58 protein-coding genes (2 of these 58 cut by a window edge) are annotated in these 55,704 nt (G+C 69.0%); 26 read left to right on the top strand and 32 right to left on the bottom strand.

Going from position 1 to position 55,704, the window contains the following annotated elements:
- Positions 1 to 462, bottom strand: the 5' portion of a protein-coding gene (locus AB0M48_RS09870) for a hypothetical protein (protein ID WP_363838065.1). It extends 90 nt beyond the left edge of the window; the window shows 462 of its 552 coding nt (coding positions 1-462); it begins with the start codon at positions 460 to 462; its stop codon lies beyond the left edge, outside the window.
- A gap of 191 nt (positions 463 to 653) precedes the next feature.
- Between AB0M48_RS09870 and AB0M48_RS09865 the strand changes: the two genes are divergently transcribed.
- The gene (locus tag AB0M48_RS09865) at positions 654 to 1,805 is read left to right on the top strand and encodes a SigE family RNA polymerase sigma factor (RefSeq protein ID WP_363838060.1); all 1,152 of its coding nucleotides are present in this window, start codon (positions 654 to 656) and stop codon (positions 1,803 to 1,805) included.
- Positions 1,806 to 1,814: 9 nt separating this feature from the next.
- Entirely contained in the window at positions 1,815 to 2,243 is a 429-nt protein-coding gene (gene arfB / locus AB0M48_RS09860) for an alternative ribosome rescue aminoacyl-tRNA hydrolase ArfB (RefSeq protein WP_319983196.1), read from the top strand.
- 154 nt (positions 2,244 to 2,397) lie between these two features.
- On the opposite strand, the gene AB0M48_RS09855 is transcribed toward arfB, so the two are convergent.
- Positions 2,398 to 3,063: a response regulator gene (locus tag AB0M48_RS09855; protein WP_363838055.1), complete on the bottom strand. Its 666-nt coding sequence runs from the start codon at positions 3,061 to 3,063 to the stop codon at positions 2,398 to 2,400.
- Positions 3,060 to 4,598 carry a sensor histidine kinase gene (locus tag AB0M48_RS09850; protein ID WP_363838051.1) on the bottom strand — a complete coding sequence of 513 codons (1,539 nt, stop codon included), beginning with the start codon at positions 4,596 to 4,598 and terminating at the stop codon, positions 3,060 to 3,062. The genes AB0M48_RS09855 and AB0M48_RS09850 overlap by 4 nt, the downstream gene beginning before the upstream one ends.
- 130 nt (positions 4,599 to 4,728) lie before the next feature.
- Here AB0M48_RS09850 and AB0M48_RS09845 point away from each other — a divergent pair, with 130 nt between their 5' ends.
- From AB0M48_RS09845 to AB0M48_RS09835, 3 genes are read left to right on the top strand one after another with little or no spacing between them, the layout of a single operon-like run.
- Entirely contained in the window at positions 4,729 to 5,697 is a 969-nt protein-coding gene (locus AB0M48_RS09845; RefSeq protein ID WP_363838363.1) for a tripartite tricarboxylate transporter substrate-binding protein, read from the top strand.
- The gene (locus AB0M48_RS09840) at positions 5,694 to 6,212 is read left to right on the top strand and encodes a tripartite tricarboxylate transporter TctB family protein (protein ID WP_363838047.1); all 519 of its coding nucleotides are present in this window, start codon (positions 5,694 to 5,696) and stop codon (positions 6,210 to 6,212) included. Before AB0M48_RS09845 ends, AB0M48_RS09840 begins: the two co-directional genes overlap by 4 nt.
- Positions 6,213 to 7,727, top strand: coding sequence for a tripartite tricarboxylate transporter permease (locus AB0M48_RS09835; RefSeq protein ID WP_363838044.1), 1,515 nt, complete (start codon positions 6,213 to 6,215; stop codon positions 7,725 to 7,727). It abuts the gene before it with no gap.
- Positions 7,728 to 7,771: 44 nt separating this feature from the next.
- Here AB0M48_RS09835 and AB0M48_RS09830 read toward each other — a convergent pair whose 3' ends face one another.
- The 4 genes from AB0M48_RS09830 to AB0M48_RS09815 form a co-directional block, all read right to left on the bottom strand.
- Entirely contained in the window at positions 7,772 to 8,281 is a 510-nt protein-coding gene (locus AB0M48_RS09830) for a BTAD domain-containing putative transcriptional regulator (RefSeq protein WP_363838041.1), read from the bottom strand.
- Positions 8,278 to 8,544, bottom strand: coding sequence for a hypothetical protein (locus AB0M48_RS09825; protein WP_319983190.1), 267 nt, complete (start codon positions 8,542 to 8,544; stop codon positions 8,278 to 8,280). The genes AB0M48_RS09830 and AB0M48_RS09825 overlap by 4 nt, the downstream gene beginning before the upstream one ends.
- Before the next feature lie 1,062 nt (positions 8,545 to 9,606).
- On the bottom strand, positions 9,607 to 11,100 hold the full coding sequence (locus tag AB0M48_RS09820; RefSeq protein ID WP_363838037.1) for a CoA-acylating methylmalonate-semialdehyde dehydrogenase: 1,494 nt from the start codon (positions 11,098 to 11,100) through the stop codon (positions 9,607 to 9,609).
- Positions 11,101 to 11,115: 15 nt separating this feature from the next.
- Positions 11,116 to 12,228 carry a LacI family DNA-binding transcriptional regulator gene (locus AB0M48_RS09815; protein ID WP_363838034.1) on the bottom strand — a complete coding sequence of 371 codons (1,113 nt, stop codon included), beginning with the start codon at positions 12,226 to 12,228 and terminating at the stop codon, positions 11,116 to 11,118.
- A gap of 134 nt (positions 12,229 to 12,362) precedes the next feature.
- On the opposite strand from AB0M48_RS09815, the gene AB0M48_RS09810 reads away from it, so the two are divergent.
- From AB0M48_RS09810 to iolD, 9 genes are read left to right on the top strand one after another with little or no spacing between them, the layout of a single operon-like run.
- Positions 12,363 to 13,358 carry a Gfo/Idh/MocA family oxidoreductase gene (locus AB0M48_RS09810; RefSeq protein WP_363838031.1) on the top strand — a complete coding sequence of 332 codons (996 nt, stop codon included), beginning with the start codon at positions 12,363 to 12,365 and terminating at the stop codon, positions 13,356 to 13,358.
- Positions 13,359 to 13,360: 2 nt separating this feature from the next.
- A complete protein-coding gene (locus AB0M48_RS09805; protein ID WP_363838028.1) occupies positions 13,361 to 14,221 on the top strand; it encodes a TIM barrel protein in 861 nt (286 codons plus the stop codon).
- A 14-nt stretch (positions 14,222 to 14,235) separates the two neighbouring features.
- Positions 14,236 to 15,219 carry a sugar ABC transporter substrate-binding protein gene (locus AB0M48_RS09800; protein ID WP_363838025.1) on the top strand — a complete coding sequence of 328 codons (984 nt, stop codon included), beginning with the start codon at positions 14,236 to 14,238 and terminating at the stop codon, positions 15,217 to 15,219.
- 15 nt (positions 15,220 to 15,234) lie between these two features.
- A complete protein-coding gene (locus AB0M48_RS09795; RefSeq protein WP_319983183.1) occupies positions 15,235 to 16,284 on the top strand; it encodes an ABC transporter permease in 1,050 nt (349 codons plus the stop codon).
- A complete protein-coding gene (locus tag AB0M48_RS09790; RefSeq protein WP_363838020.1) occupies positions 16,281 to 17,051 on the top strand; it encodes an ATP-binding cassette domain-containing protein in 771 nt (256 codons plus the stop codon). Before AB0M48_RS09795 ends, AB0M48_RS09790 begins: the two co-directional genes overlap by 4 nt.
- Positions 17,048 to 17,980 (top strand): 5-dehydro-2-deoxygluconokinase, encoded by a 933-nt coding sequence (gene iolC, locus AB0M48_RS09785; protein WP_363838017.1) that lies wholly within the window; start codon positions 17,048 to 17,050, stop codon positions 17,978 to 17,980. The genes AB0M48_RS09790 and iolC overlap by 4 nt, the downstream gene beginning before the upstream one ends.
- The gene (locus AB0M48_RS09780; RefSeq protein WP_363838014.1) at positions 17,977 to 18,882 is read left to right on the top strand and encodes an aldolase; all 906 of its coding nucleotides are present in this window, start codon (positions 17,977 to 17,979) and stop codon (positions 18,880 to 18,882) included. Before iolC ends, AB0M48_RS09780 begins: the two co-directional genes overlap by 4 nt.
- Positions 18,879 to 19,766, top strand: a complete 888-nt coding sequence (gene iolB, locus AB0M48_RS09775; RefSeq protein ID WP_363838011.1) for a 5-deoxy-glucuronate isomerase — start codon at positions 18,879 to 18,881, stop codon at positions 19,764 to 19,766. Before AB0M48_RS09780 ends, iolB begins: the two co-directional genes overlap by 4 nt.
- Positions 19,763 to 21,640: a 3D-(3,5/4)-trihydroxycyclohexane-1,2-dione acylhydrolase (decyclizing) gene (gene iolD, locus AB0M48_RS09770; RefSeq protein WP_363838006.1), complete on the top strand. Its 1,878-nt coding sequence runs from the start codon at positions 19,763 to 19,765 to the stop codon at positions 21,638 to 21,640. The genes iolB and iolD overlap by 4 nt, the downstream gene beginning before the upstream one ends.
- Before the next feature lie 63 nt (positions 21,641 to 21,703).
- Here the strand turns inward: iolD and AB0M48_RS09765 are convergent, their stop codons facing one another.
- Positions 21,704 to 22,366: a transposase gene (locus tag AB0M48_RS09765; protein WP_363838003.1), complete on the bottom strand. Its 663-nt coding sequence runs from the start codon at positions 22,364 to 22,366 to the stop codon at positions 21,704 to 21,706.
- Positions 22,354 to 22,869, bottom strand: coding sequence for a hypothetical protein (locus tag AB0M48_RS09760; protein ID WP_363838000.1), 516 nt, complete (start codon positions 22,867 to 22,869; stop codon positions 22,354 to 22,356). The genes AB0M48_RS09765 and AB0M48_RS09760 overlap by 13 nt, the downstream gene beginning before the upstream one ends.
- Positions 22,870 to 23,006: 137 nt before the next feature.
- Here AB0M48_RS09760 and AB0M48_RS09755 point away from each other — a divergent pair, with 137 nt between their 5' ends.
- Together AB0M48_RS09755 and AB0M48_RS09750 are read left to right on the top strand one after the other, a co-directional pair.
- Positions 23,007 to 23,807 (top strand): pentapeptide repeat-containing protein, encoded by an 801-nt coding sequence (locus AB0M48_RS09755; protein ID WP_363837996.1) that lies wholly within the window; start codon positions 23,007 to 23,009, stop codon positions 23,805 to 23,807.
- An 82-nt stretch (positions 23,808 to 23,889) separates the two neighbouring features.
- Positions 23,890 to 24,885: an NADH:flavin oxidoreductase/NADH oxidase gene (locus AB0M48_RS09750; RefSeq protein WP_363837993.1), complete on the top strand. Its 996-nt coding sequence runs from the start codon at positions 23,890 to 23,892 to the stop codon at positions 24,883 to 24,885.
- Positions 24,886 to 24,958: 73 nt separating this feature from the next.
- On the opposite strand, the gene AB0M48_RS09745 is transcribed toward AB0M48_RS09750, so the two are convergent.
- Positions 24,959 to 25,147 carry a DUF3073 domain-containing protein gene (locus AB0M48_RS09745; RefSeq protein WP_363837990.1) on the bottom strand — a complete coding sequence of 63 codons (189 nt, stop codon included), beginning with the start codon at positions 25,145 to 25,147 and terminating at the stop codon, positions 24,959 to 24,961.
- Between the two features lie 173 nt (positions 25,148 to 25,320).
- On the opposite strand from AB0M48_RS09745, the gene AB0M48_RS09740 reads away from it, so the two are divergent.
- The gene (locus AB0M48_RS09740) at positions 25,321 to 26,181 is read left to right on the top strand and encodes a hypothetical protein (protein ID WP_363837987.1); all 861 of its coding nucleotides are present in this window, start codon (positions 25,321 to 25,323) and stop codon (positions 26,179 to 26,181) included.
- Here the strand turns inward: AB0M48_RS09740 and AB0M48_RS09735 are convergent.
- The 5 genes from AB0M48_RS09735 to AB0M48_RS09715 all read right to left on the bottom strand — a co-directional run bounded on the left by AB0M48_RS09735 (position 26,124) and on the right by AB0M48_RS09715 (position 30,496).
- Positions 26,124 to 27,305, bottom strand: coding sequence for an MFS transporter (locus AB0M48_RS09735; RefSeq protein WP_363837984.1), 1,182 nt, complete (start codon positions 27,303 to 27,305; stop codon positions 26,124 to 26,126). The two genes, AB0M48_RS09740 and AB0M48_RS09735, sit on opposite strands and share 58 nt — an antisense overlap.
- A 206-nt stretch (positions 27,306 to 27,511) precedes the next feature.
- Positions 27,512 to 28,081: an aerial mycelium formation protein gene (locus AB0M48_RS09730; RefSeq protein ID WP_090009087.1), complete on the bottom strand. Its 570-nt coding sequence runs from the start codon at positions 28,079 to 28,081 to the stop codon at positions 27,512 to 27,514.
- A gap of 60 nt (positions 28,082 to 28,141) precedes the next feature.
- Positions 28,142 to 28,966, bottom strand: a complete 825-nt coding sequence (locus AB0M48_RS09725) for a 3-keto-5-aminohexanoate cleavage protein (RefSeq protein WP_363837978.1) — start codon at positions 28,964 to 28,966, stop codon at positions 28,142 to 28,144.
- 28 nt (positions 28,967 to 28,994) lie between these two features.
- Entirely contained in the window at positions 28,995 to 30,056 is a 1,062-nt protein-coding gene (locus tag AB0M48_RS09720) for a folate-binding protein (protein WP_363837975.1), read from the bottom strand.
- Positions 30,053 to 30,496 carry a Fur family transcriptional regulator gene (locus tag AB0M48_RS09715; RefSeq protein WP_363837972.1) on the bottom strand — a complete coding sequence of 148 codons (444 nt, stop codon included), beginning with the start codon at positions 30,494 to 30,496 and terminating at the stop codon, positions 30,053 to 30,055. The genes AB0M48_RS09720 and AB0M48_RS09715 overlap by 4 nt, the downstream gene beginning before the upstream one ends.
- A gap of 27 nt (positions 30,497 to 30,523) precedes the next feature.
- On the opposite strand from AB0M48_RS09715, the gene AB0M48_RS09710 reads away from it, so the two are divergent.
- Positions 30,524 to 31,366 (top strand): aminodeoxychorismate lyase, encoded by an 843-nt coding sequence (locus AB0M48_RS09710; protein WP_363837968.1) that lies wholly within the window; start codon positions 30,524 to 30,526, stop codon positions 31,364 to 31,366.
- Positions 31,367 to 31,421: 55 nt separating this feature from the next.
- Here the strand turns inward: AB0M48_RS09710 and AB0M48_RS09705 are convergent, their stop codons facing one another.
- The 11 genes from AB0M48_RS09705 to AB0M48_RS09655 form a co-directional block, all read right to left on the bottom strand.
- The gene (locus AB0M48_RS09705) at positions 31,422 to 33,956 is read right to left on the bottom strand and encodes a glycosyl hydrolase family 18 protein (RefSeq protein WP_363837963.1); all 2,535 of its coding nucleotides are present in this window, start codon (positions 33,954 to 33,956) and stop codon (positions 31,422 to 31,424) included.
- Between the two features lie 84 nt (positions 33,957 to 34,040).
- Entirely contained in the window at positions 34,041 to 34,892 is an 852-nt protein-coding gene (locus AB0M48_RS09700; RefSeq protein WP_363837959.1) for a biotin-dependent carboxyltransferase family protein, read from the bottom strand.
- Positions 34,889 to 35,476, bottom strand: coding sequence for a 5-oxoprolinase subunit PxpB (pxpB, locus tag AB0M48_RS09695; protein WP_363837956.1), 588 nt, complete (start codon positions 35,474 to 35,476; stop codon positions 34,889 to 34,891). Before pxpB ends, AB0M48_RS09700 begins: the two co-directional genes overlap by 4 nt.
- A gap of 82 nt (positions 35,477 to 35,558) precedes the next feature.
- Positions 35,559 to 36,170 (bottom strand): FABP family protein, encoded by a 612-nt coding sequence (locus tag AB0M48_RS09690; RefSeq protein WP_266035700.1) that lies wholly within the window; start codon positions 36,168 to 36,170, stop codon positions 35,559 to 35,561.
- A gap of 802 nt (positions 36,171 to 36,972) precedes the next feature.
- On the bottom strand, positions 36,973 to 37,272 hold the full coding sequence (locus AB0M48_RS09685; RefSeq protein ID WP_258946378.1) for a DUF1416 domain-containing protein: 300 nt from the start codon (positions 37,270 to 37,272) through the stop codon (positions 36,973 to 36,975).
- A gap of 5 nt (positions 37,273 to 37,277) precedes the next feature.
- Positions 37,278 to 38,123 carry a sulfurtransferase gene (locus AB0M48_RS09680; protein ID WP_363837951.1) on the bottom strand — a complete coding sequence of 282 codons (846 nt, stop codon included), beginning with the start codon at positions 38,121 to 38,123 and terminating at the stop codon, positions 37,278 to 37,280.
- 30 nt (positions 38,124 to 38,153) lie between these two features.
- Entirely contained in the window at positions 38,154 to 38,591 is a 438-nt protein-coding gene (locus AB0M48_RS09675; RefSeq protein WP_363837947.1) for a DUF4395 domain-containing protein, read from the bottom strand.
- Between the two features lie 72 nt (positions 38,592 to 38,663).
- Positions 38,664 to 38,741, bottom strand: coding sequence for a putative leader peptide (locus AB0M48_RS09670; RefSeq protein WP_360045477.1), 78 nt, complete (start codon positions 38,739 to 38,741; stop codon positions 38,664 to 38,666).
- A gap of 79 nt (positions 38,742 to 38,820) precedes the next feature.
- A complete protein-coding gene (locus AB0M48_RS09665) occupies positions 38,821 to 39,228 on the bottom strand; it encodes a thioredoxin family protein (protein WP_363837944.1) in 408 nt (135 codons plus the stop codon).
- The gene (locus AB0M48_RS09660; RefSeq protein ID WP_363837940.1) at positions 39,225 to 40,043 is read right to left on the bottom strand and encodes a DUF2993 domain-containing protein; all 819 of its coding nucleotides are present in this window, start codon (positions 40,041 to 40,043) and stop codon (positions 39,225 to 39,227) included. Before AB0M48_RS09660 ends, AB0M48_RS09665 begins: the two co-directional genes overlap by 4 nt.
- A complete protein-coding gene (locus AB0M48_RS09655) occupies positions 40,040 to 40,762 on the bottom strand; it encodes an alpha/beta fold hydrolase (protein ID WP_363837936.1) in 723 nt (240 codons plus the stop codon). Before AB0M48_RS09655 ends, AB0M48_RS09660 begins: the two co-directional genes overlap by 4 nt.
- A 174-nt stretch (positions 40,763 to 40,936) precedes the next feature.
- On the opposite strand from AB0M48_RS09655, the gene AB0M48_RS09650 reads away from it, so the two are divergent.
- From AB0M48_RS09650 to AB0M48_RS09620, 7 genes are all read left to right on the top strand, one after another.
- Positions 40,937 to 41,698, top strand: a complete 762-nt coding sequence (locus AB0M48_RS09650; protein WP_363837933.1) for a response regulator transcription factor — start codon at positions 40,937 to 40,939, stop codon at positions 41,696 to 41,698.
- Between the two features lie 37 nt (positions 41,699 to 41,735).
- Positions 41,736 to 42,584 carry a mycothiol synthase gene (gene mshD, locus AB0M48_RS09645; RefSeq protein WP_363838358.1) on the top strand — a complete coding sequence of 283 codons (849 nt, stop codon included), beginning with the start codon at positions 41,736 to 41,738 and terminating at the stop codon, positions 42,582 to 42,584.
- A gap of 198 nt (positions 42,585 to 42,782) precedes the next feature.
- On the top strand, positions 42,783 to 43,895 hold the full coding sequence (gene pstS, locus AB0M48_RS09640; RefSeq protein WP_363837930.1) for a phosphate ABC transporter substrate-binding protein PstS: 1,113 nt from the start codon (positions 42,783 to 42,785) through the stop codon (positions 43,893 to 43,895).
- 34 nt (positions 43,896 to 43,929) lie between these two features.
- Positions 43,930 to 44,994: a phosphate ABC transporter permease subunit PstC gene (gene pstC / locus AB0M48_RS09635; protein ID WP_363837927.1), complete on the top strand. Its 1,065-nt coding sequence runs from the start codon at positions 43,930 to 43,932 to the stop codon at positions 44,992 to 44,994.
- On the top strand, positions 44,991 to 45,905 hold the full coding sequence (pstA, locus tag AB0M48_RS09630; RefSeq protein ID WP_363837924.1) for a phosphate ABC transporter permease PstA: 915 nt from the start codon (positions 44,991 to 44,993) through the stop codon (positions 45,903 to 45,905). Before pstC ends, pstA begins: the two co-directional genes overlap by 4 nt.
- 10 nt (positions 45,906 to 45,915) lie before the next feature.
- Positions 45,916 to 46,692: a phosphate ABC transporter ATP-binding protein PstB gene (pstB, locus tag AB0M48_RS09625; RefSeq protein ID WP_363837921.1), complete on the top strand. Its 777-nt coding sequence runs from the start codon at positions 45,916 to 45,918 to the stop codon at positions 46,690 to 46,692.
- A 28-nt stretch (positions 46,693 to 46,720) separates the two neighbouring features.
- Entirely contained in the window at positions 46,721 to 47,881 is a 1,161-nt protein-coding gene (locus tag AB0M48_RS09620; RefSeq protein ID WP_363837918.1) for a hypothetical protein, read from the top strand.
- An 11-nt stretch (positions 47,882 to 47,892) separates the two neighbouring features.
- On the opposite strand, the gene phoU is transcribed toward AB0M48_RS09620, so the two are convergent.
- From phoU to AB0M48_RS09590, 6 genes are all read right to left on the bottom strand, one after another.
- Positions 47,893 to 48,558, bottom strand: a complete 666-nt coding sequence (phoU, locus tag AB0M48_RS09615) for a phosphate signaling complex protein PhoU (RefSeq protein ID WP_319990016.1) — start codon at positions 48,556 to 48,558, stop codon at positions 47,893 to 47,895.
- A gap of 72 nt (positions 48,559 to 48,630) precedes the next feature.
- Complete coding sequence (locus AB0M48_RS09610; protein ID WP_363837913.1) at positions 48,631 to 51,660, bottom strand: LCP family protein; 3,030 nt, start codon at positions 51,658 to 51,660, stop codon at positions 48,631 to 48,633.
- A 298-nt stretch (positions 51,661 to 51,958) separates the two neighbouring features.
- Positions 51,959 to 52,807 carry a GGDEF domain-containing protein gene (locus AB0M48_RS09605; protein WP_363837910.1) on the bottom strand — a complete coding sequence of 283 codons (849 nt, stop codon included), beginning with the start codon at positions 52,805 to 52,807 and terminating at the stop codon, positions 51,959 to 51,961.
- Between the two features lie 141 nt (positions 52,808 to 52,948).
- Positions 52,949 to 53,401 carry a hypothetical protein gene (locus AB0M48_RS09600; protein WP_319990013.1) on the bottom strand — a complete coding sequence of 151 codons (453 nt, stop codon included), beginning with the start codon at positions 53,399 to 53,401 and terminating at the stop codon, positions 52,949 to 52,951.
- The gene (gene dusB, locus AB0M48_RS09595) at positions 53,394 to 54,518 is read right to left on the bottom strand and encodes a tRNA dihydrouridine synthase DusB (RefSeq protein WP_363837905.1); all 1,125 of its coding nucleotides are present in this window, start codon (positions 54,516 to 54,518) and stop codon (positions 53,394 to 53,396) included. Before dusB ends, AB0M48_RS09600 begins: the two co-directional genes overlap by 8 nt.
- A 10-nt stretch (positions 54,519 to 54,528) precedes the next feature.
- Entirely contained in the window at positions 54,529 to 55,293 is a 765-nt protein-coding gene (locus AB0M48_RS09590) for a macro domain-containing protein (protein WP_363837902.1), read from the bottom strand.
- A 121-nt stretch (positions 55,294 to 55,414) separates the two neighbouring features.
- Between AB0M48_RS09590 and AB0M48_RS09585 the strand changes: the two genes are divergently transcribed.
- Positions 55,415 to 55,704 carry the beginning of a DUF4241 domain-containing protein gene (locus tag AB0M48_RS09585; RefSeq protein ID WP_363837898.1) on the top strand. 391 nt of this gene lie beyond the right edge of the window, so 290 of the gene's 681 nt are visible here — the first part of the coding sequence; the start codon lies at positions 55,415 to 55,417; the stop codon falls past the right edge of the window.

Genomic DNA, 55,704 nt, shown 5'->3' with positions numbered 1-55,704 from the left:
GGTCCACCGCCCGCCTGCGGTGTCGAACTCGAACTCCACCGGGCCGAACACCGACCCCGTGAAGCCCCCAGCTCGGTGGTACAGCCTCGTTGTCGCGGTCGCCTCGGCGACCACGGTGTTCTCACAGGCGGACACCGAGTTCACCTTGACGTTGTTGATCTCGTAACGCACGTAGCCGGCTTCCGCATTGGACCAGGACAGCACGTTGTAGGCGCGTTCGGCGGTCTTCGCCGCGTCAGGCGAGACCTGGACAGCGTCGTCGCTCAACACGAGTGGCGCTGATCCTTCCGCCGCGTTGATGATCGCGCGTGTCCGGTGTTCGGCCACGTCCCGTACCACCGTGACGATCCGCTCGCTGACCACCGGATCGGAGACAGCCGGACAGCCGGGCTCGGCTTCACCGGACGAGCAGCCCGCGGACGCAACGGCCACGGCGCTGAGGGCCAGTGCGAAGGGTTTCATCCGAACCTCACGCCGCCTTCCAGGTCGTTGCTCGTGTGGTAGCTCAACAACAGCCCCCTGTGGTCGAAAACTGCGACCATCATGGACGGGAAACCACGATCACCGGCCAACTGCTCCGCGGGCTCGCGAAGTGCTGAGGCAACCTTCCGGCACAGTCGCCGCGTAGTAAGCGGCGACCGAGGAGGGGGCACTTGGACCGCGACCGCGAGTTCGGGGAGTTCGTCGACGCCCGTGCGCTCGTCATGCGCCGCACGGCCTATCTGCTGTGCGGCGACTGGCACCGCGCGGAGGACATCGTCCAGACCGCGCTGATCAAGATGTACGTGGCCTGGTCGCGCGTGCGCAAGGACAGCGTCGACGCCTACGCCCGCAAGGTGCTCGTGCGCACCGCCGTCGACGAGACCCGGCGCGGGTTCTTCCAGCGCGAACGCATCGTCGACACCGTGCCCGAGAGCGCGGTGACGGACGCCACCACGGATCTGGACCTCCGTCGTGCCCTCGACGCGTTGCCGGCCGGGCAACGCGCCGTCGTCGTGCTGCGGTACTGGGAGGACCTGAGCATCACCGAGACCGCCCGCATCCTCGGCAGGACGGAGGGCACGGTGAAGAGCCAGGCCGCCAAGGGACTCGCCGCGTTGCGCGACCTGCTGGAGAACGAGCCGGTGTCGCGGATCTACACCTCCGAGGTGATCCGCAAGGGCAGGACGAAGCTGGTCCGCAGGCGCACGGCGATCGCGGGGGCCATGGCGTTCGTGCTGCTGGCCGGGATCGGACTGACCGGCTACCTGGCGAGTCCGCACGAGACATCGGCTCCGGCGATGTCCCAGGCGGATTCCGCGGCCGACCGCAACGCCGAGTTGACCAACCTGCTGCGGACCTCCTACGAGTTGCCGCCGGGCGTCACGGCCGAGGACGTCCCGGAGATCAAGGCCGGTGCGCTCACGTTCTTCACCCGTGACACCAACACTCCCGACAACCTGCGGCGAGCGGTGGCGAGGCTGCGGGACTCCCAGGGCGTCGGCGGTCTGACGATCGTGATCGGCCGCGCCAAGAGTTCCGAGCTCGGCAGCTGCGACGACCCCTCGTGCCGCATCGAGGAGCGTGACGGCACCAGGATCCGCAGCATCCAGCTGCCGAGCACGAGCCCGGGCGTGCAGGTCGTGTACGTCAACGCCATCAGGCCCGACGGCACGAGCATCCGGATCAGCAGCGACAACATCGGCCGTTTCAGCGACGCGGTGTGGGGCGATCCCACCGGCGGTGGGACTCCGCAGCGGTTCGCGCCACTGCTGGACCGCGAGGAGCTGATAAAGATCGCGACATTGCCGGGCCTCACCTTCTAACCTTGAGGCATGAACGACGTGACCGTGACGAGGACGCTGGTGGTGCCGGCGTCCGAGCTGCGCGAACGTTTTTCCAGGTCAGGTGGGCCGGGCGGGCAGGGAGTGAACACGGCGGACAGCCGCGTGGAGCTCTCGTTCGACCTGGCTGCCTCGCCGTCGATCCCCGATCACCTCAAGCAGCGGATGCTCGATCGGCTCGCGGGCAGGCTCGTCGACGGCGTGATCACGATCGCCGCCTCCGAGCACCGCGCGCAGCTGCAGAACCGTGCCGCCGCGCGCGAACGCCTCGCCGTGATCCTGCGCGAGGCCGCCGCGCCACCGCCTCCGGTGCGCAGGGCGACCAAGCCCACCAGGGGTTCGCAGGAACGCCGCATCGCCTCGAAGAAGCGCCGCGCGGACACCAAACGAGGCCGCGGCCGATCAGGCTCCTGGGACTGAGGTGAGGTGCCCGCAATCTCCGCCGCGTCTGTCGGCGCTCAGCAGGACGCCTCGCGGCACCGGCCCCGCGCCCCCATATGCCCGATATGAGGACGCGGGGCCGGTGCCACGATGCGCCCGTCTGAACGTCGACAGACGCGGCGAAGGTTAGCGGTCACCCCACCCACCCGTAGATCCGTTCGGGCCGGCCGGTGCCGCCGTACCGCAACCGGACCTCGGCCCGTCCCATCGACACGAAGTGCTCCAGGTACCGGCGCGCGCTGACCCGTGCGACGCCCGTCGACGAAGCGCATTCCGACGCCGACAGCCCTTCCGGGTGTGAGCGCAGCGCGGTCTCCACGAGCCGCGCGGTCTCCGGCGTCAACCCCTTGGGCAGCAACGGTTTCGAGGTCGGCCGCGCGCCGAACACCTGGTCCACGTCCGCCTGCCCGGCCGAGTCGAGCCGGTGCAGCTTCTCCCGCAACGACGCGAAGTGCGCGAGCTGGTCGCGCAGGGCCGAGTAGTCGAACGGCTTGATCAGGTAGTGCAGCACGCCGCCACGCATCGCACTGCGCACCGTCTCGACGTCGGTCGCCGCCGTGATCACGATGACGTCCACGTCCTCGTTGGCGCGCAACGACTTCAGCACTTCCAGCCCGCTCATGTCCGGCAGGTAGATGTCGAGCAGCACGAGGTCGGGCTTCAGCTCCCGCACCAGCCGCAGCGCGTCCCCGCCGGTGTGCGCGACCCCGGCGATCTCGAACCCGTCGGTGCGCGCGACGTAACCGCTGTGCACCTTGGCCACCATGAAGTCGTCGTCGACGACCAGCACCCGGATCACCAGGGCAGCCTTGCCGTGAAGACCGAACCGGACACGCTCACCGAACCGCCGCGCCGCAGGCACGCGCGCCTGATCAGCGCGAGCCCGATGCCGCGTTCGCCGTGCGATGCCGCCTTGGTCGTGAACCCGTGCCGGAACACCTCTTCCGCGAGTTCCGGCGCCACACCGGGACCGGAGTCGCGCACCACGACCTGGACCTCGTCGTCCAACTGCGTCACACCTACCTCGATCCACTTCCCCGCGCCGTTCGTGTTCAGCGAACTCAGCGCGTCCAACGCGTTGTCGACGAGATTTCCCAGCACCATCACCAGGTCCGCCGACAGCGCCTCGTCGACCCTGCCCAGCACGCTGTCCGGGCCCATCCGCAGCGCCGCCCCGCGTTCGGCCGCGAGCGACGCCTTGGCGATCAGCAGCGCGGCCACGGCGGGGTCGCCGATCGACGAGCCGACCTCGGCCCGCCACTGGTCCTGCGCCGAGCTGATCTGGTGAATGTAGTTGGTGACCTCGTCGTACTCCTTGAGCGCGATCAGCCCGGCGATGGTGTGCAGCCGGTTCGCGAACTCGTGAGCCTGCGCCCGCAGCGTGTCCGTCGCGTGCTGTGAGGCGTCGAGTTCATGTTGCAGCGCAAGGAGTTCCGTGCGATCTCGCAACGTCACGACGGCGCCGTCGCCGCCCTCGATCGGCATCCGGTTCAACGTCAGCACGACGCCCTGCCGCAGCACCAGCTGGTCCACGCCGGTCGCACGGCCGGTCAGCACGTCGCGCAGGCGGTCGTTCAGCTCCAGCTCCTCGACCGAACGCCCGACCGCGTCCTCCGGCAACGCCAGCAGGTCGCTCGCGTGGTCGTTGACCAGCGTGATCCGGTGCTGCCCGTCGAGGCCGACGACGCCCTCGCGGATGCCGTGCAGCAACGCCTCGCGGTTCTCGACCAGCGCGGTGATCTCGTGCGGCTCCAGCCCGAGCGTCTGGTTCTTCACCCGGCGGGCCAGCAGCAACGACCCGGTGACGCCGATGATCAGCGCGATCGCGAGGTAGCGCAGCACGTCGACGGGCTGCTCCAGCGCACCGGCGAAGATGCCCGGGTCCTCCGCGCCGGCGACCACCATGCCGTTGACCTGGCGGCTCGTCGGGTCGAACACCGGCACGTGCGCCTCGATGGAGTCGCGGACCGTGCCCGTCCAGGACCTGCCCTCCAGCGCGGTGGTGCGGGTGTCCAATGTGGTCCCGATCTGGGCCGGATCCGGCGACGCGATCACGAGCCGCTTCTCGTCGAGGATCAGCACGTAGGAGGCACCGGAGAGGCTGCGCGCGGTCTCGGCGGGCGCGGACAGCAGGCGCCAGTTGCCCATCTGCTCCTGGACCAGCGAGTTCGCGGCGACCGTCTCCGCGACCGACAGCATCCGGCGTTCCTCGTTGGAGCGAAAGTTGCTGCCCGTCTGGACGACTGTCAGCGCGCCCACCGCGCCGAGTAGCAGCGTGACGACTACCAGTTGCCATGCGAGGAGCTGACTGGCCAGGGAACGGCGGCGACGCATGTGACCTCCCGTGACCAGAAAGACCGAAAGAAACCTTAGAAGCGCAAGAGCGACATCAAGGTTTACACCAGAGCAACATGTCCAACCACGCGGACGAGAGGCGGGGATCACAGTGTCGGTGAAGGTGTGGGTGGCGGTGGCGGCGGCGTTGCTCGCCGTCCTGCTCGTGCCACCGCTGCTGACGCCGGGTGCGGACAGCGGCGAAGGCAGTCAGGTGCGGGCGCTTCGAGTGCTGGTGCCGAACGCGCCAGGTGGCGGTTACGACATCACGGCGCGCACGGCGGCGAAGGCCATGGAAGACGCTGACCTGCTGCGCAACGCCGAGGTGTTCAACCTCCCCGGCGCCGGCGGCACGGTCGGACTCGGCCGCACGGTCGGCGAGCGCGGCAACGGCAAGCTGATCATGTCGATGGGTCTGGGCGTCGTCGGCGCGGTGTACACGAACAAGTCGCCGAACTCGCTGCTCGACACCACCCCGATCGCGAAGCTGATCGAGGAACCGGACATCGTCGTGGTCGCGAAGGACTCGCCGTACACGTCGATGCAACAACTCGTCGACGCTTGGAAGGCCAACCCCGGCACGGTGACGGTCGGCGGCGGTTCGGCTCCCGGCGGTCCCGACCACCTGGCGCCGATGCTGATCGCCAAGGCCGTGGGCCTGCCGCCCAAGACCGTCAACTACATCCCGTTCGACGGTGGTGGCGAGCTGCTGGCGAGCGTGCTGGGCGGCAAGGTCGCGTTCGGCGTCTCCGGCGTCGGCGAGTACCGCGACCAGATCCAGGCCGGCACGCTGCGGGTGCTCGCGGTGACGAGCAAGAACCGCATCGAGGGCGTCGACGCGCCGACGTTGCAGCAGTCCGGTGTGGACGTCGAGTTCACCAACTGGCGCGGCATCGTCGCTCCTCCCGGCATCTCGCCGACCGACAGGGCGAAGCTGGTCGAGGTGTTCCAGAACCTCCAGAAGACGCCGCAGTGGAAGGAAGCGCTGCAGCGCAACGGCTGGACGGACGCCTTCGCGCCGGGAGACGAGTTCAGGACCTTCCTGGAGAACGAGAACAAGCGGGTGGCAACGGTGCTGAAGGACTTGGGGCTGGCATGACGACCGTGACGAAACCGGAGCGCAGGAGCTGGCTCCGCGACCACTCCGAGCTGGGCATCTGCGCCCTGCTGGTCGTGCTCGGCGTGCTGGTGCTCACCGACGCGCTGCGCATCCCCACCGACTTCGCCCAGCGCGGCCCGGTCGGCCCGAAGGCCGTGCCGATCCTGGTCGGCTCGCTGCTGCTGATCGTCGCCGCGCTGCTGGCCCGCGACGTGCTGCGCGGCGGCAAGGGCGAGGCGGAGGCGGGCGAGGACGTCGACCTGTCCGCACCCGCCGACTGGCGCACGGTTCTGCTGCTGTGCGGGGCTTTCCTCGCGAACGCCGTGCTGATCGGCGTGGTCGGGTTCCCCATCTCCGGCGCGATCCTGTTCTGGGGCGCGGCCTACGCCCTGGGCAGCCGCAACCTGGTGCGCGACCCGCTGATCGCGGCCGGCCTGTCGATCTTCACCTTCGTGGTGTTCAACAACCTGCTCGGCGTCCCCCTGCCCGGTGGCCCGTTGATGGAGGTGTTCTAGGTGGAACAACTGCTCGACGGCTTCGCGACCGCGCTGACGCCGACACACCTGCTGCTCGCCGCGATCGGTGTGCTCCTGGGCACCGCGATCGGCGTCCTGCCGGGCATCGGCCCGGCCATGGCGGTGGCCCTGCTGCTGCCCGTCACCTACGGCATGGAGCCGACCGGCGCGTTCATCATGTTCGCGGGCATCTACTACGGCGGCATGTTCGGCGGTTCGACGACGTCGATCCTGCTGAACACACCGGGTGAGAGCGCCGCGGTCGTGGCCGCCTTCGAAGGCAATCCCATGGCCCGCAAGGGACGGGGTGCGCAAGCGCTTGCCGCCGCTGCCATCGGCCACTTCACCGGCGGCATCATCGGCACGATCCTGATCGTCCTGCTGGCCCCGTTCGTCGCCAAGCACGCCGTCGACATCGGCGCGCCCGACCTGTTCGCGGTCATGGTGCTGGCGTTCATCGCCGTCACCTCGGTGCTCGGCGCGTCCCGCATCCGCGGGTTCGCCTCGCTGCTCATCGGCCTGACGCTCGGCCTGGTCGGCCTCGACGAGATGACCGGCCAGCAGCGCCTGACGTTCGGCTCGCTGCACCTCGCCGACGGCATCGACATCGTCGTGGTCGCGGTGGCCCTGTTCGCGGTGGGCGAGGCCCTGTGGGTCGCCGCCCACCTGCGCCGCAAGCCGTTCGAACCGATCCCGGTCGGCCGTCCGTGGCTGTCTCGCGCGGACCTGAAGCGCACCTGGAAGCCGTGGCTGCGCGGCCCGGTGATCGGGTTCCCGTTCGGCGCGATCCCGGCCGGCGGCGCGGAAATCCCGACGTTCCTGTCGTACGTGACGGAGAAGCGGCTCTCCAAGCACAAGGACGAGTTCGGCAAGGGCGCCATCGAGGGCGTGGCGGGCCCGGAGTCCACGGCCTCCGCCTCCGCGGCGGGAACCCTGGTCACGATGCTGACCCTGGGCCTGCCGACCACGGCGGTCGCGGCCGTCATGCTCGCGGCGTTCCAGCAGTACGGCATCCAGCCCGGCCCGTTGCTGTTCCAGCGCGAGTCCGGCCTGGTGTGGGCGCTGATCGCGTCGCTGTTCATCGGCCTGACGCTGCTGCTGGTGCTGAACCTGCCGCTGGCACCCCTGTGGGCGAAGCTGCTGCGCATCCCGCGGCCGTACCTCTACGCGGGCATCCTGTTCTTCGCCTCGGTCGGCGCCTACGCGGTCAACGCGGACATCTTCGACCTGCTGCTGATGTTCGTGATCGGCCTGCTGGGCTTCGGCATGCGCCGCTACGGCCTGCCGGTGCTGCCCGCGATCATCGGCGTGATCCTCGGCCCGGCCGCGGAACAGCAGATGCGCCGCTCGTTGCAGCTCTCCGACGGCTCGCTGACCGGCCTGGTCAACAGCCCGATGGCGATCATCGTCTACGTGGTCGTCGTGGTGATCCTGTTCTTCCCGCTGCTCAAGCGGTTCCTGCCGAAGCCTCCTGCCGCGGCGGCGGAACCGGAACGCGAGAAGATCGACGCCTGATCGCACGAGGAAGGCCCCCGCTCAGGAACCGAGCGGGGGCATTCTCATGCGCTGCGCACGATCAGGATCGCGAACGGTTTCTCGTCCTCCGGCCCGCGCACCGCGAGCTCGGTCTGCTCGCGCAACGTCGCCCAAAGCTCCATCACGCGGGCCACCTGCGGCTCCGGCATCCCGCAGATCGTCACGAACGCCCGCACCTGCTCGGGTTTCGTCGGCAGCTTGCCGCGCTTGAACAACGAGTAGACCTGGCTGCGCGGCAGCCGTCTGCCGGCCCGGCGGTGGATCTCCGGCAGGGTCAGGCCAGACCTGACCTGGATCGTCCGCAACAGCTCGATGAACTCGGCCTCGGTCGCCGCTCGCAGTTCGGCGGTCGAGGTCGCGATCAGCGGCTGCACGGGAGGCGGGTCGATGCCGAGTTCCGCTCCGAGAATCGTGCTCATCTCGCGGTACGCCGCGATCGCCTCCGCGCGCCTTCCCGATCTCGACAGGCCGAGCAGGAGCTGCGGCCAGAGCCGGTGCAGGCGTTCGAGCGGATCGCCCTCCGGGTAGGTCATCGCTGCTCTTCCGGCCAGATCACCATCGGGTTCACGGGAGGCAACGGGCCGAACCTCGCGGTGAACGGGCGGCTGCGGCCCAGCGTGACCGTCACGGCCAGCACGGCGGCTGTCGTGGACACGGCGACGACCGGCGAGTGGTCGTGCGCGAGCATCCACGCCGTGAAGATGAACGCGGCCGTCGCCAGCATTACCGTGCTGGTGCCGGAGGTGGAGCACCGCCGGCGCGGGTGAAGAGCCCCGTTGTAGGGGGTGGTGGTCATCAGAAACTCCTGGATGGGGTCGGCGCAGGCGTCACCGCGCGCCGGGTGGACCAGCTGATTTGCGAACAGCGAAAAGCCGGATGTGTGGAAAGCGTCCGTGCGGGCAATTGGCGTTGCCGCCGGACCCGGCGACATAACGGCTTGACCACGAGCATGTCACTCAGACGGGTGATTGCCAACTGAATCGTCGTCCAGGTTTTTCATGTCCCCGGTGCAACGGTGTCCAGCTCCGTCCAATCAGGTCCAACTGGCCAGTTTCTGTCCACTTCTTCGCAGCCGCTGACCACGAGGTGGTCGATTGGTCGTAATGTCCGCGTCCAATGCGGTCCAACTCTCTGGCCGGAGCTGTGGCGGACCGTTAGGCTCGCGAACGCACCGGAATGCTATTCCGGTGGTGAGAAACCCCTGGCAGAGCTTTGGACCAGCTGAGCAGCGGGGTGCGGCCTCCTGTTGGCGCGGGAGGCCGTCACGCGCCGCCACTGCGCCACCCAGCCGTCGAGCGCCTCACACGGCTCTCCGCAGCCGGTCAGGAAGGCTCTCAGCGGTTCTTCGTGCTTCGGGGGCCGATAGGTGCACATCGCGTGCGCGCTGCTCTTCGCCAACGCCAGGTCGCCCGCGTTGATCGAGACCTGCCGGCACGACAATCCTCTCGAGGTGCGCAGCTGGTTGAGTGCGCGGACGAATTCGGTACGGGTGGTGGCGCGGCATGCCGTCGCGAACGGACTGTCGTCCTCGCTGGGCGACATCGTGGTCGGTCCTCCTGCTGAGGCGTTCTTCTCCCTTTGTGCGGGTGTAACGAACGGGGCGGCGCCCGCGAGAAAGGGAGCGGTGTTCGACTGTGTGAACGCGGATCTTACCTCCGTGTCCAGCACCTTTGTCGAACCGTTCAGTCGTGTCCGTATTCCAAGATCAGCGAAACTGAAGTCGATTTCAGCAGGACAATCGTTCGCTTAGTTCGTTTGTCCAGATCAGCGAGTCGTTCGAGCCGTTATTGGTTCGACCAAATGGAAAAGGCCGCCCTGTTCGCGCGATGCGGACAGGGCGGCCGTTGCTCCTAACGGCTCAGCCGTGCGTGGGGAACCCCAGGTTCACGCCGTGCTGCTGCGGCCACCGGGCCGTGACGGCCTTGGCCCGCGTGTAGAACTTCACGCCCTCGGCACCATGCACGTGCGTGTCGCCGAACAGCGAGTCCTTCCAGCCGCCGAACGAGTAGTAGGCCATCGGCACGGGGATCGGCACGTTGATGCCGACCATGCCGACGTGCACGCGCCGCTGGTACTCGCGGGCGGCGAGCCCGTCACCCGTGTAGATCGCGGTGCCGTTGCCGTACGGGTTGGCGTTCACCAGCTCCAGCGCGTCCTCGAACGTGTCGGCGCGCACGACCGTCAGCACCGGGCCGAAGATCTCGTCGGTGTAGATGGTCATGTCGCGGGTGACGTGGTCGAAGAGCGTCGGTGCCAGCCAGAAGCCGTTCTCCGCGCCCTCTGGCGCGTACCCGCGGCCGTCCACGACCAGCGACGCGCCGGCCGCCTCGCCGGCGTCCACATAGGACCGGACGCGATCCCGGTGCACGCCGGTGACCAGCGGCCCCATCTGGGCCGCGGGATCGGTGCCCGGCAGCACCGACGGGTGCAGCTCGCGGGTCCGCGAGGCGATCTTCTCGACGAGCGCGTCACCCGTCTCGCCCACGGCCACGACGACCGAGATGGCCATGCAGCGCTCGCCCGCGGAGCCGTAACCGGCGGAGACGGCGGCGTCGGCGGCCACGTCGAGATCGGCGTCGGGCAGCACGACCATGTGGTTCTTGGCGCCGCCCAGCGCCTGCACGCGCTTGCCGGCCGCCGTGCCGCGCGAGTAGACGTGCCGCGCGATCGGGGTGGAGCCGACGAACGACGCGGCGGAGACGTCCGGGTGGTCCAGCAGCGCGTTGACCGCGAAGGCGTCGCCCTGCAGCACGTTCAGCACGCCGTCGGGCAGCCCGGCCTCCGCGAACAGCTCGGCCAGCCTGATGGACGCCGACGGGTCGCGCTCGGAAGGCTTGAGCACGAAGGTGTTGCCGGTCGCGATGGCGATGGGGAACATCCACATCGGCACCATCACGGGGAAGTTGAACGGCGTGATGCCCGCGACGACGCCCAGGGGCTGCCGCAACGAGTACGCGTCGACGCCGCGCGAGACCTGCTCGGAGTGCTCGCCCTTCAGCAGTTGCGGGATGCCGCACGCGAACTCGACGACCTCGAGGCCGCGCTGCACCTCACCGGCCGCGTCCGAGAGCACCTTGCCGTGCTCGGACGTGATGATCGCGGCGAGCTCGTCGCGGTGGGTGTGCAGCAGGTGGCGGTACTCGAAGAGGATTCGCGAGCGCGTCGACAGCGACGACTCCGACCACGACTGCGCCGCCTTCAGAGAGGACGAGACCGCGAGGTCGACGTCGGCCTGCTCGGCGAGCACCACCTGCGCGGCAACAGAGCCGGTGGCGGGGTTGAAGACGTCGGACGTGCGGGACGACACCCCCGTGGTGCGGGCGCCGTCGATCCAGTGCGGAATGGTGCTCAACGCGATCCTCCGTGTTTATTGGTCGCGGCTTCGCCGCTCCGGCGACTCCGCCTTGAAGTCGGCCGTCCGGCCCCCGCTTCCCGCCGAATCGCCTCCGGCGGTTGACAGGAAGAGGGAGCCGGACGACCGACGCGAAGTCGCTGGTGGGGCGGTCGTGCTGCGGACTACGAGCGAGGGATTGAGGAGATGGCGCACGGGTTCGGTGCGCTCTTCACGAACGCGCTGCAGAAGCGCGTCGGCGGCCAACCGGCCGAACTCGGCACGGGGCTGGTCGATCGTGGTCAACGAGACGTGCCGCAACGCGGCCAGCGAGGTGTTGTCGTACCCCACGACGGACACGTCCTGGGGCACGCGCAGCCCGGCGTCCTCCAAAGCGGAGATCGCGCCGACGGCGTTGAAGTCATTGCAGGACAGGATGGCCGTGGGCAAAGCATCGTCAGCTATCAACCCGCGAATCGCCCGCGCTCCAGCCGCATCGGTGTACTCGGACGACACGACCTGCGGCACGAGCCCGTGTGACTCCATCGCGGCGACGTACCCGCGCCGTCGAGGCCCGGCCTGAGTGCCCTCACCACCGTCTAAATGAGCAATGCGCTTGTGTCCCAGCGAAACCAGGTGGTCGACCGCCAGTCGCGCGCCCGTCTCCCCGTCGTCGTTCACGGTATCCACAGTGGACACGCGCGACGACCGGGCCACGAGCACGATCGGAAGTTGTTCGGCGGCCTTGCCGATGGCGGTCGCCGGCACGACGGGCGACAACAGGATCAGTCCGGCAGGGCGGAAGGACAGCAACGATTCGAGGGCCCGGCGCTCGCGGGCGGGAGAGCGGCCGCCGGTGTTGATGATGATGTCGAACCCCTGGTCGCGTGCCACCTCGTCGATGCCGTCCACGACCTCCGCGAAGAAGGCGTTGTGCAGGTCGGACACCATCACGCCGAGAACGGTCGACGTGCGCGAGGCCAGCGACCGCGCCATGGCGTGCGGGGAGTACCCCAGTTCCTCCGCGGCCTTCAGAACAGCGGTGCGTCGCATCTCGCTCACCTTGGGTGAACCGCGCATCACCAGTGACACCAGTGCGCGGGACACGCCCGCCCGCAGAGCGACGTCTTCCATCGTCGGCCTGACCACCTGGAACCACCTCCCCTCACGTCACGAGCTGGAAACCCACCCTTGACACCCGTGTGACGGAAGCTACAGCATTAGAGCGCTCCAACCAATAGAGCGCTCTAACACTTCTCGGCGATGAACAGGGGAAACCTGCGATGCGGATCGGAGTAGCGGGTGTCGGCAGGATCGGCACCATGCATGCGACCAACCTCGCCGCGCTGGATCGAGTCGACGAGGTGCTCCTCTTCGACCCGGTGCCGGGCAGGGCATCGCAGGCGTCGGCGGAACTCGCCGGGACCAAGGCGGTCGACGACCTCGGCACGCTGCTGGACAACGTCGACGGCGTGCTGCTCGCCACCCCGACGAACACGCACCCCGAGATGCTCCGCGCGGCCATCGCGAAGGGCGTCCCCACGTTGTGCGAGAAGCCGATCGCGAGTGACGTCGCCGAGATGGCCGCGCTGATCGCGGACGTCGAGAAGTCCGGCGTCGAGGTGCTCGTGGGCTTCCAGCGCCGGTTCGACCCGGCCATCTACGAGCTCCACCGCCGCATCGGCGCGGGCGAGGTCGGGGACGTCTACCTGGTCAGGGCCGTCGGCAACGACGCGAACCCGCCGGACTTCTCCTACCTGCCCGCCTCCGGCGGCATCTTCCGCGACCTGCTGATCCACGACCTCGACTGCGTGCCGTGGCTCGTCGGCGAGCCGGTCGTCGAGGTCTACGCGAGCGGTTCCGTCCTGGTGCACCAGGCGTTCGCGGACGCCGACGACGTGGACAACGCCGTCGTGATGCTGAAGTTCGCGGGCGGCGCGCACGCCATGCTGGCCGGCGGACGGCACGACCCGGTCGGCTACGACCACCGCATCGAGGTGCTCGGCAGCAAGGACTCCCTGGTCGCGGGCGTCGACCCGCGCACCCCGCTGAACTCGCTGGAACCCGGCGGCCACGTCGCCGGACCGGACGCCTACCCCGGCTTCCCGGAGCGCTTCCACCGCGCGTACGTCAACGAGATGAACCTGTTCACACAGGTCATCAAGGGCGAGGTCGCGAACCCGTCCCCGGCGCGAGAGAGTTTGATCAGCCTGCGCCTGGCCGAAGCTTGTGAGCAGTCGCGCCGCAGTGGCGCACCGGTGCGGATCGAGGGGAACTAGGCATGGCGAAGATCGCTGGGGCACCGATCTCCTGGGGCGTGTGCGAGGTTCCCGGGTGGGGCGAAGTGCTGCCCTCGGACACCGTTCTCGCCGAGATGCACTCCCTGGGCCTCACCGCCACCGAACTCGGCCCGCCCGACTACCTGCCGGCCGACCCCGAACAGCTCAAGACGCTATTGGGCAGCCACGACCTCACCCTGGTCGGCGGCTTCCTCGCGGTCTCCCTGCACGCGAACGTCCAGTCCACTCTGGACGAAGCCGGCCGCGTCGCCGCGATCCTGAAGGCGGGCGGCGCCGAGGTCCTGGTGCTCGCCGCCGCGACCGGGCTCGACGGCTACGACGAGACGCCGAAGCTCACCGACGACGAGTGGAACACCCTCGTCAGCACCTGCGCGAAGATCCGTGAGATCGCCGCCGGGCACGGCCTGAAGACCGTGCTGCACCCGCACGTGGGCACCCACGTCGAGCGGGAGGCGGAGGTCGAACGGTTCCTCGCGGACTCCGATCTCCAGCTCTGCCTGGACACCGGCCACCTCCTCATCGGTGGCACGGACCCGGTCGAGCTGGCGCGCCGCTACCCGCACCGGATCGGTCACGTGCACCTCAAGGACGTGCGTGACGAGATCGCGGCGAAGGTGCGCAGCGGCGAACTCAGTTACACCGATGCCGTGGAACAGGGCATCTACGTGCCGCTCGGGGACGGCGACGTGGACGTGGAAGCGCTGGTGAAGCTCGTCCGACAGGCGGGCTACACCGGTTGGTTCGTCCTTGAGCAGGACACCCAGCTCAAGAACGGAAGTCCGGTGGACAAGCCACTTCAGGACACCGCGCGCAGTCTCGCGCACCTCAGCAAGATCCTCTGAAGGGACTGGAGACGATGAAGTCTCGTCTGGTCATCCGCGCGGGCGTTGCTCTCGCCGGTGTTGCTCTACTCGCCGCCTGCAGCGGTCCCACGGGAACCAACACCTCAAACACGCAGAACAACAGCGCACCGGCCTCCGGAGACCTCAAGGTCGCCGTCATCACGCACGGCACCGCGGGCGACGCGTTCTGGAGCGTCGTCAAGGTGGGCGCCGAGGACGCGGGCAAGCAGCTCGGCGTCGGCGTCACCTACAACTCCGACGGCGACCCCGGCGCCCAGGCCAAGCTGATCGACAACGCCGTGTCGCAGAAGGTCGGCGGCATCGTGGTGTCGATGGCGAACCCGGACGCGCTCAAGACGTCCATCGACAACGCGGTGAAGGCCGGCATCCCGGTCATCACGATCAACTCCGGCAGCGCGAAGAGCGCGGAGTTCGGTGCCATGGCGCACGTCGGCCAGGAGGAGTCGATCGCCGGTGAGGAAGCCGGCAAGAAGCTCAAGGCCGCCGGCAAGACCAAGCTGCTCTGCGTGATCCACGAGGCCGGCAACTCGGGTCTCAACCAGCGCTGCGACGGTGCCCGCACCGGCTTCGGCGGCGCGGTGGAGAACCTCCAGGTCGACATCTCCAACCCGACCGACATCGAGGCCCGCATCAAGGCCAAGCTGCAGTCCGACACCGCCGTCGACGGTGTGCTGGCGCTGAACCCGCAGGTCGCCGTGAACGCGGCCTCCGCGATCAAGGGCGCGGGCTCGAAGGCGCAGGTCGCGACGTTCGACCTGAACGCCGACGTGGTCGGTTCGATCAAGTCCGGCGAGGTGCTCTTCGCCGTCGACCAGCAGCAGTACCAGCAGGGCTACCTGCCGATCGTGATGCTGAAGCTGTTCAAGGACAACGCCAACACCCTCGGTGGCGGCAAGCCCGTCCTCACCGGTCCCGGCTTCGTCGACAAGTCCAACGTGGACAAGGTCGCGGAGTACGCCAAGAACGGCAAGAGGTAAGGAGGAGGCGGGGAGATGACCGTGACGGCCACAGCTCCACCGGCTGCCGACGAACGGCTGGGCAAGCCCAGGGCGATGGATCAGCTGATCAAACGCCCGGAGATCGGCGCCATGCTCGGCGCACTGCTGGTGTTCCTGTTCTTCTCCGTGGTCACCGAGCAGTTCCTGAGCGTGGGTGGTGCCGCCACCTGGCTGGACGACGCCTCCATGCTCGGCATCATGGCGGTCGCGGTGGCGATGCTCATGATCGGTGGCGAGTTCGACCTGTCCGCCGGTGTCATGACCGCGTCCACCGCGCTGGTCACGGCTCTCCTCGCCACCCAGCTGGGACTCAACGTCTGGCTGGCGTTGCTGGTGTCGCTCGCGTTCGCGCTGGCGGTGGGCGCGCTGAACGGCTGGCTCGTGATGCGCACGGGCCTGCCGAGCTTCATCGTGACGCTGGGCAGCTTCCTCGCGTTGCAGGGCCTCAACCTCGGCATCACGCGCCTGGTGACGGGCAGCGTGCAGGTGTCGGGCATGCGCGAGGCCGCCGGGTACGAGTCGGCCGGGTTCCTGTTCGCGTCGACGTTCCAGATCGGCGGCACGAGCTTCTACGTGTCGATCATCTGGTGGGTCCTGTTCACCGTCGTCGCGTCGACGGTGTTGATGCGCACCAGGTTCGGCAACTGGATCTTCGCGATCGGTGGTGCCGCGCAGAGTTCGCGCGCGGTCGGTGTGCCGGTCGTGCGGTCGAAGATCCTGCTGTTCATGACGACGGCGTTCGCCGCGTGGCTCGTGGGCTCGATCAACATCCTGCGGTATGCGAGCGTGCAGGCGAACCAGGGCATCGGCCTGGAGTTCCAGTACATCATCGCGGCGGTGATCGGCGGCTGCCTGCTCACCGGTGGCTTCGGTTCCGCGGTGGGTGCGGCGATCGGCGCGCTGATCTTCGGCATGGCCCGGCAGGGCATCGTCTACGCGGGCTGGAACAGCGACTGGTTCCAGCTGTTCCTCGGCGTGATGCTGCTGGCCGCCGTGCTGGTGAACAACATGCTGCGCCGCCGAGCGGAAAGGGTCCGGCGATGACGCCCCTCATCGAGACCGAGAACATCGGCAAGACCTACGGCAGCGTCATCGCGCTGAGCGAGGTGTCCACCGTGGTCAACGCGGGTGAGGTCACCTGCGTGCTCGGCGACAACGGCGCCGGGAAGTCGACCCTGATCAAGATCCTGGCCGGTGTCCACCAGCACGACCAGGGCTCGTTCAAGGTCGAGGGCGACGAGATCAAGTTCTCGTCGCCCCGCGAGGCCCTGGACCACGGCATCGCGACCGTCTACCAGGACCTCGCGGTCGTGCCGCTGATGTCGGTCTGGCGCAACTTCTTCCTGGGCTCCGAACCCACGACGAAGTTCGGCTTCCTGGACCGCAGGAAGGGCAAGGAGATCACCAAGAAGGCGTTGTCCGACATGGGCATCGACCTCCGGGACGTCGAGCAGCCGGTCGGCACGCTGTCCGGTGGTGAACGGCAGTGCGTCGCCATCGCCCGCGCCGTGCACTTCGGCGCCAAGGTGCTGATCCTGGACGAGCCGACGGCCGCGCTGGGCGTGAAGCAGGCAGGAGTGGTGCTGAAGTACGTGGCCCAGGCGCGTGATCGCGGCCTCGGCGTCGTGCTGATCACCCACAACCCGCACCACGCCTACCCGGTCGGCAACCGGTTCCTGCTGCTCAAGCGCGGCCGTGCGCTGGGCAGCTACGAGAAGTCCGAGATCGACATCGGCGAGCTGACCCGGCAGATGGCCGGCGGCGCCGAGCTGGAAGCGCTGGAGCACGAGCTGCGGGGTGTCGAGGCGTGACGTCGCTGGAAGTGCTGACCGTCGGCCGGGTCGGGGTCGACCTCTACCCGGAGCAGTCCGGGGTGCCGCTGGCCCGGGTCAGCACCTTCGCCAAGTCGCTCGGCGGGACCGCGACCAACGTCGCGGTCGCCGCCGCGCGGCTCGGCCGTCGCGCCGGCGTGCTGACGAAGGTCGGACCGGACGGCTTCGGCACCTACGTCCGCGAGGCGCTGGAAGGCTTCGGGGTGTCGTCCAAGTACGTCGGCACCTCGCCCGACCTCCAGACACCGGTGGTCTTCTGTGAGCTCAACCCGCCCGCGGACCCGCCGCTGCTGTTCTACCGGTCGCCGATCGCGCCGGACCTCACGATCGGCGAGGACGACGTGCCGTGGTCGCTCGTGCGCGACGTCCCGCTGTTGTGGGTCACCGGCACCGGGGTCTCCGCCGAGCCTGCTCGTACTTCGCAGCGGATGATGCTCGCCAACCGCGCCCGGCACGGCCACACCGTGCTGGACCTGGACTTCCGGCCGATGTTCTGGCCGGACGTCGAGACCGCGCGCGCCGAGATCAGCTGGATGCTCGACCACGTGACGGTCGCCGTGGGCAACCGGACCGAGTGCGAGATCGCGGTCGGCACGTCCGACCCGGACGAGGCCGCCGACCGGCTGCTGGCGCGCGGAATCTCGTTGGCGCTGGTCAAGAAGGGCGCCGAGGGCGTTCTCGTGGCCACGCGCGAGGGCCGGTGGACCGTCGCGCCCAACCCGGTCGAGGTGGTCTGCGGGCTCGGCGCCGGTGACGCGTTCGGCGGATCCCTGGTGCACGGCCTGCTGTCCGGCTGGGACCCGGTGAAGATCGCCCGCTACGCCAACGCCGCCGGTGCGATCGTCGCTTCCCGCCTGGCCTGCGCCGACGCGATGCCCGACCAGAAAGAGATCGAGGAACTGCTGTGATCACCGACGGCCAGTGGCGCGAACTGTTGTGGCGGCGGGCTGAGGACCCCGGCTCGATCAGACGGGCCTACCAGTCGCGCAAGCGGCGGAACTCGTTGCTGAACGGCAAGTCCACGCTGTTCCTGGTCGCGGCGGACCACCCGGCGCGCGGTGCGCTCGGCGTCGGCGGCGACCCGATGGCGATGGCCGACCGGCGCTCGCTGCTGGCCCGGTTGCTGACGGCGCTGGCGAATCCCGACGTCGACGGTGTGCTGGGCACGCCGGACGTGATCGAGGACCTGCTGCTGCTGGACGGCCTGGACGACCGGGTGGTCATCGGCTCGATGAACCGCGGTGGTCTGGCCGGTGCGGACTGGGAGATCGACGACAGGTTCACCGCGTACGACGCGTCGTCCATCGCGACCTTCGGACTCGACGGCGGCAAGATGCTGCTGCGCCTGGTCGACTCCGACCCCGGCACGATCCCGACGCTGGAAGGGTGCGCGCGAGCCGTCACGGAACTCGCCGAGCACGGCCTGATGGCGATGGTCGAGCCGCTGCCGTACAAGCGTGATCACAACGACAAACTGGTGTTGCAGAAGGATTCCGCCGCCCTTTCGCGCGCCTCGGCCGTGGCTGCCGGACTGGGCTCGACCTCCGCGTACACCTGGCTGAAGCTGCCCGCGCCGGAGGAACCGGAGATCGTGCTGGACACCACGGCGTTGCCCGCCCTGGTGCTCGGCGGTGTGCCGTCCGCGAACCCGCAGGACGACCTGGCGTCGTGGGGCCGGTCGCTGGGCCACCCGACCGTGCGCGGCCTGGTCGTCGGCCGTGCGCTGCTCTACCCGCCGGACGGCGACGTCGCCGCCGCCGTCGCCGCTGCCGCCGAAATCCTCCGCACCGCCAAGGGGGTCACGGAATGACCTTGCACCGTCCACACGGGACTCTCTCGACCGCGACCGACGTCATCCACCTGACGCCGGAGGACGCGAGCTGGACGTACACCGGTCTGCGCGTGCTGCGGATCGAGGCCGGCTGGGTGCGCACGATCGAGACCGGCGAGTACGAGGCGTTCGTGCTGCCGCTCGCCGGGTCGCTGACGGTCGAGGTCGACGACGAGCGGTACGAGCTGCAGGGCCGCGACTCGGTGTTCACCCGCGTCACCGACTTCGCCTACGTGCCGCGCGACGCGTCGGTCACGCTGTCCTCTGTGGACGGCTGTGAGATCGCACTTCCCATGGCACGCTGCGAGAACCGCCTGACGCCCAAGTACGGTCCGGCCGACGGTGTTCCCGTCGAGGTGCGCGGCTCCGGCAACGCGACCCGCCAGGTCACGAACTTCGGCGTTCCGGGCGTGTGGGACCACGCGGACAAGCTCAACGCCTGCGAGCTGATCACCCCGGACGGCAACTGGTCCTCGTACCCGCCGCACAAGCACGACGAGTCCGAGCCGTGCGAGGTGAACAACGAGGAGATCTACTACTTCCGCATCGCGGACCGGGACCAGATCACCCCGTCCCGCACGGGTTTCGGCTTCCACCGCACCTACACCGACGACGGCACGATCGACGAGGACGTGACCGTGCGGGACGGCGACGTCTTCCTGATCCCGCGCGGCTACCACGGCCCGTGCGTCGCGGCGCCGGGATATCCCATGTACTACCTGAACGTCCTGGCCGGTCCGGGCTCCGAGCGCTCGATGGCGTTCTGCGACGACCCGGCCCACACCTGGATCCGCGACAGCTGGGCGACGCAGGAACTCGACCCCCGCTGCCCGGTCACGACCGCAGAGGGACGGGTCAAGTGAAGCTCACGACCGCGCAGGCACTGGTCCGCTGGATGCTGGCCCAGCGCACCGAACTCTTCGACGGCACCGTCGCGCCGCTGTTCCCCGGCGTGTTCGCGATCTTCGGCCACGGCAACGTCCTCGGCCTCGGCAACGCCCTGGAGGAGGTCCGCGACCGGCTCCCGGTGTGGCGAGGCCACAACGAGCAGGGCATGGCCCTGGCCGCCGTCGGCATCGGCAAGGCCACCCACCGCCGCCAGGTCGGCGTCGCCACGTCGTCGATCGGCCCCGGCGCCCTGAACATGGTCACCGCGGCCGGCGTGGCCCACGCCAACCGCCTGCCGCTGCTGCTCCTGCCGGGCGACACCTTCACCGGCCGCGCCCCGGACCCCGTTCTCCAGCAGGTGGAGCACTTCCACGACCCGAGCGCGACGGTCAACGACGCGTTCCGCGCGGTCAGCCGCTACTTCGACCGCATCACCCGCCCCGAACAGCTGCTCTCGACGTTGCCCCAGGTGGCCCGAGTCCTGACCGACCCGGCCGACTGCGGCCCGGTGACGCTGGCCCTGCCCCAGGACGTCCAGGCGGAGTCGTACGACTTCCCCGACGCGCTGTTCGCTCCCGTCGTTCACCGCCCGCTGCGCCAGCGCCCGGACCTGCTGGCCCTGGCCGAGGCCGCGTCGGCGATCCGCACCGCCTCCCGCCCGCTGCTGGTCCTGGGCGGTGGCGTCCGCTACTCGGGCGCCGCGGGCCGCGCCCTCCGCTTCGCCGAACAGCACAACATCCCGGTCGTCGAGACGACGGCGGGCCGGACGCTGGTCCCGCACGACCACCCGTTGCACGCGGGCCCGCTGGGCATCACCGGCTCGACCTCGGCGAACGTCCTGGCCGGCGAGGCGGACCTGGTCATCGCCGTGGGCACCCGCCTGCAGGACTTCACCACCGCGTCCTGGACCGTCTTCTCCCCGGACGCGCACCTGCTCTCCCTGAACGCGGCTCGCTTCGACGCCGTGAAGCACGGCTCGTTCGCCCTCGTGGCCGACGCCGACGAGGGCCTGCGCGAGCTGACGGACCTGCTGGCGTCCTGGCAGGCTCCGGTCTCCTGGTCGGCGCGGGCGCTGGCGGAACGCACGAAGTGGGACGCCCACATCACCTCGCTGCGCGCTCCCGGAAGCGGCCTGCCGACGTACGCCCAGGTAGTAGGCGTGGTGAACGACGTCAGCGAGCCCACCGACTACGTCATGACCGCGTCCGGCGGCCTCCCCGGCGAACTGATCGGCGGCTGGCGGGCCACCGGTGAGTCCACAATGGACGTCGAGTACGGCTTCTCCTGCATGGGCTACGAACTGGCCGGTGCCTGGGGTGCCGCGATCGCCCACACCCAGGGCGTCGTCACCACGCTGCTCGGCGACGGCTCGTACCTGATGCTGAACTCCGAACTCTTCTCCGCCGCCTTCGCGGGCCACGGCTTCGTCGCGGTCGTCTGCGACAACGATGGCTACGCGGTGATCCACCGCCTGCAGACGGGCCAGGGCGGCGCGGGCTTCAACAACCTCTACGCCGACTGCGCGACCGGCCACCCCGAACCCCCGCGCACCGACTTCGCCGCCCACGCCGCGGCGATGGGCTGCGCGGTCTTCCCCGTCGACTCGCTGGCCGACCTGGAAGGCGCCTACCGCAAGGCCCGCGAGGTGGCCGTCGCCGAGAAACGCCCTGCCGTCGTCGTGATCCGCACGCACCCGTCGTCGTGGACCGAGGCCGGGGCCTGGTGGGAGGTCGGCGTGCCCGAGGTGTCGCACCGTTCGGAGATCGCGGCGGCCCGTGCAGAAGTGCTGGAGGGCAAGGCCAGGCAGGTCCGCTACGTCAACTTCTCGGCCCTGAGAGGTCGAGCGTGATGCTGGGACCTTCAAGCCGAGTCGCGTTCTCCGTGCGCCACTGGGTGTGGCGTGCGGGCCGCATCAACCTGTCGCCTGTGCGGCGGCGGGTTCGGGTGCGTTGACGTGTACCCACGCCGACCGTGCCCGGTTTCGGACGTTCACGGCGGCGACGACGTCGGCGGGTCCAGCGAGACCGCACCGGCGACAGCAGAAGATGTCCCTGACGGGACGGTTGGAACGAGACGTGTGCTTGCAGCGCGGACACATCTGCGAGGTGTAGTGCGCATCCACGACGAGCACGGGCACACCGGCGCGGCGGGCTTTGTAGCGGACGTGTGCTTCGAGCTGGTGAAACGGCCAGGAGCTGTGGGTGGCTCGCTGGTGCCGGGCAACCGTGACCCGATCGCGGATACCGCTCAAGTCTTCGAGCGCGATCCCGCGACCGGTGCGTTCGGCAACAGCCACGATCTGCTTGGCGATCTTGTGGTTGACGTGTGTGGAGTGCCGCTGCTCGCGCCGCGCTCGTTTCTTCAGCCGCCGCGTCGCCGACTTCGTGCGTTTGGCCTGCAACTCGGTGCGGACGCGGGCGTGCCAGCGCCGGTAGCGTCCCAGCCTGCGGCCCTGGAAGTTGTCCGCGTCGCTGGTGGTCGCGAGGTTCACGATGCCCCGGTCCACACCGAGCCAGTCGACCGGCTCGAACAGCGGCTCCTCGGGCACCTCACAGGCCGCGGTCAGCAACCACATGCCGTCGCGTGCACCAGATCACTCTCGCCCTTGCGGTACTCACGCAGGGTCTTGAGCTGGTCTGAAGAACCCGCGAACCGCACGTCCTTCATCCGGCCCACCGTGGTCCAGATCGACAAGGTGCCCGCGTCGTGGTTCCACGACAGGCACCGGTCGTCGAACGGCTGCGCCGCATCCGGTCGAAACGCGATCGGTTTCGACTCGGCCTTCACCCGGCGCTTCGAGCCAGGCTTGCCAAGGTTCCCGGCCCGGATGGTCGCGTGCAGCGCGGCATAGGCGTCCGCGACTTTCTTGATCACGTGCTGGGCGGCCTGCGCGCCCAGACCACGGGCCTTCAATTCCGCGTAGGTGTGCTTGCGCAACGCGTACTCACGGAACACCCCGCGTTCGAACGCGATCCGCGACACCCAGTCCGCGGACTCGTTGCAGCCATGCAGAGTCGCCGCCAACGCGGACGCCTGCACGGCGTCCAGCAGCAGCTTCACCTGCACAACGATCTTCACGAAGCAGACCGTACATCGGCCTGGGTCACCTCAATGGGGCTGAAACCGGACATTCGCAGGTCCCTGTGACCAGATTGCTGAGCTGAACTCCAACAGCGGATACCGCCGGACGGTGGTCATCACGAGGATGACCCACCGTGGGGAAGCGGATGTTCAGGCTCGGGGCGGTCACCCTGTTCGTGCTCGGTGTCGCCCTGCTGGTGCCGCAGAACGCTCCGCGATCGACGTCGTTGCTGCTGTTCGGCGGGGTGCTGATCGCCACCGGTGGCGCGCTGACCTGGCGTCAGGCCAGGGACGGCCAGATGGTCGAGCGGTACCGGCGCGCCGTCGAGCACCTCGGCAGCGCCGAGATCGAGGTCAGGCTCGGCGGGCTCCACGCGCTCGAACAGATCGCGAAGGACTCGGCGAGGAGCAGGCCGCTCGTCGACGACACCATCGGCGACTTCCTGCGCGAGCGATCTCCCTGGACGGGCGCGGACCAGCCGTCGGGCCCCGGCGTCAGGGGCCCTGGGCCCGACGTCGAGACGGCTCTGGCGATCCTGACCCGGCCCGGCGCGGTGATCGACCTGTCCCACGTCGATCTGCGCGGCGCCGACCTGGGGAAGCTGAAGCTCGCGGGAGCGGTGATCCGCCGGTGCAACCTCGCCGGTGCACGGCTGTTCGGCACCTGCCTGGACGACGCCGTCCTCGACGCCACGGACCTCCGCGACGCGGACCTGCGGGGAGCCTCCCTGCGCCAGGCCTCCCTGCGGGTCGCCTGCCTCGAAGGCGCCGACCTCCGCGCCGCCGACCTCACGGACGCGGACCTGCGCGGCGCCGACATGCGCGCCGTCAACCTGGGCAAGGCGGTCCTGACCGGGGCTCGCGTCAACCGCGGGACGCTGTGGCCTCCGGACTTCACCCCGGCCCGTGTCTCCGCGTCGCTGTTCAGTGACTGAGATGCCTCACAACCGGGAACAACACGCCGACCGCCGCCCCTTGAACGATTCGTAGCCCAACGAACGTTCGAGGGAGCTTTTCGTGAGCCTGTTGTTCTCCCCGCTGACCCTGCGCTCGGTCACACTGCCCAACCGCATCGCGGTCAGTCCGATGTGCCAGTACTCGGTGACGAAGGAAGACGGCGTGCCGACCGACTGGCACCTCGTCCACCTGGGCTCCCGCGCCGTCGGGGGCGCCGGCCTCGTCATGGCCGAGGCGACGGCCGTCGAGCCGCGCGGCCGGATCTCACCGCAGGACACCGGCATCTGGAACGACGAGCAGGTCGAGGCCTGGAAGCCGATCACGAGGTTCATCAAGGAGCACGGCTCGGTGCCGGCCATCCAGCTCGCGCACGCCGGGCGCAAGGCGATCGGTGACTGGGTGCCGGTGGCGCCCACGACCGAGCCGTTCCCCGGCGGCAACCAGCCGGAGAAGCTGACGAACACCACGCAGATCGTCAAGGCGTTCGTCGACGGCGCGCTGCGGGCGATCGAGGCCGGCTTCGAGGTCCTGGAGGTCCACGCGGCCCACGGCTACCTGCTGCACGAGTTCTACTCGCCGCTCACGAACGAGGGCAGCATCGAGGAACGCATCGCCCTGCCCGTCGAGGTCACCGCCGCCGTGAGGGCAGCGGTCGGCCCGGAGGTGCCCGTGATCGTGAGGATCAGCGGCACCGACTGGGGCGACAACGGCTGGACTGCCGACGACAGCGTTGTGCTGGCACAGGCGCTCAAGGCCGCGGGTGCGGACCTGATCGACGTGTCCAGCGGTGGCAACACCGCGCAGGCTGAAATCCCGATCGGGCCCGGCTACCAGGTGCCGCTGGCCGAAGCCGTACGACGCAAGGCAGACGTGCCCACGGGTGCGGTCGGCCTGATCACCGAGGCGACTCAGGCCGAACAGATCTTGACGGACGGTTCCGCCGACCTGGTCCTGCTCGCGCGAGAACTGCTCCGCGACCCGTACTGGCCGCTGCACGCGGCACAGCAACTGGGTGTGGAGATCCACGCGCCGAAGCAGTACGCCAGGGCGTTCTGAAAGAGCCCTCAGAGTTCAAGGGCTGGGCGCCGGGATGACCGGACGCCCAACCCTTGAACTCCGAAGGCTGAATTCAGCGACGGTAATCGTCGTAATCGTCGTACGGGTCGTCGTGTGGCTCGTCGCCACCACTACTCCCGTTCGACGACCTTTCATCAGTCGACAGCTCGCGCTGCAACGCAGCGAAGTCGGTCTCATGAGAGCTGTATTTGAGCTCCCTGGCGACCTTCGTCTGCTTGGCCTTAGCTCGGCCGCGCCCCATGGCTCGACCCCCTCGCACAGGGACGGGGGCGGCCGGGGGAACGGCGGCCCCACTCGTCTCGACAACTGATTCCTGGTAACTACCGTACCGTGCCGATGGGGTTCCTCGCGACGCGGTAGGCGTGACACGTACCGCCAAATCTCGCGGCCGCCCTCGCGTGGAAGGATGCACACGTGCCAAGACCGTTCGTCGCCTACCTACGGGTGTACGAACCGTTATCGGTGTTGGACGCACCGCTAGCCTCCAAGGTCGAAAAAGCCCTGGAAGCGGGCCCTGTCCCCCGGTCGGAGGTAGGAGACCGGGAAAGAGAGCTGTGGTTGCGATCACAGTTGGGACAAAAGCTCCTCCCGGGCGAGTCGCACGACGTCATGACGATCAGTCCGGCCGAGGTTCCGGCCTCCGAAGCCGCCCGTGTCGGTCCGGGCCCGCTCGTCTGCCCGCTCGACCTCAGGGCCCGCTCCGCAGCCGCTCTGGTGGGCTTCCTGGCCTCCGCCCCGCGGATCCTGCAGGACGAGGCCCTCGCCCTCTCGTCGGAAACGGTCCGGGCGCGCGCGTCCGCAGTGATGGCCGAACTCTCCGCCGGCGCGGTCCACGTGATCTCCACGACCTGGACGATCCCGCTGCCGTGGTTCGCCCTCGTCGACCCCGCCCAGCGCCGCGTGGTGCTGGCCAGCGCCCAGGACGACCCGGAGCGCCAGGTGTCGTGGCGGGTGGCCATGGCCGACGCCAGGCGGCGGATCGCGCGGGCGCTCAAGGTCGTGAAGCGCTCGCTGGGCGACGACGGACCGGCCAAGGTCCTCGCCGACACGGGCCGCTGGCTCGAACACTTCCACCCGCACTCGGCCGTCGAGCTCGACTACGGAGGCCTGGTGCAGCTGCTGGGTGACAAGGACCTGCTGGAAGACACCTCGGCGGCCGACGTGAACGCCATCATCGACGCCCTCGAAGCGGACGACGCCGAGGAGGTCGCGCTGCGCTACGAGACGCTGCGTGAGTTCTGGGGCGAGCTGGCCCGCAGGGAACGCCACGGCTGAAGCAGGACCCGCGCGGCCACGGCGGCGACCGCTGCCAGGAGCATCGCCGCGGGCCACGCCACGTGCACCGCGACGAAGCTCGCGACGAACGGGGTCAGCGCCGCGCTCAGGTAGTTCGCCGAGTTCTGCATGGCGATCGCGGTGGCGCTGCGACCCTCCGGTGCGAGCTCACCGGCCTCGGTGACCGCCAGCCCGTTCCAGCACAGCGCGCACAGCGAGGTCGGCACCAGGACCGCGACCAGCAACGGCAACGGCGCCTGGTCCAGTACCGCGACCAGCACGAATCCGCTCGCGGTGAGCACGGAGACGATTTTCAGCGGCCCGATCCGGCTGCGCGCGCGGTCCGACCACACGCCGACCGCCAGCCGTCCGGCCCCGCCGAGCAGCTGCGCCACGGCGAAGACGGCCGCTGCCGCCGTGACGCTCATGCCGCGGTGTCCGTGCAGGAGAGGCACCAGCAGGGCCGTGGCGGTGAACTGAGGCACCACCAGCAGCCCGCTGGCGAGCGACAGCCGCAGCAGCCGGGGATCCTTGAGCACCAGCCCGTGGTCCGTGCTCGCCCGGATCGCGCCGGGCGGTTCGCGGACCAGCAGGGCCACCGCCAGTGCCACGAACGCCGTCACACCGGCGAGCACGACGAACGCGGCAGGGATCCCGGCCGAGATCGCGATCCCAGGCAGGACGGCCGCGGTGAGGGCCGCACCGAGCGGGGTTGCCGTCTGCCGGACGCCCATGGCGAGGCCGCGCGACTCCCGGCTGAACCACGACATCACCGCACGGCCGCTGGCCGCGTTGATGCTGGCCCCGAAGAGTCCGGCGCCGAGCAACGCGAGGCCGGCGATCCAGGCGTTGCCCAACGCCGCGGCGAGGAGGCAGGCTGCGGCACCCACGCCGCCGATGGTCATCACGAGCCGTTCGCCGCGGCGGTCCGCGATGACTCCCCACGGCACGAGGGCGATCATCGTGCCGAGGTTGACCGCACCGAGAAGGAGCCCGACCTGGGGCAACGTGAGCGAGAAGTGCTGCTGGAGCTGCGGGCTGATCGCGGGCAGGCCGAGGAAGATGGCCGCGTTCGTGCCCTGCGCCAAAGCTCCGACGGACAGCACGACCCAGCGATACCCCATGAGGGCACGTTAGCGCCGTGACCGGCAACCTTCGCCGCGTCTTCGACGCTCAGCAGGGCGCCTCGCGGCACCGGCCCCACGCCCACAGCCGACCAGGATGAGGACGCGGGGCCGGCACCACGATGCACCCGTCTGACCGCCGAATACGGGGCAAAGGCTGCCGGTCACGGCACTAGGTCTGCTGCTCAGAAAGTGGAAAGCTCGTCTTACCTCTTGGGACGGTGGTGTCCGCGCTCCGCAGCCAGCAGCTCGTCCACCGAGGCACTTCCGCGCTGGTAGCGCGAAGCGATCTCGGCGTTGAGCCTGTCCACGACCACCTGCACCTCGCGCCGCCGCACCGACACGGACGCCTCTTCCGAGATGAGCGTCTCCAGCACGTCGCCGAGGCGATCGTCGGTCAGCGAACTCACGTCGGAGAGGTCCACGTCGGAGATGAGCGCCTCGACGTGCCGTTGATGCGCATCAGCACGTGACGGCTCATGGGTCTGATACCGGCCGAGACCGGTCGCGGGACCCACGGCGTTCGTGGAGAGGATTGTGGCCAGCTGCTCGACCACGGCCGAGCCACCCGAGCTGCGGCGCTCTTGCTCCGCGCGCACGATGTCGATCCGCGCGTGCAACAACCGCCGCAGGTAGGACAGATCTGTCTCTTCCTGCGCAGCCTCGTCGCGGAGTTCGCGCACCTCGACGAGCGGGCGCTGCTCGACGCCCTCCGTGTAGTCGGGGGCGAGCACCCTGTCGATTCGGCGGCGCCCGCCAGGACGCACCTCGATCACGTGTCCATCCTGCGGTAGATCCTCCCTACCCGCCAACACATCCCATGCACCAAACTTGTCTCAAATGTGCACGCCCAGCAGCTTTCGCGCCTCGTCCGGGGTCAAAGCGGGCCGCTGGGCGATCTTGGAGAGACCTGCGGCACGTGCCACGAGCTGTGCGTTGTCCCGCACCGGCACCCCCCGCGAATAGCTGATGGTGTCTTCCATACCCACTCGGAGGTGGCCACCCGCACCCAAAGCGGTGAACATCACGGGAAGGGTCGTCCGGCCGATCCCGGTGGCGGAGAACGTTGCTCCGTCCGGCAGAGCGTTGACGGCCGCGACCAGCGTCGCCGCGTCGCCGGGCATCCCGCCGGGCACGCCCATCACGAAGTCGACGTGCACGTGCCCGCCCGCGGGCAGGCCGTGCTGGTCCAGCAGGCGCTTCAGCGACGCGAGCTGCCCGATGTCGAAGATCTCGTACTCCGGGACGATCGAGCGCTCCTGCATGCCCTTGTGCAGGGAGACGATGAACTCCCAGCGGTTCATGAACACGTCGTCACCGAAGTTGACCGTGCCCATCGTGCAGGACGCCGAGTCCGGCATCGCCTCGAGCACGCGCAGCCGGTCCGACTCGGGGTCGTGCACCGACCCGCCCGTCGAGAGCTGCACGACGAGGCCGGTCTCGGAGCGCAACGCCTCGACGGTGGCCTTCAGCAGACCCAGGTCCAGCGACGGCTTCGCGTCCTCGCCGCGGATGTGGACGTGGATCATCGCCGCGCCGACCTGCTCGCAGCTCTGCGCCGTCTTGACCAGCTCTTCCAGGGTCACCGGAAGCTGCGGGACGTCGGCTTTGGCGTGCTCCGCCCCGGTGGGAGCGACAGTGATCAACGTGCCCAGTGACATAGCACCGGACTTTAGCGGTCCGCTGGGGTCATCCCCGCAGGTTGCGAACAGCTTCCCGGCCCAGACCAGGGGTGTCCGGCGGCACCGAGTCGGGGTCGATCCGTGCGGGAACCGCGCGTTCGGGAGCGCCCGCGACGAGCTCCGCCTCGACCGGTACAGACCGCTTGACCAGAGCCAACGCGATCGCGCCGAGCTCGTGGTGCAGGGTCACGGTGCCCACCCGGCCGACCACGCGGCCGTCCAGGGTCACCGGGTCACCGGTCTCCGGCTGGGCGTCGGCAGAACCATCCAGGTGGAGTAGGAGCATTCGCCTGGGCGGGCGTCCCACGTTGTGGACCTTCGCGACCGTCTCCTGGCCCCGGTAGCACCCCTTGCTCAGGTGCACGGCCGGGTCGACCAGGCCGACCTCGTGCGGGATCGTGCGTTCGTCGGTGTCGACGCCCTGCCGGGCGCGCAGCGACTCGACCCGCAGCGCCTCGAACGCGTAGCTGCCCGCCGGGCGCGCGCCCGCGTCGGTGATCCGCTGCCACCAGCCGGCGAGCTCGGCGCGCGGGACCAGCAGGTCGACCGCGTTCCGGCCCGGCCACGAGGCCCTGCGCACGAAGCCCTCGCCGAGCGCGTCGACGTTCGACGGCATCGGGATGCCGAGCTTCTCCAGCAGCGCCGGGGTGTCCGGCCCGGTGATCGTCAGCAGCGCGAACTCCGCCGTGGCGTCGCGTGGCTCCACCTTGGACCAGAAGACCATCTTCTTCAGGTACGCGAGCAGGTCGTCGACCTTCTCGACGTCGAGGAACACCGTGCCGCCGACGTTCGCGACGACCATGTGGTGTTCCAGGCGGCCCTGGGCGTCGAGGATCAGCGCCTCGGTCGCCGCGCCCTCACCGAGCTGCTCGAAGTGCTGGCTCGTGAGCTGGTGCAGCCACTTGAGCCTGTCCTCGCCGGGGATCGCGATGACACCGCGGTTCGAGCGGTCGACCACGACCACCGAACGGGCGGCGGAGCGCTGTTCGGCGAACGGGTCGCCGTAGTGCCAGGCGACGCCGGCATCCGTGGAATCGTCGGGCGGCGGGACGGCTCCGGGGAGGGTCACTCGATCTCCTGCTCCTGCTTCAAACAGTCGCGGCAAGTGCCGGACAGCGCGAGATGGCTTGCATCAAGTTCGAACCCGTCGCGCTCCCGCAATGTTCCGACCAACGGGTCGAGAAGCTCACACGGGATTTCCTGGATCGAACCGCACACGTGGCACACGAGGTGCACGTGCCGGTGATCCTCGACCGAGTAGCTCGGCGCACCGTGGCCAAGGTGCGTGTGCCGAACCAGTCCGAGCCGGTCGAGAAGATCGAGCGTGCGGTAGATGGTGGTGATGTTGACCGTCGGCGCCGTCTCCTGGACGCGCTGACAGATCTGCTCGGGTGTCGCGTGTTCCAGCGACCTGACCGCGTCCAGCACGAGCTGACGCTGCGGCGTCATCCTCATACCGCGGTCGTGCAGCGTTTTGCGCAGGCCTCTTGCGGTCTCCACACCAGCCATGTTAGTTGCTGCTAGTAGGCTCCCGACATGCGCGTGCTGGCACTGCTCGACGGAACCCTCGCTGACCCCGACTCGCCGCAGATCCGCGTCGAGGACCTCGGACTCATGCGCGGCGATGGCGTGTTCGAAACGATCCTCGTGGTCGACGGGAAGCCCCGCGAACTCACGCCCCACCTCGACCGGCTCGACCGGTCCGCGGCCATGCTCGACATGCAGCCTCCTCCGCGTGCGGAGTTCGAGCGCGCGGTCGAGCTGGTCATCGGCAACTGGACCGGCGGCAGCGAGTTCGCACTCAAGCTCGTCTACACCCGCGGCGTCGAGGGCGGCGACGGCACGCCCACCGGGTTCGCGCTCGGCATGGAGATCGGCGCGAAGGTGCTCAAGCAGCGCGCCGAGGGCCTGGCGGCGGTGACCTTGGACCGCGGCATCGACGCGGACCTCGCCGACCGCGCGCCGTGGCTGCTGCTGGGCGCGAAGTCGCTGTCGTACGCGATCAACATGGCCGCGCTGCGCGAGGCCGAGCGCCGCGGTGCCGCCGAGGTCGTCTTCACGACGTCCGACGGTTCGGTGCTCGAGGGCCCGACCTCGACGCTGATCATGGTGCGCGGAAAGACCCTGGTCACGCCGCCGTCGAAGCTCGGCATCCTGCCCGGCACCACGCAGTACGCGTTGTTCCGCGCCGCCGAGCGCGCCGGCTGGACCGTGCTCGTGGAGCCGATCCAGACCGACGAGCTCTACGACGCCGAGGGCGTGTTCCTCGCGTCCAGCGTCCGCAAGATCACGCGGGTGACCGTGCTGGACGGCAAGCAGCTGCCCGACTCGTCGGCCCTGCTCACCGAGCTGCAGGACCTGTACGAGTCCGAGTACTGATTGATGAGGGGAGCTTTCATCAACCTGAGGTTGATGAAAGCTCCCCTCATCAACCTCACCTGAGTCCGGCGTCGACCGCGGCCATCAACGGGCCGCGGTCACCCGACATCTCCCAGAACATCGCGCCCAGCAGGTTCTTCGACTTCAGCCACGCGGTCTTCTTCTGGATCGACCACACGTCGTCGAAGGTCCACCACTGGTTGCCGGTGTAGCAGGACGTCGCCACGGCCACCTCGTCGTGGTGAACGGTGCAGTTCGGCACGGACGCGATCAGGTTGGCGTACCCGCGCGTGCCCGACTCCTCCGGGAACTGGCCGGGAGCCGCACCTCCCGCGGTCTGCCACTCGCCGTTCTTGCCGCCGTTGACCACGTTCTGCCAGCCGCGGCCGTAGAACGCGAGGCCGAGCGTGATCTTGCGTGACGGCACTCCGGCGTCGAGGTAGGCCTGGACGGTGCTCTCGACGCTGAACTTGGTCGTGTACGGGTCGTCCGGGTCCGGGTAGAGGTTGCCCTGGTGGCCGGTCCGGTTGGGCTCCCACGAGTTGTCGCTGCCGGAGCCGTGGAAGTCGTAGCCCTGGACGTTGAAGATGTCCATCGACTGCGCGACCCGCCCGAGCTCCCAGCCCGCCTCGATCTTGGCGGGGTCGGCCGGGGTGAACGCCGTGAGCTGGTAGCGCTTGCCGGTCGTGGTGCTCAGCGCGTCCATCTGCCGGCGGAACTCCTCGATCAGCAGCGTGTTGTTGACCTTGTCCTGCGGGCCGAAGTGGTTGCCCGCGTGGCCTTCGGCACCCGGCCACTCCCAGTCGAGGTCGATGCCGTCGAAGATGCCCGCCGCGCTGCCCGGACCGCCGGCGCCGTTGTACACGGGCAGGTTGCCCTTGATGTAGACGTCGAGGCAGGACGCCACGAACTTCTTGCGCGCCGCGTCCGTCGCCGCGACGTCCGAGAAGTACTTGGAGTAGGTCCAGCCGCCGAGCGAGATCAGCACTTTGAGGTTCGGGTGCTTCGCCTTGAGCTTCTTGAGCTGGTTGTAGTTGCCGCGCAACGGTTCCCAGCCGCTGTCCGCGACACCGTCGACGGACTGCGCCGCGCTCATCGGCCTGCTGTAGTCGGCTTCCGCGTCACCCGCGCCGTCACCCTGGTTCGGGTCCTGCGGGTTCGGGCTCGTGCCCTTCGTGACGCCGTGCAGACATGTCAGGTTGACGGGGTCGATGTTGCCGAACGCGTAGTTGACGTGAGTCATCTTCGCGGCGTCCATGTCCTTCACGAAGTACTGGCGTCCGTAGATGCCCCACTGCACGAAGTAGCCGACACGGGCGTAGCCGCCGACGATGTCACCAGTGCGCTCGTTCAGCGCGTTGCTGGCGGCGGACACGTTGTCGTAGAGGTCCCGTGCGCGCACGGTGAACGTGTAGTTCGTGGACGGCGAGAGGCCGGTGACGACCGTTGTGGTGCCGGAGACCGTCGTCTTCACGGTCGTGCCCACGTAGACATCGTAGTTCGCAACCCCGCTGTTGTCCGTGGAGGCGTTCCACGTCAGCGTGATGCTGCCCGCGTCCTTCGCCGTGGACCGCAGGTTGCCCGGCGCGGTCGGGGGCATGGTGTCGTTGGCGGGGTTGTTGGTGGTGACGCTCAGCGCGGAGCTCGGCGCCGACTGGGTTCCCTTGGTGTCCTTGGCCCGCACCGTGAAGGAGTACGCGGTGTTCGGGCTCAGGCCGGTGATGATCGTCGACGTCGTGGTGGAGCTGCCGGCGAGGCTTGCACCGTTGTAGACGTCGTAGCCGGCGATCGGCAGCGAGCCGGGTGTGGAGGCGTTCCACTGCAGGCTCACTGTGCGCGTGGTCTTCGTCGGTGACGCGAGACCCGTCGGTGCACTGGGCGGGGTGTCCGCGCTGCCGTCGCAGTTGGCGTTGTTGATCCGGCACGTCACCGGGGCGGCGTTCTGGCTGATCGAGAACGCCGGGCTGTACGGCTCGGTGGTCCCTCCGGCCGCCACCGTCTTGTTGTAGTGCGCAGGGGTGACGGTGACCTGGTTGCCGTTCTGGGAGATCGTGCCGTTCTGGCCGTTGCTCACCGTCACGCCGTTGGGCAGCGTGAAGGAGATCGACCAGTCGGAGACGGCCGCGGCGGAGTGGTTGCGGACGACGAACTTCGCGGAGCCACCGGCCACCGAGTACTCGGCGGTCAGCCCGGTCGGCGCCGGTGGCGCGGTGCCGCTGCCGTCACACGCCATGTTGTTGATCGTGCAGGTGGCCGGGTCGGCCGCGGCGCTCAGCGAGAACGTCGGGCTGTAGGGCTCGGTGTTGCGTCCCGGCTGGAGGTTGTTGATGTAGAAGGCCGGAGTGAGCGTCACTCTCGTGCCGTTCTGGGTGATCGTCGCGTTCTGCGGGGCGCTGGCCGTGACACCGGCCGGCAGGTCGAACTTGATCGACCACCCGTTGAGCGCGGTCGTGCTCGCATTGGCGACGACGAACTTGGCACTCGTGCCGGTGCGGAAGAACGTCGCGGTGATGCCCGTGGCGGCCTGTGCAGGGACCGCCAAGGCTAAGACCGCGAGCAGAACTGCTAGGAGGGCAGGGATCCGGCGCATGCGGAACTCCAGTTTGGTAGAGATTCCGCGGCGGCTGCCAGTTACGGTATTTGGTCTGGACCACTCCGTCAACGGCGTGCGCGCTCAGTCGACCGGGCGGAACCTGACCTCCGTGCCCGGCCGGGCCTGCCCGAGAAACCGCAGGTGATCGTTGTCCACCACGCCGATGACGGGGTAACCACCCGTCGTCGGATGATCGTTCAGGAAGATCACGGGCTGCCCGTCCGGCGGCACCTGAACCGCGCCGGTGATCATCCCCTCGCTGGGAATCTCCCCGTCATGACGATTCAGCGTGGTTCCGTTGAGCCGCGCGCCGACGCGGTTGCTGCGGTCCGACACCGTCCAGGAACCCTGCCGCAGCTGGGTTTCCGCGTCGTCGAACCAGTCGTCCCGCGGCCCGAGCCGAATCGGGATGACCAACGTCTGCAGCGCGTTGTGCGGCGGCACCACATCGGCACCTTCGGGCAGGTTCGGTGTCCCAAGATGCAGGACGTCGTTGTCCCGCAACGGGTCTGGACCGATTCCGGAGAGCAGGTCGGTCGAGCGGCTGCCGAGTTCCTCGTCCACCTCGATGCCGCCGGACAGCGCCAGGTAGTTGCGCAGACCGGTCTGCGGGGTGCCGATCTCCAGGACCTCGTCCTGCTTGAGGTGGATCGGGTGGTGCGAGTCGGCGAGCCTGCCATCGACGCGGACCTCGGTGGCCGGCCCGGTGACGGCGACCGTGCAGCTCGCATGGGCTTTGAGCGCGAGGCCGCCCAGTAGTAGTTCCAGTCCGGCCGCGCCCTCGGGGTTGCCGACGAGGCGGTTGGCGAGCTTGAGCGACTCCTGGTCCAGCGCACCCGACGGAGGCACGCCCAGGTGCGCGTTGCCGGGCCTGCCGAGGTCCTCGACCAACGCCTGCGGTCCGGTTCTGATGATCGTGACGGTGCGCTTCATGCGACCACGAACCTGACCTGGTCGCCCGGCTGCAGCAGTGCGGGGGTCTCGGCCCTGGCGTCGAACAGCGTGATCTCGGTGCGGCCGATCAGCCGCCAGCCGCCCGGTGTCGGCCTGGGGTAGGCGGCGGTGAACTCGCCCGCGATGCCGACCGAGCCCTGCGGGACCTTGGTCCGCGGGGAGTCGAGCCGCGGCTGCTGGAGTGCTTTCGGGAGACCTGTGAGGTAGCCGAAGCCCGGCGCGAAGCCGCAGAACGCGACCTCGTACGTGGCGGTGGTGTGGAGCCGCACCACTTCGTCCGGGGTGGTGCCGGCTGTCTCGGCGACCAGGGCGAGGTCCGGGCCGTCGTAGATGACGGGGATGGTGATCTCGCGCGAGTGCGTCGTGGGGACCTTGGTGAGGTCGATGGTCTTCAGCGCGTCCCTGACCTGGCTCAGCGCGCCCTTGACCAGCACCGTGCGCGCGGCCGGGACGAGCTCCTCGATGCCGTCGAGCTGTTCGAGGGCTGCGCGGACGGCCGCGACCTCGCTCAGTGAGTCGACCTCGACCAGGAGCGCGTCGGTTCCGCAGCGCCGCAGAAGCATGCACCCATGTTACGGGGAATCGTGGGATTGTTGAACAATCCGACACGCGAATCGTTCAACAATCCAGCGATCCTGGTGCGAGCTAGCCGACGACGCGCTTGAGGTGTGCCGACGCGTGCGGCTGCATCTCCTGGCCCATCATGGCGCGCTCCTCGACGTACGCGAGGTCGCCGTTCACCACGCCGTACAGGCGCTGCGAAGCCTTGACGTCCTTGGCCGTGGCGGAGCGGATGACCGCGTCCGTCTCGAACTCCCAGGAGGTCTGCGTGCGCACCTTGCCGTAGTACAGCTCGACGATGCCCGTGTTGTGCGTCAGCAGGAACTCGATCGTGTCGTCTTCCTGCGGGCGCCAGAAGCCCTGTTCCCTCGCCGCCGGGCGGATGACCTCGCCGGCCTCGTTCAACAGCCACGACCGAGCCTCGTAGACGAGGAACGGCCGGCCGTCGTGGGCGAACGTGATCTGCTGGCCGAAGCGGAACGGGCCGTCGATCGTCGGGTAGACGATCTCGCCCTCGCCTCGCCACACGCCCACCAGCGGCAGGACGCCCAGCAGAGCGTCGTTGAGGTTCGCGCCCTCGCGCAGGTTCGCCGTGTCGCCCGGGACGGGCATGTCGTCGAACTGGGGGAGGTTGCGCGCCCTCGTGGCGGCTGCTCGTTCCTCGGCCAGGCGGATGGCCTCGTCGCCGCTGGTCATCGCTGGTCGGAGTAGAGGCGGTAGACGACGTAGCCGGCGAACCACATTACGGCGATCGTCACTAGCACCAGGAGTCCGGTGAAGATGTGTTCCACGGTGGAGAGGATATCTCGCTGGTGATGACGTGCAGGGTTGTGGTGGTGGAGGACACCGGGGGGGCTGCCGTTGGGGGTGCGTTTGCTGCGGCTGTTGGGGGTGGTCGTCTTGGCTGGTGTGGCCTTGTCTGGCGTGGCCTGTCTGGCGTGGCCTTGCGAGCGGCGACCTTGCGTGCGGCGGCCTTGCGGGCGGTGACCCTGCGGGCGGTGACCCTGCGGGCCGCGACCTTGCGGGTGGTCGCCTTGCGGGCGGCGACCTTGCGTTGCGTGCTTCCCCTGGGGCTCTGCCCCAGACCCCGGCAATCTGATCAGGGGTCCACGCCGCCCGTAGGTAGATGGCACGCCTTTTGCGTTGGGCGGCCGCCGGTTGCTTAGACGGGTGGCGTCGGTGGTGTGTCCCATCACGAGCCGCACCAAGAGCGGGCCACACGTGAGGAGGGGTGTCAAACGGACGAAGAGCGTGTCCGTTTGACACCCCTCCTCACGTGCAGCAAGAGCTGTGGTGCGACTCGTGATGGGACACACCACCCCTCGGTCTTGGCTCAAAGCCAAAGCCAAAGCCAAAGCGAAAGCCAAAGCCTCGGCTTCGCCGTCGGAAGGCTCGCCTGCGGCATCGCGTTAGTGGCGCTTCCGGGACGTGGAAGGCCCCGGCGGTGTTGCACCGCCGAGGCCTTCGTCATACCAACCAGGTCTTGCGACCTGCGGTCTCAGGCGACCGCGATCTCCACCGCGTGCACGCCGGGGCCCGAGGCCGACACGTCGGCCTGGCCGTTGCCGGTGCGGTGCAGGGCGCGGACGGTCCAGCTGCCCGGTGCCGCGAAGAAGCGGAAGTCGCCCTCCGGGGAGGTGACCACCTCCGCGGTGAACTCGCCGGTCGAGTCCAGCAGGCGGACGAAGGCGCCGCCCACCGGCGTGCCGTCGGAGACGACCTTGCCCTCGAGCACGGTTTCGGTGGTGCCCGCGTCGATCGTGCCGCCCTGAGCGGGGGCGCCGCAGCCGTTGGACATGATGATCAGGCCTCCTTGCCGGAACCGAGTTCGATCGGCACGCCGATGAGCGAGCCGTACTCCGTCCAAGAACCGTCGTAGTTCTTGACGTCTTCGTGGCCGAGCAGCTCGCGCAGGGCGAACCAGGTGTGCGAGGAGCGCTCGCCGATGCGGCAGTACGCGATGGTCTTGCGGCTGCCGTCGAAGCCCGCTTCGGCGTAGAGCGCGCGGAGTTCGTCGTCGGACTTGAAGGTGCCGTCCTCGTTGGCCGCCTTGGACCACGGGACGTTCACGGCCGAGGGGATGTGGCCGCCGCGCTGGGCCTGCTCCTGCGGGAGGTGGGCCGGGGCGAGCAGCTTGCCGGAGAACTCGTCGGGGGAGCGCACGTCGACGAGGTTCTTGTTGCCGATGGCCTCGACGACCTCGTCGCGGAACGCGCGGATCGAGAGGTCCTGCTCCTGGGCCTTGTAGGAGGTGGTCTCGCGGACGACCTCCTCCTTGTCCAGGGGGCGGCCGTCGAGTTCCCACTTCTTGCGGCCGCCGTCGAGGAGCTTGACGTTGGTGTGGCCGTAGAGCTTGAAGTACCAGTACGCGTAGGCCGCGAACCAGTTGTTGTTGCCGCCGTAGAGGATGACGGTGTCGTCGTTGGAGATGCCCTTGGCCGAGAGCAGCTTCTCGAAGCCCTCGCGGTCGACGAAGTCGCGGCGGACCGGGTCCTGGAGGTCGTTCTTCCAGTCGATCTTCACGGCTCCGGGGATGTGTCCGCCGTCGTACGCGGTGGTGTCCTCGTCGACCTCCGCGAACACGACGCCGGGCGCCTGGAGGTTCTCTTCGGACCAGGCGGCCGAGACCAGCACGTTCTCACGGCTCATGGGAAGTTGCTCCTGTAGTAGTGCGTGTCGTTATTGCGGTCGAGCGAAGGCTGGTACGTACCTGCGCAGCACCAGGTACATCTCGCACCCGAGGCACAGGCCGAGCGCCGCGTTGAGCAGTGCTGCCACCAGGGCCATGCCGGTCGCCACCATGCCGAGCGTGGTGAGGCCCGTGGCGTAACCGAGGGTGCCGATCAGCGCGAAGACGAAGCCGACTCCCTGGGCGAACCGCAGCGGGGCGGCTTCCTCGCGTTCGGTGGTCGGGGTCAGGCGCGGCTGGATCGCGTAGCGGTAGACGTGACCCCACGGGTTCAGCTTCAGCGAGATGAACGCGCACATCGCGAAGAGCACCGTCTGGGCGGCGAGGAGTCGCCACCAGCCGGTCAGCAACACGATCGCGAGGATGACGGTGGTCATCCAGGCGGAGAAGCGCGGTCCGCGCGGGTCTACAGGGGAGTCTTTGGGCACGACGACCTCCGGGCAAACGGACGAGGGGAACCAGTCCGGCAGAGGTAGCTGATGGGCGTCAAGCAGCCCGGTTCAGCTCGTCGTGCGACACAGGCTGCTGCGCGTGCGGCACAGGTCAACCGCGCGTCGCTTCGTGAGCAGCAGGGTCATGCCAGCGAGGGTAGCCCTCAATCCCTCGGTGCGGGAGGTATGTCCATCTGGTGGAACAACGCAGGTTCACCCGACCGGATTAAGGCAAATGCGGTCGCAGAGCCGCCAGCAACGAGTCGCGTTTCGGCACGCCACCGACTCGCAACAACTCGGTGCCGTCCGACGTCAGGGCGAGCGTCGTGGGGGTGCGCATGACGCCGAGCTTGGTCGTGACGTCCGGGAGGTTCGTGACGTCGAGCTCGGCGTGGGTGAGGCCGTCCGTGCGGTCGGCGAGGTCGCGCAGTACCACCTTCGCGTGCCGGCACGGCGCGCAGAACGTGGTGGAGAGCTGGACCAGCGTCACCCCCGGCGCGAGCAGGTCGCGCACGGGGGCGGGCAGGTCGATCGAGTCCTTCGCGCGGGAGATGCGGCCCTCGCGGACCTTGAGCAGCACACCGATCGCGCCGGCCACGGCCAGCGCGCCCAGCAGCGCCCACACACCGGTCATCGTTGGACCAACGGTACATCCGCGATCTCGCCGGACAGCTTGAACGCACCGCTCTCCACCTCGACGGCGGTAGGCGTGGCACTGAACGGCAACGTGCCCGGGTCGATCTTGATCGCGAGCGCCTGGCGCAGCTGCGGGATGATCTGCTTCAGCGACGCGTCGTCCAGCTCGATGTCGTCGATGTTGATCTGGATGGCACCGCTGGCCAGTGCGATCTGCCCGTACGCGGTGAGCGTGATGACCTTGCCGGCGACGTTGGTCTGGCCGGAGAGCTTCACCGCGGCGGTCGTCTTGGGGGCCAACGGGTCGGCCGGGGTCTGGGTGGCGACGCGGTTGTCCGGCTCGATCGAGAGCTTGTCGAACGGCGTCACCTGGTTGGCCAGCCGGTTCAGGTCCATCGCCTTGATCCGGACGCTGCCCTTGACGGTGTCGATGGTCGCCTTGGAGACGTTGCCCGCGAGCAGGTCCGCGAGTTCGACGCGGGTGTGCAGCAGGTCGGCCTCGACGTCGAGGTCGCGCAGGTCGACGCCCTGCTGCTCGTTGCGGATCGGCACGCCGTACGCGCGGATCTCGACGTGCTGGTAGTCGCCGCGCAACGCCTGCAGGGTGAACGGGAACCCGTTGATGCGCACCGACGGGTCCTCGTTGAGCTGCAGCTTCTCCCGCATCCGCTGCGCGATCTGGTACTCGCCGGCCGCGGCCAGCGCGAAGTCGGCGGCGACGAGCAGCACGCCCAGCACGATCACCGTGATGATGAGGAACTTCCCGCGACGGGACTTCTTCTTTCGCGGCCGTGCGGGGGTCTGCGCAGTCATTCCTCGTCCTCGACGTTAACGGCGATCCATGCCGCCATCCGGTCTACCAGGTCTGGAGTCGCGGCCGATTCGGCGTGCCGCATGCCGGGTTCGATCCACAACTCGGCATGTCCGGAGGACGCGCGGTGCAGCGACCTGGCGTGGTCCACGGAGAAATAGTGGTCCAGGTCACCGTGCACGATCAGCAGCGGGGTCGGCGTGATGCGTCCGACCACCTCGAGCGGACTCTCCGGCGCTTGTACCCAGCTGCCGCCGAGCCGAACCCCGAGCGCCCGTGCGGCGAGCTTGCCGTGCGGCTGCTCCAGCAACCAGTGCACCCGGCGCATGGGAGCGGTCTCCCGCGACCACCACCGCGCGGGCCCGCTCACCGAGACCACGGCGTCCGGCCGGGTCTTCCCCAGGGCCGCGTGCCGCAGGACGATCGAGGCGCCCATCGAGAACCCGACGGTCGCGATTTTCGAGTACCCGAGCTCGCGGGCCTTGAGAACGGCGGCCTCGATGTCGTGGATCTCGTCCGCGCCGACCGTGCAGCGCCCTTCGGAGCGTCCGTGCCCGCGGAAGTCGAACGCCACGACGCCGGCCTTCCGGGCCATCCGGGCGAGCACGCGGGAGACGTACGGCCTGCGCACGTTGCTCGTGAACCCGTGTCCCACAACGAAAGCGAGGTCGCTTTCGCTCTTGTGGTGGACGCCGTGCAGACGCACCCCATCGTGTGACATGGATGTAACAGGCGTGACGCTTGTGGAAACAAGTGTGAGCACGGCTTCTTGACCTGGGACTTTCTCGGGGTGCACCGGTATTGTCTCCGTCATCCGCAGGCAACGGGGCCCGGTCACCGTACGCCGCTGGTCTGGTCATGGTGACCGTCCACGGCCGATTTGGAGGGCGCCGCGATGAGCATCGACGTGCTTCTGCTTACGACAGACCCGGACCCGGAGGCTGTTCTTCCGGCACTGGCTCTGCTTCCCCACGCCGTGCGCCCCTTGCGCCCCGAGGTCTCCGCGCTTCTCGAAGCCGGTCCTCACGACATCGTGCTGATCGACGCCCGCACGGACCTGGTCGGCGCGCGCTCGCTGTGCCGCCTGCTCGACTCGTCCGGTGTGGACGTGCCCGTGGTGGCCGTCGTCACCGAGGGCGGTCTGGTCGCCGTCAACTCCGACTGGTCCGTCGACGAGATCCTGCTGCCGAACTCCGGTCCCGCCGAGGTCGACGCCCGCCTGCGGCTGGTCCGCTCGCGGCGCGGCACCACCGCGCCCGGTGGCGACGGCGCGATCCAGCTCGGCGACCTCGTGATCGACGAGGCCACCTACACCGCGCGCCTCAAGGGCCGCCCGCTCGACCTCACCTACAAGGAGTTCGAGCTGCTCAAGTACCTCGCGCAGCACGCGGGCCGGGTCTTCACCCGCGCTCAGCTGCTGCAGGAGGTCTGGGGCTACGACTTCTTCGGCGGCACCCGCACGGTCGACGTCCACGTGCGACGGTTGCGCGCCAAGCTCGGCCCCGAGCACGAGGCTCTCATCGGCACGGTCCGCAACGTGGGCTACAAGTTCGTGCGCCCGCCGCGTCCCGGCTCGTCGCGCCGTCCGGCCGACGTGACCGAGATGGAGATCGACGACTCCGCCCACGTCCTGGATGAGCGTTTGATCGCGCGGTAGGTTCGCCTGTGTGGCGCAACTGAGCTGGTTCGAGGAGCTGACGGCCGACCAGGCCGCCGAGGTGACGGGTCTGCTGGAGGCCGCCCAGGGCACCGATGGCGTGGCCCCGGTCGGCGAGGCCGTGCGACTGCGGATGCGCCCCGGCGCGACAGGCAGCAGGCACCTCCTCGCGCACCTGAACGGCGAGCTCGCCGGGTACGCGCACGTTGACCTGATCGGTGACTCCGGCGGCAACAAGGTCGCCGAGCTCGCCGTGCACCCGAAGCACCGCCATCAGGGCGTGGGCGAGGCACTGGTGAAGGCGCTCCCGCAGGAGTCCCTGCGGATCTGGGCGCACGGCGGCCACCCGGACGCGGAGAAGCTCTCCGAGAAGCTCGGCTTCCGCAAGGTGCGCGAGCTGCTGCGGATGCGGCTGCGCGTGGAGAACGACCTGCCGGAGCCGAAGCTGCCCGAGGGCATCAGGATCCGGCCGTTCGTCCCGGGCAAGGACGAGGCCGCGGTCGTGTACGTGAACCACCGCGCGTTCGACTGGCACCCCGAGCAGGGCGCGATGTCCATCGAGGACGTTCGCGCCAAAGAGGACGAACCCTGGTTCGACCCCGAGGGCTTCCTGCTCGCGTTCGACGCCGACGACAGGCTGGCGGGCTTCCACTGGACGAAGGTGCACACGCCCGAGCTGGGCGAGGTGTACGTCGTGGGTGTCGACCCCGACCGCCAGGGCGGCGGCCTGGGCCGGGCGCTCACCCTCGCGGGGCTCCGTCACCTGCGCGAACAGGGCGTCAAGGAAGTGATGCTCTACGTCGAGTCGGACAACACCGCGGCGGTCAGGGTGTACACGAAGCTCGGCTTCACCCTCTGGGACGCGGACGTCCAGTACGCCCGGTAGTCAACGTACCGTCACAAAACGCATACGCGCTGGTCACGCCGTCACTCTTTTGGCCGTGTGACCCGTCACTTCCCGTTCGGTGTTCACCTCCCGTTCACCCTGACTAGGCGGTCTGTCCATTCTGGCTACCTACCTTCCGTAGCGAGCGGCGGCGTCCGTCGCGAACCGCTAATGCTTTCCGCAAGGTGGAGGACCAAGGTGAAGATCCAGCGGCACGGTGCCGTTCTCGGCCTCGTCGCGGCCAGCGCGCTGCTGCTCAGTGCGTGTGGCAGTGACAACAACGCGCCGGCGGGTGGTACGAACACCTCGTCGAACGCTGCGTCTGTCCCGGTCGAGTGCGGTGGCAAGACCAAGCTCAACGCCGAGGGCTCCTCCGCGCAGAAGAACGCGGTCGACGCGTTCGTGCAGGCCTACCAGGCTGCCTGCCCCGGTGTGGACCTCGCGTACAACCCCTCGGGCTCCGGCGCGGGCGTGAAGAACTTCAACGCCGGCCAGGTCGACTTCGGTGGTTCGGACTCCGCGCTCAAGGAAGGCGCCGAGGCCGAGGCCGCCGCCAAGCGCTGCCAGAGCAACCCGGCGTGGAACCTCCCGCTGGTCTTCGGCCCCGTCGCCATCGGCTACAAGGTCTCCGGTGTGGACAGCCTCGTGCTGGACGCCAAGACCACCGCCGCCATCTTCTCCGGTGCGGTCAAGAAGTGGAACGACCCGGCCATCAAGGCGCTGAACGGCTCCGCGACCCTGCCGGACAAGGACATCGCGGTCATCTACCGCTCGGACGAGTCGGGCACCACCGACAACTTCCAGAAGTACCTCAAGGTCGCCGGCGGCTGGACCAAGGGTGACGGCAAGCAGTTCAAGGGTGGTGTCGGCGAGGGCAAGGAGAAGTCCGCCGGTGTCGCGCAGGCCGTCGGCTCCATCGACGGTGCGATCACCTACGTCGAGTGGTCGTTCGCGCAGGACAACAAGCTGTCCATCGCCAAGATCGACTCCGGTGCCGGTGCCGTCGAGCTGAACGCCGAGTCGGCCGGCAAGGCCATCGACGAGGCCAAGATCAAGGGTCAGGGCAACGACCTGGTCCTCGACCTCGACTCGATCTACGGCTCCAAGGCCGCCGGTGCGTACCCGCTGCTGCTCGCGACCTACGAGATCGTGTGCTCGAAGGGCTACGACGCCGACACCGCGAAGGCCGTCAAGGCGTTCCTCACGGTGGCCGCCACCACCGGTCAGGCGCAGCTCGCCGACGCCGGTTACGTGCCGCTGCCCAAGGCGTTCCAGGACAAGCTCCTGACCGCCGTGAAGGCGATCGCCTGAGGTTGATGCGAGACTTCGGTTAAACGCTGACGCGATGAAAGATCCCGTCGTGGCCAAGCGCCCCGCCGGTTCCGGTGCAGCCGGAGCCGAGCGGGGCGCAGCGGCTGCTCCCCACGCCTCGGAGGCTCCGATTCCCCCGACACCGGAAGCTTCAGAAACTACTAAGGCACCTCACGTCCGGCCTGGCGACCGCATCTTCCGCGGCCTGGCGACGGGGTCCGGTGTCTTCATCGTCGCGCTCATCGGTGCGATCGGCCTGTTCCTCATCGTGCAGGCGATCCCGTCACTCGGGCTGGACAACGTCAACTTCCTGACCAGCCGCGAGTGGAACACCTCGGATCCGGAGAACCTGCGGTTCGGCATCCTGGACCTGTTGCTGGTCACCGTCGTCGTGTCGATCGTGGCGTTGCTGATCGCCATGCCGATCGCGCTGGGCATCGCCCTGTTCCTCACGCAGTACGCGCCGCGCAACCTCGCCCGGCCGTTCGCGTACGTCATCGACCTGCTGGCCGCGGTCCCCTCGATCGTCTTCGGTCTGTGGGGCCTGTTCGTGCTCGGTCCGGAGCTCTACCCGGTCTCGCAGTGGCTGGTCGAGAACCTCGGCTGGTTCCCGCTGTTCGCCAAGGGCAACGTGAACCTGCAGCTCGGCGCCACCGTCTTCACCGCGGGCATCGTCGTCGCGGTGATGATCCTGCCGATCATCACGGCCGTCAGCCGCGAGGTCTTCGAGCGCACGCCCACGATGCACGTCGAGGGCGCCATCGCGCTCGGCGCGACCAAGTGGGAGGTCGTCCGCACGACCGTCCTGCCGTTCGGCAAGGCCGGTTACGTCAGCGCCTCGATGCTCGGCCTCGGCCGCGCGCTGGGCGAGACCATCGCGGTCATGATCATCCTGAGCACGGCGACCTCGTCGTTCGGCTGGTCGCTCTTCGACGGTGGTGCCACCTTCGCCTCGAAGATCGCCCTCGCCGCACCGGAGTTCAACGACCCGCGCTCAGCCGGTGCCTACATCGCGGCCGGTCTTGTGCTGTTCGTGCTGACCTTCGTCGTCAACGCCATCGCGCGCTCGATCGTCGCCGGCCACAAGGAGTACGAGTGAGCACCAACCTCGCGGACCCCACGCGCCTCGCGACGCCGCCGACGTTCCAGTCCGTCAGCGTCTCCCGGCGGATCAAGAACGGCCTCGCCACCGCACTGGTGTGGGGCGCGTTCCTGATCGCCATCATCCCGCTGGTGTGGGTGCTCTACACCGTGATCCAGCGCGGCTTCCCGGTCATCCTCGACGGGGACTGGTGGCAGAAGTCGCTGTCCGGCCTGCTCGCCCGCCAGGAGGGCGGCGGCGCGTACCACGCGATCTACGGCACCCTGATCCAAGGTCTGCTGTGCGCCGTCATCTCGGTGCCCATCGGCATCATGATCGCGATCTACCTCGTCGAGTACGGCGGCCGGTCGAAGCTGTCGCGGGCCACGACCTTCATGGTCGACATCCTCACCGGTGTCCCGTCGATCGTCGCCGCGCTGTTCGTCTACACGGTGTGGATCACCTACGCGGGCTTCGGCCGCAGCGCGTTCGCCGTGTCGCTCGCCCTGGTGCTGCTGATGGTCCCGGTCGTCGTGCGCACGACCGAGGAGATGCTCAAGATCGTTCCGGACGAGCTGCGCGAGGCCTCGTACGCGCTCGGCATCCCGAAGTGGAAGACGATCGTCAAGATCGTCATCCCGACGGCGCTGTCCGGCATCCTGACCGGCATCATGCTGGCCCTCGCCCGCGTCATGGGCGAGACCGCTCCGGTGCTGGTGCTCGCGGCGTACGCCCCGTACATCAACTACAACCTCTTCGACGGCCCCATGGCGTCGCTGCCGTTGATGATGGTGAACGAGCGCAACAACCCGACGCAGGCGGGCTTCGAGCGCCTGTGGGGCGCGGCGATCACGCTCGTGCTGATCATCACCCTGTTCAACCTGCTGGCGACCGTGATCTCGCGGGCGCTGGCGCCGAAGACGAAGTGAGCGGGCGGACATGGCCAAGCGACTCGACATCAAGGACCTGAACCTCTTCTACGGCAAGTTCCACGCCGTGGAGAACGTCTCGCTCGCGGTGCCGCCGAAGAACGTCACCGCGTTCATCGGCCCCTCCGGCTGCGGCAAGTCGACCGTGCTGCGGTCGCTCAACCGCATGCACGAGGTCGCCCCCGGCGCCCGCGTCGAGGGCAAGGTGCTGCTCGACGGCGAGGACATCTACACGTCCACTGTGGACCCGGTCGAGGTGCGCCGCACCATCGGCATGGTGTTCCAGCGCCCGAACCCGTTCCCCACGATGTCCATTCGCGACAACGTGGTGGCCGGGCTGCGCCTCGCGGGCATGAAGGACAAGAAGAAGCTCGACGAGGTGGCGGAGCGCTCGCTGCGCGGCGCCAACCTCTGGAACGAGGTCAAGGACCGGCTCGACAAGCCGGGCGGCGGCCTCTCCGGTGGTCAGCAGCAGCGTCTGTGCATCGCGCGTGCCATCGCGGTGCAGCCCGACGTGCTGCTCATGGACGAGCCCTGCTCGGCCCTGGACCCGATCTCCACGCTGGCGATCGAGGACCTGATCACGGAGCTGAAGAAGGAGTACACGATCGTCATCGTGACTCACAACATGCAGCAGGCGGCGCGCGTGTCCGACCAGACCGCGTTCTTCAACCTGCTGGGCGTCGGTCAGCCCGGACAGCTGATCGAGGTGGACGACACGGAGAAGATCTTCTCCAACCCCAGCCAGAAGGCGACCGAGGACTACATCTCCGGCCGGTTCGGCTAAATGCGCGGGTTGGACTAAGTTGCTGGGCGTGAGCCCGCAGAGCAAGAGCCGCAAGAAGAAGCAAGGCAAGGCACCCGGCCGCAGGCCCGAGCAGCAGTCCCCGTACGGGGCGCTGCTCGAGTCGGCGGCCGCGGTGCGTTCGGAGTCCTGGTTGCTCGCGGACGCCTGGGCGAGCGAGCTCTACGCGACGCTCTGGCTCGCCGGCTCCGGCACCGCGCCGTTGATCGAGGCGCTGCAGGCGATGGACGACCCCGCGGCGCTCACCGCGTTGCGCGCGCTGGCCGGTGTGGGCTCCGAGGAGAACAGGGCCGCCTCGTCCGCCGCGGCGGAAACCGTTGCGGCGCGCGGCATCGCCGAGCCGGACTGGTACGTCCCCGGCACCGTCCCCGACTTCCGCGACGCCTACCTCGTCACGAACCTGCTGGGCGACGTCGAGGTCATCGCGATCACCCAGGAGCGCGCCGGCGTCGGCGAGACCGTGCTGTTCATGCGCCAGCCGGTGCTCGGCGTCACCGCGATCGAGCTGTTCTCGACGCCGGACGAGGGCACCGTCGCGCTGCTGGAGGACATGATCGCCTCCACGCCCGACGCGTTCCGCGACGAGATCAGCTCCTTGAGCGCCACCGGCGTCTACGACCGCGTGTGGCCCGACATCGAGCAGTTCTGGGCGGACGGCCCGGACGAGGAGGCCGAGGAAGGGCTGATGGGCGAGGAGGACGTGCGCCACCCGGTGCAGCTCATCGCCCTCGCCGATGCCCGCGTGAGCGCGTTGGTGCCTGCGGAGTACGAGATCCCCGCTGCTGGTCCTGACAGGACGGACGAGGTCGTCGACGCGTTCCTGGCTTCAGAGCACGGGATCGCCGACGTCGAGGCCGCGCGGGCGTTCGCGCGCATCGTCGTTTCCGCTGCGGTGGAACAGAACCGGGATCCCGTCGTCTACGGGCCGGCGTCGCTGACCGCCGTGCTGATCCTCAACGTGGCCGCGAAGCTGCACGTGTCCGACGCGGATCTGGCGCTGCTGCCCGAGATCGTGCGGGCGTGGGCGTACTTCACCGTCGACGCACGGGATCTGCCGCGCGACGAGGCGCGGGCGGTGTGGGACGAAGAACTGCCCACCGTGCTCGCCGAGTTCTCCGAGGCTTACGCCGATCCGGAGCTGGTGGCAGAGCGCGATGGGCAGTTTCGCTGATTGAAGGAGCTTTAGAGGTTGTCGTCGCCACCGTAGCCGGGCATCCGGCCGGTGACGACGAAGACCGTGCGCTTGGCGACCGACACGGCGTGGTCGCCGAAGCGCTCGTAGAAGCGGCCGAGCAGCGTCACGTCGACCGCGGCGGGAACGCCGTGCTGCCACTCCTTGTCCATGATCACGGAGAACAGGTGGCGGTGGATGTCGTCCATCGCGTCGTCCTCGTCCTCGAGGCTGCGCGCACGGTCGACGTCCTTCTCGCGGATGATCGACGCGGCCTCGTTCGCGAGCTTGACCGCGATCTGGCCCATCTCGGTGAAGTACGGCTGCACGTCCTCGGGCAGCGCCGACGCCGGGTGCCGGCGGCGCGCGGCCTTGGCCACGTGCAGCGCCAGGTCGCCCATGCGCTCGACGCTCTCGGCGGCGTGGATCACCGCGAGCACGGTGCGCAGGTCGGTCGCGACCGGTGCCTGCAGTGCGAGCAGTGCGTACGCCTGCTCCTCGATGCTGGAGCGGACGTCGTCGACCTTCTGGTCGCCGCTGATGACCTGCTCCGCCAGGCCGAGATCGGCCTGCAGGAGGGCTGCGGTCGCGTTCTGCATCGCCTCGGCAACCATGCCGGTCATGTCGGCCAGCTGGTCGGCGAGCTGTTCGAGCTGGTCGTGGTAGGCCTCGCGCATGGCGCTCAGCCTACGTCCCGACCACCGCCGCGGCGACATGCCAGGATGAACCGGAGGTGAACCCCAGGCGAATCACTTCGCCGCGCAGGGGTCCTGTGCCGCGTTCACAATGGACAGATCGGTGCCGGGCTGACCTTGCGTTTGTCCCTGCGGAGTGCCCTGCGGCGCCCCCGCCTTCGGTGCCTGGACCTTGTCGTCGAAGTTCTTGCCGATCACCAACTGGATCGCTCCACCCATCTCGGGTGCCTCGACCAGCTCCGCGCTGGGCACCGCGGCCTTGAGCGTCGCGGCCTTGTTCTCGTTGCCCTTGGCGAACTTGATGATCGTCTTCGGTGCCTGCTCCGGCGCGTTGTCCCGCTTGACGACCTTGAAACCCTCTTGCTGCAACGCGTTCGACGTCCTGGCGACGGCGCCGCCGTTCGACGAGTCACCGTTGAGCACCTGGATGCTGACCTCCTTGGGGTCCACCAGGGTGCCGGGCTGAACAGGAGCGTTGGCGGTGCCTGGATCGGTCACCTTCTCCTGCGGCAACGGCGTTCCGTCGATGATCGTCTGGAACAGCGCCTTGATGTCGTCGTCCTTGAGGCGCTCGATGTTGTCGTTGTTCGACTTCGTCGGGCCCTCGTCGGTCCAGTGCGGCATCGTCACGAACGACACGCGGCCGGCTTCGAGGCTCTGCAAGGAGTTCGCGAGTTCCAGCAGCGAGGCGACGTCGATGTTGTCGCCGACCGTGGACTTCGTGAGCGCGTTGATGAAGTTGTTGAGCTTGGTCGGGCTCAGCAGCACCTCGTTCGACAGCGCCTGGCGCAGCATCGCCGACAGGAAACCCTGCTGCCGCTTGATCCGGTCGTAGTCGGTACCGCTGTCGCCCTGGGCCTGGACCTTGCGTGCGCGCACGTACTGCAGCGCCTGGTCGCCCTTGAGCGTGTGCTTGCCCGGCTTGTCGATCACCACGCCGAGCTCGTCGTCGACGATCTTCGTGGGCGTGCAGATCTGCACGCCGCCGATGGCCGTCGACATCTCGCGGAAGCCGTTGAAGTCGATGCTCACGAAGTGGTTGATCTGGAGGCCGGTCAGCTGCGTCATCATGTTGGCGACGCACTCGGGTCCTCCGTCGTTGTAGACGGAGTTCGCGAGCACGCCCTTCTCCTGTGCCAACGGGCCCGCGTACTGCCCGTTGTCCGGGTTCCAGCTGCGGCACGCGGGCCGGTCGACCCGCACGTCGCGCGGCAGCGACACGATGACCATGCGCTTGCGGTCCTTCGGGATGTGCGCGAGCATGATCACGTCCGACCGCGCGCCACCCTCCTGGGCCTGCGTGCCGACGTTGTCGCCCGCCTTCGCGCCTGCCCTGGTGTCCGAGCCGACCAGCAGGAAGTTCTCGTCACCGAGCTGCTTCTCGGCTTGGTGCACGGCCTCCGAGTTGCCGCCGAGCGCGTCGATCCGCTGGATCTTGGAGTCGGCCCACTGCATCGCCGCCCAGCCGACGCCCGACGACGCGAACACCACGGCCGCGGCGGCGATCGCCCCGATCCTGGCGGTGCGCATCAACTTCCGCTGCTGCGGCGTGCGGCCGGTGGGCCGCCGCTCGCCGTCCTCCTCGTCGGGGACGACGGGTTCGGCGTACTGGGTCGCCTCGTCGACGAGGTCACCCTCTTCGCCGTCCTTGACCCACGGCATGAGCTTGGCGCGCCGCTCCTTGCGCTGGCGCTCCTGCTCGAGCAGTTCGTCGTGCACCGCGGAGAACCGCGCGAGAGTGTGGTCGACCTCGCGACGCTTCTTCACGTCGTCGCCGATGGCCTCCATCTCGGTGGTGAGGCACAACGGGTCCATCTCTTCGCGCTTCTCGACCTTGGCCACACCCGCCGCGGGGGCGATCTGGGTGGCCTCGGGGCCGGGCGCGTCGGCCTTGGGTTCGCCAACCGGCTCGCTGAGCCGGTTGGCGAGGCCGCCGGGAATCGGACGCGGACCGCTCGACTCCGCCCGCGGGGGCATCGGCCGGGGACCGCTCGACTCCGCGCGCGACGGCATCGGCTGCCTGCCCGGCATGTCCCCGTTCGGGGGCATGGGGCGGCGGCCGGTGATCTCCGGCCCCTCGCCGGGAGCGGGAGGACGCGGAATGCCGTTGGACGACGGTGCGTCGCCCGGCAGGAGACGGCGAGGTGCCCCGTCCGGTCCTGGCGCGGGGGGACGCTTCAGGCCGTTCGGCTGCGAGACCTCACCGGGAGCCGGCGGGCGGGGCATGCCGTTCGAGGTGACGTCGGGCGCCGGTGGTCGCGGGATGCCGTTGGACGACGGTGCGTCGCCCGGCAGCAGCCTGCGCGGCGGTGCGTCGGGTGCGGGGCGGCGGACCGCGCCGCCCGCCAGACCTGCCTCGGGCGGGCCACCGGGCGCGGGGCGCCGCGGGATGCCGTTCGAGGAAGGCGCGTCGCCGGGAGGCATCCGCCGCGGGTCGCCGGGAGCCGGCGGGCGGGGCATGCCGTTGGAGCTGACGTCGGGCGCCGGTGGTCGCGGGATGCCGTTGGACGACGGTGCGTCGCCAGGGGCGAGCCGGCGCGCCGGAGGCATTTCGCCTGGTGCGGGACGCCGGACGGGTCCGCCCGGCTGCTCACCGGGCGCCGGGCGGCGCTGCATGCCCGTCGCGTCGGGCCTCGGTCGCTGCCCGGTCTGGGCGGGACCCTGGCCCGGGTTCTGGGCGGGCCTCGGCCGCTGTCCGGTCTGCTCACCGGGCACGGGACGCGGGCGGGCGCCGTTCTGCTGGACGCCGTTCGGCTCGGCGGGGGCATCGGGCCTGCGCCGCCTGCCGGTCTGGTCGCCGGTGAAGTTCTGCGGGGCGGCCTGCTCCGGCCGCGGGCGCGTGCCCGTCTGCTCACCAGGCCGGTGAGCTGCGGGCGGCTGCTGCCGCGGTGCCGCTGGAGGCTGCTGCGGGTGGGCCGGCGGATCAGGCAGTGCACGCCTGCCCGTGGCCTCGGGCGGTTCCGGCAGGGCACGCCTGCCTGTAGTGGAAGCGTCGGGCGAGCCTGGCGGGACGGGTCGGGGGATGTTCGTCCTGCTGTGCTGCTCGATGAGGTCCGAGACGCTCAGGCCCCCAGAGCCTTCCATCGAGCGACGTCTACGGCCGGTCGGCTGGTCGTGCTGGGGATCCTGATCACCACGGGAAGAGGGGCCGCCACGTCGGGGGTCGTCGGGCACCCAATCTCCCTTCTGGGTCAGAAGCAAAAGCGGTTCGTCATTACGAAGTGACGACGACCGGGACACAAGGGTTGCATCACCGGCGTGTCAGTTGCGCCCGCGATACTACGGATGTAGCCGACTTCTGACGACCACTCCGGGTGATAAGGCTGCGATCTGTACGCGATTACGCGCAGTCCGCTTGCCCTGAACGGGTGAGCCAGCTCACTCAGTAGTAACCGAGAACACGTGTCTCGTCGATCGCACGCCTGCCAGAGGCAGCACCCGCGAGGCGAACCCGTCCGTCGGCACGGTACGCCACCGCGTTGCGTCCGGACTGCTTGGCCGTGTACAGGAGACTGTCGGCGCGCAGCAGTTGCTGCTCGGCGCCGACGGCCGGACGTTCCGGCGCCTCGTCCGCGGCCGGTTCGTAGGCGAGGCCCGCGCTGACGGTCACGCGCAGCCCCGGTGCGACGTCCTGCCACGGGTGACGCTCGACACGTTCGCGGGCCGCCTCGGCGATCTCCACGGCGGTGGTGGCGTCCACGCGGGGCAGCACGAGCACGAACTCCTCGCCGCCGTAGCGGGCGCAGAAGGCGCCCTCCGGCAGGTCCTGCTGCAGCAGTTCGACCACGCGCTGCAGCACCCGGTCGCCCAGCAGGTGGCCGAAGGTGTCGTTCACCTGCTTGAACCAGTCCAGGTCGATCAACGCGATGGCGAGCCCGTGCCGGCACGCTCCGTGCTCGGTCAGGAGGTCCATCAGCCGTTGGTCGAGGTAACGGCGGTTGTAGGAGTCGGTGAGGCTGTCGCGCAGGCTCTGCTCGCGTGCCTCGGCGTGCTCCCGGCGCAGCAGCTCGACCTCGCGGCGCAGCTGCTCCGGAACGTGCGGCTCCTCGACCTGGTCCGCGTGGACGAGGTCGAGCGCGGAACGCAGGTGCTGGTAGGCCTGGCGCCACTGGCCGCGGGAGGCGAGCAACGTCGCGATGGACTCGTGCAGCGCCACCAGGCCAGGACCCTGCCTGTCGACTGGGGCGTCGGCCTGCTGGGTCTCTGCGGTTTCGGGTCGCAGTGCGGTCATCGCGGTCACCTCCTTACCTGCCAGGTGTCGTCCCCCGAGGGTCGGCGCTTGAGCTAGAAGGACGTGTGGGGGTGGGATTTCCCCCGTCCGGTTGACCGTCAGCTGCTCCGATCCAGTGAGCTTGGAAGATCAACAACCCGTTCAGCCACCGAGGCAGGGCGCGAACCCGTACACCTCGTCGTCCAGGAGCACCACGTGCATCGATCCGATCTGGCTGCCGATCTCCTGGTCTTCCTTGCGCAACGTGATCGTCACAGCGACGACGTAGACGTCACCCCGGGGATGAGCCTTCTCGCCAGGGGGTGCCCAGTCGGCGTCCATGCGAAGCGTCGTCCACGTCGGTTCGACCTTGATCGTGGCGCCGCGCAGGTCGCAGGTCTTCTGCCGGAAGTCCGGGTGCTGCGTGTCCTTGAGCAGCTTCGACTGCTGGGACGCACCCTCTTCACCCGCCTTGTTGACGCGGGCGTAGTACTCCTTGAACTTGGCGCGGCCGTCGTCGCTGAGCCGCACCGGCCGTGCCGTGCCCGCGACAGGTCCGCCGCAGCCCGCCAGCAACGCGAGCGCGACCAGGAGAACCGCGACGCGTTCAGCCACCGGAGTGCATCACGTCCGCACCGGAGGGCACCGTGGCGTCCTCGGGGTCGTCCAGCCAGCCCTCGGGCAGCACGACCTTCGCCGACGAGCCCTGCCTGCCGCGCGGCCCCTCGGCGTTCTCGGGGAACGGCACCGTCCTGTCGAGCGTGCCGATGAGGTCGTCCAGCTCCTGCAGGCTCGACACCATCGCGAACGCCCGGCGCGTGTCGCCGCCGACCGGGAAGCCGTGCCAGTACCAGGCCATGTGCTTGCGCAGGTCGCGCAGGCCCTTGTGCTCGCCGTTGTGGGCCGCGAGCAGCTGGGCGTGGCGGCGCAGGACGTCGGCGACCTCACCGAGGTTGGGGCCCTCGGGGATCGGCTCGCCGCGGAACGCCGCCTGCAGGTCGCGGAAGAGCCACGGCCGGCCGAGGCACCCACGTCCGACGACCACGCCGTCGCAGCCGGTCTCGGCGACCATGTCGAGCGCGTCCTGGGCGCTGAAGATGTCGCCGTTGCCGAGCACCGGGATGCTCGTCACGGCCTCTTTGAGCCGGGCGATGGCCGACCAGTCCGCCTTGCCGGAGTACCGCTGCGACGCCGTGCGCGCGTGCAGTGCCACGGCCTGTGCGCCCTCGTCCTGCGCGATGCGGCCGGCGTCGAGGTAGGTCAGGTGGTCCTCGTCGATGCCGATGCGGAACTTGACGGTGACCGGCATGTCCCCGGCGTTGCGGACCGCGGCCCGCACGATCTGCCGGAACAGCTCGCGCTTGTACGGCAGCGCGGCGCCACCGCCCTTGCGCGTCACCTTGGGCACCGGGCAGCCGAAGTTCATGTCCATGTGGTCGGCGAGGTTCTCGTCCACGATCATCTTCGTGGCCTCGCCGACGTTCTTGGGGTCGACGCCGTAGAGCTGCATCGAACGCGGGCTCTCGCCCTCGTCGAACGTGATCATGTGCATGGTCATCGCGTCGCGCTCGACCAGGGCCCGCGCGGTGATCATCTCGCAGACGTAGAGCCCGGCCCCGTACTGACGGCACAGCTGCCGGAACGCCACGTTGGTGATGCCGGCCATGGGGGCCAGCACAACGGGCGGGTCGACGGCGAACGGGCCGATCTTCAGCGTGGAGGGAACGGACACGCCCTTCAGGTTACGGCACTGACCAGCCGCGATCTTCACCGAGAGTGACGGCGATGGCGTCGATCAGGGCAACCTGGTTGCGACGTTCGTCACGTTCGCCATTGGTCCAGTAGTGCTCCCGCGCGCATCCCCACTGCGGGAACGTGTCGTCGTCCAGGAGGAAGCCCCCGAGCCCGATGGCACCCGCGGCCAACGCTTGCCTGGCCTCCGGGAGCAGGCGGCAGCCGTTCACGAGGGGGATCGCCGCGGCCCCGCAGGTCGGGCACCACTCCCGCACCGGTTCGGCCAGCGCTTCGCGGAGCAGGCCGGAGGTCTCCTCGTCGAACGCGACCAGCCGGATCTCGTCGATGATCGGCAGCGAGCGAACCGCCATCGTCGCGATCCGCGCCGCGCGTTCGGCGGGGAAGCCGTGGACGCCGGTCGCGATGGCGGGAAACGCGATGCTTTCGGCTTCCAGCTCCTCCGCGAGCAGCAGTGAGTTGAGGTAGCAGCTCGTGAGCACCAGGTCCTCGCCCTGCTCGCCGTCCTCCCAGACCGGCCCGACCGTGTGGATCACGTGCTTGACCTGCGCGAGGCCGAACGCGGGTGTGGCGACGGCCTTGCCCGGCTCGCACGGCGCCAGCCCCGCTCCCGCTTCCGCGAGCTCCGGCCCGGCCGCGCGGTGGATCGCTCCGTCGACTCCGCCGCCACCGAGCAGCGACTCGTTCGCCGCCGTGACGATGATGTCGACTCGCTGTCGGGTGATGTCGCCGCGCACCACTTCGATCGTCCCCATGCTGACCAGCGTGGCAGCGGATTCGTTGCGGTGTAGCGGACTTCACCGAACGCGAACACCCCCGGTGCCCCGATCGGGTGTCAGACCCTTCTGCCAACATGCCCTTGGAGGTGGCGTACCTGTGGGGGCGGTTGAACTGATCAGGTCCGGGTTCGAGCGGTTCTTCGTCGACGGGCCGGTGGGCAAGCCGACCGGCGGCGGCGAACAGCAGGTCATCAGCGTGCGGCAGGTCGGTGAGCTGGCCCTGCCGACAGGCCGGCTCGTGGCGGCCGACCCGTTCGTCGTGTGGCCGGACGACGCCGAGGCGTTCACCGACGTGGTCGAGCCGGGCAGGTACCCGGTGTCGGTCTCGCTCGTGTCGTACATCGACGGCGACGGTCTTCCCGACGAGCGGCAGGGTTACCGCGTCGC

Origin of the sequence: Lentzea sp. NPDC051208 (assembly GCF_040682435.1) — a bacterium.
GTDB classification, from domain to species: domain Bacteria; phylum Actinomycetota; class Actinomycetes; order Mycobacteriales; family Pseudonocardiaceae; genus Lentzea; species Lentzea kristufekii.
The sequence above is the reverse complement of the archived record's forward strand: the minus strand, read 5'-3'. Positions and strand labels throughout refer to the sequence as shown.

Bases quoted from the DNA above. Each gene is read 5' to 3' on its own strand.
- arfB (WP_319983196.1), top strand. From the start codon at position 1,815: ATGAACGACGTGACCGTGACGAGGACGCTGGTGGTGCCGGCGTCCGAG.
- AB0M48_RS09850 (WP_363838051.1), bottom strand. From the start codon at position 4,598: ATGCGTCGCCGCCGTTCCCTGGCCAGTCAGCTCCTCGCATGGCAACTG.
- AB0M48_RS09840 (WP_363838047.1), top strand. From the start codon at position 5,694: ATGACGACCGTGACGAAACCGGAGCGCAGGAGCTGGCTCCGCGACCAC.
- AB0M48_RS09830 (WP_363838041.1), bottom strand. From the start codon at position 8,281: ATGACCTACCCGGAGGGCGATCCGCTCGAACGCCTGCACCGGCTCTGG.
- AB0M48_RS09825 (WP_319983190.1), bottom strand. From the start codon at position 8,544: ATGACCACCACCCCCTACAACGGGGCTCTTCACCCGCGCCGGCGGTGC.
- AB0M48_RS09810 (WP_363838031.1), top strand. From the start codon at position 12,363: ATGCGGATCGGAGTAGCGGGTGTCGGCAGGATCGGCACCATGCATGCG.
- AB0M48_RS09805 (WP_363838028.1), top strand. From the start codon at position 13,361: ATGGCGAAGATCGCTGGGGCACCGATCTCCTGGGGCGTGTGCGAGGTT.
- AB0M48_RS09800 (WP_363838025.1), top strand. From the start codon at position 14,236: ATGAAGTCTCGTCTGGTCATCCGCGCGGGCGTTGCTCTCGCCGGTGTT.
- AB0M48_RS09795 (WP_319983183.1), top strand. From the start codon at position 15,235: ATGACCGTGACGGCCACAGCTCCACCGGCTGCCGACGAACGGCTGGGC.
- AB0M48_RS09790 (WP_363838020.1), top strand. From the start codon at position 16,281: ATGACGCCCCTCATCGAGACCGAGAACATCGGCAAGACCTACGGCAGC.
- iolB (WP_363838011.1), top strand. From the start codon at position 18,879: ATGACCTTGCACCGTCCACACGGGACTCTCTCGACCGCGACCGACGTC.
- AB0M48_RS09765 (WP_363838003.1), bottom strand. From the start codon at position 22,366: ATGTGGTTGCTGACCGCGGCCTGTGAGGTGCCCGAGGAGCCGCTGTTC.
- AB0M48_RS09745 (WP_363837990.1), bottom strand. From the start codon at position 25,147: ATGGGGCGCGGCCGAGCTAAGGCCAAGCAGACGAAGGTCGCCAGGGAG.
- AB0M48_RS09735 (WP_363837984.1), bottom strand. From the start codon at position 27,305: ATGGGGTATCGCTGGGTCGTGCTGTCCGTCGGAGCTTTGGCGCAGGGC.
- AB0M48_RS09725 (WP_363837978.1), bottom strand. From the start codon at position 28,966: ATGTCACTGGGCACGTTGATCACTGTCGCTCCCACCGGGGCGGAGCAC.
- AB0M48_RS09715 (WP_363837972.1), bottom strand. From the start codon at position 30,496: ATGGCTGGTGTGGAGACCGCAAGAGGCCTGCGCAAAACGCTGCACGAC.
- AB0M48_RS09710 (WP_363837968.1), top strand. From the start codon at position 30,524: ATGCGCGTGCTGGCACTGCTCGACGGAACCCTCGCTGACCCCGACTCG.
- AB0M48_RS09705 (WP_363837963.1), bottom strand. From the start codon at position 33,956: ATGCGCCGGATCCCTGCCCTCCTAGCAGTTCTGCTCGCGGTCTTAGCC.
- AB0M48_RS09700 (WP_363837959.1), bottom strand. From the start codon at position 34,892: ATGAAGCGCACCGTCACGATCATCAGAACCGGACCGCAGGCGTTGGTC.
- pxpB (WP_363837956.1), bottom strand. From the start codon at position 35,476: ATGCTTCTGCGGCGCTGCGGAACCGACGCGCTCCTGGTCGAGGTCGAC.
- AB0M48_RS09690 (WP_266035700.1), bottom strand. From the start codon at position 36,170: ATGACCAGCGGCGACGAGGCCATCCGCCTGGCCGAGGAACGAGCAGCC.
- AB0M48_RS09685 (WP_258946378.1), bottom strand. From the start codon at position 37,272: ATGTCCAACGGCTGCGGCGCCCCCGCTCAGGGCGGCACGATCGACGCG.
- AB0M48_RS09680 (WP_363837951.1), bottom strand. From the start codon at position 38,123: ATGAGCCGTGAGAACGTGCTGGTCTCGGCCGCCTGGTCCGAAGAGAAC.
- AB0M48_RS09670 (WP_360045477.1), bottom strand. From the start codon at position 38,741: ATGACCCTGCTGCTCACGAAGCGACGCGCGGTTGACCTGTGCCGCACG.
- AB0M48_RS09665 (WP_363837944.1), bottom strand. From the start codon at position 39,228: ATGACCGGTGTGTGGGCGCTGCTGGGCGCGCTGGCCGTGGCCGGCGCG.
- AB0M48_RS09660 (WP_363837940.1), bottom strand. From the start codon at position 40,043: ATGACTGCGCAGACCCCCGCACGGCCGCGAAAGAAGAAGTCCCGTCGC.
- AB0M48_RS09655 (WP_363837936.1), bottom strand. From the start codon at position 40,762: ATGTCACACGATGGGGTGCGTCTGCACGGCGTCCACCACAAGAGCGAA.
- AB0M48_RS09650 (WP_363837933.1), top strand. From the start codon at position 40,937: ATGAGCATCGACGTGCTTCTGCTTACGACAGACCCGGACCCGGAGGCT.
- pstC (WP_363837927.1), top strand. From the start codon at position 43,930: ATGAAAGATCCCGTCGTGGCCAAGCGCCCCGCCGGTTCCGGTGCAGCC.
- pstB (WP_363837921.1), top strand. From the start codon at position 45,916: ATGGCCAAGCGACTCGACATCAAGGACCTGAACCTCTTCTACGGCAAG.
- phoU (WP_319990016.1), bottom strand. From the start codon at position 48,558: ATGCGCGAGGCCTACCACGACCAGCTCGAACAGCTCGCCGACCAGCTG.
- AB0M48_RS09610 (WP_363837913.1), bottom strand. From the start codon at position 51,660: ATGGAAGGCTCTGGGGGCCTGAGCGTCTCGGACCTCATCGAGCAGCAC.
- AB0M48_RS09605 (WP_363837910.1), bottom strand. From the start codon at position 52,807: ATGACCGCACTGCGACCCGAAACCGCAGAGACCCAGCAGGCCGACGCC.
- AB0M48_RS09590 (WP_363837902.1), bottom strand. From the start codon at position 55,293: ATGGGGACGATCGAAGTGGTGCGCGGCGACATCACCCGACAGCGAGTC.